The sequence below is a fragment of the Sphingomonas sp. Leaf17 genome (genome assembly GCF_001421505.1).
Classification (GTDB): Bacteria; Pseudomonadota; Alphaproteobacteria; order Sphingomonadales; family Sphingomonadaceae; genus Sphingomonas.
In genome coordinates, this window is record NZ_LMKL01000001.1 from 623,322 (window position 1) to 680,992 (window position 57,671).

The window sequence follows — 57,671 nt, forward strand, 5'->3', positions numbered from 1 at the left end:
TTCGTCCGGATGTATTTCCTGGAACGCGCCTGCGAGGCCCAGGTGCTGATGCTGTCGGCGGGCCGGGACGGTCTGAACGAACCGCATCAGGGCGTGGCGCAGAAGGTGGAAAGCCAGTCCGCGGGTGCCGCGATGAGCATGGTTTCGGATCGGCTGTCATGGCCCGCGCTGCTGCGCAAACTGGACCGGATTGATCCGGGTTTCCGGCATTGACCGGCCTGCGGGGGATCGGCCTGCGGGAAACCGGCAGGGACGCGCGCGGTCGCTGTCACGGGTTCAAGGGGGTGCAGGCGCGATGACCCAGTTCGGCGATTACCAGAATGCCGTGTATCTCGCCGGCCTCAACGGCGTACTTCCCACCGTACCGGTCGATTTCGCCAACCTCGAACGACGAGCGGCGGCGGCGCTTCCCACGCATCTGCTGAACTATGTTCAGGGTGGTTGCGGGGACGAACTGACCCAGCGCCGCAATGCCGGCGGCTTTGCACGGTGGGGCATGACGCCGCGGATGATGGTCGACACGTCGGTCCGGGATCTGTCGGTCGAATTGTTCGGGATGCGCCTGCCGTCGCCTGTGTTCATGGCACCGATCGGCGTCGCTGGTCTGTGTTCGCAGGACGGGCATGGCGACCTTGCCGCCGCACGGGCGTCTGCGGAAACCGGCGTTCCGCTGATGATTTCCACGCTGACGAACGACCCGATGGAGACCATTGCAGAGGCGGTCGGCGAAACCCCGGCGTTTTTCCAGTTGTACACGCCGAAGGACAAGGCGCTGGCCGAGAGCCTGGTCACCCGGGCCGGGGCGGCGGGATACCGGGCAATCGTCGTGACGCTCGACACATGGACGACCGGCTGGCGGCCGCGCGACCTGAACGGCGGCAGTTTCCCCCAGTTGCGCGGACACGTCCTGCAGAACTACTTCAGCGATCCCGTCTTCCGCGCGATGCTATCCCGCCCGCCCGAGCAGGACGTGCCGGCGGCGGTGCGGCAATGGATGGCAACGTTCGGCAAGGTGCTGGTGTGGGACGATCTGGCCTGGCTGCGGTCGATCACGAAACTGCCGATCGTGCTGAAGGGTATTTGCCATCCCGACGACGCCCGCCGCGCCGTGGATGCCGGCGTTGACGGTATCTACTGCTCCAACCACGGTGGCCGGCAGGCCAATGGCGGCATAGCGGCCATCGACCATCTGCCCGGCGTGGTTGCTGCTGCGGGAAACGTGCCGGTCCTGTTCGACTCCGGGATCCGCTCCGGTACCGATGTCGTCAAGGCCCTTGCGCTCGGGGCGCGCGCGGTCGGGGTCGGGCGGCCCTATCTCTACGGACTGGCTCTCGGCGGCGCGGCCGGCGCGGCGCATGTGCTTCGGTGTATTCTTGCGGAAGCCGATCTCATGATGGCGGTGAATGGATGGCCGACGATTGCCGACCTGCGTTCAGCCGGCGCGGAGCGGGTGGCATGACGCGTCCCCTGCCCCGGGCGTTCGGCTTCGACGTATTCGGAACCGTCGTCGACTGGCGCGGCGGGGTGATCCGCGATGCCGCCGTGTTCCTCGCGCATATCGGCCGTACGGATGTCGATCCGGCCGGTTTCGCCGATGCATGGCGTCGGCGCTATCTCGATACGATGCGCGCCTACGCGACATCCGGTCGCAATTTCGTGACCCTGGACGTTCTGCATCGCGAGATGCTGGACGAAACGCTGCGCGCGATCGCGGTCGATCCGGACGCGCTGGACGAGTCCCTGGTCGCTGACCTGAACCGGTCGTGGCACCGGCTCGATCCATGGCCAGACGCCGTTGCGGGCATCGCGCGCCTGAAGACGCTCTGTCCGGTGGTGACGCTGACCAACGGCAACATCGCGCTGATGCTGGCCATGGCGCGACGCGGCGGATTACCGTGGGACGCGCTGCTCGGAGCCGAAGTCACACGCGTCTACAAGCCCGATCCAGCCGCCTATCTCCGGACAGCCGCGATCCTTGGACTTGCGCCGTCGGACCTGTGCCTGGTCGCCTCCCACCATGCCGATCTCGCCGCCGCGCGTGCCTGCGGTCTCGCTACCGCCTATGTGGCCCGCCCGATGGAGTTCGGTGGCGCGCCCGCACCCGATGCCAGTGCAAGGCAGGTCTGGGACTGGTCATGTGAGGGTATCGACGACCTTGCCGACCAGATGGGGTGCTGACGTCCTGACGCGGGTCTCTCTCTGCTCTGTGTCCGCCTTATCTCCGACAGCGGAAGCTCCATGGTGGAACCGGGGAAAGACCGCGGTATCCGCACCATCAGCCGCCCGGGCCGACCAGACGACAGACCGGGAGCAGGCTGGCCGGCCAAGGCGGATCATCTGCACGCCGACCTCTAGCGATCGGCACGCAGGATCCGTTCGCGCCCCGCATCGCGCTATTCGGGCAGCGGGTCGAAGCTGATCGTCGATTGCAGTTCCAGCGTCCCCGGGCCGATCGCCATCGGACAGCGAACCCCCGGCATCGCCACCACGTCGAACACTTCGGTAATGAAACCTTCCAGCCGGATCCATTCGACGATGTCGCCGGTCGCCAGATTGACGATCAACACCCCGCACCATGGGTCGGCATCGCGCGCCGCCAGCGCGTCGTCCAGGTCCAGCCCGGCGAAATTGCCCTTGCGCGGTTTCGATACGGTGACGATCGCATGCCCGTCATGCAGGGCAAGCCCGCGCAGGAAGCCGGGGCAGAAGGCGATGTCGGTCCGCGTGCCCGTTACCGGATCGACCCGGACGATCCACCCGCGCCCGGAATCAAGCAGGATCACGCTGCCATCGGCGTCCACGCGCGGGCTGTGCGGCATCGACAACTGGTCGGTGACGATGCGTCCCGACGGATATTCGATCAGCACCCCGCCCTGTTCACGTCGCGCGCGCCAGCCGGTGACGATATCGCTGCGGCTGACCGCCGTCAGATAGCGCGGCTGTCCGGCGACCATCGCCAGCCCGTTCAAGTGGCACCGGTCCTCGGGCGCAAGCCGGGTGATGAACGGCGGTTTCCACACCGGACGAAAGCTGTGCCGCACGTCGAGCGTCGCGAGACAGCTGTATCTGGTGTTCACGAACAGGACATGGCCGTCGGGGTCGACGCCCAGTTCGTGGATGTCGACATCGCCGGTGGTCTGGGCGTTGCGCGGTACCAGCACCTGATCGAACGCGCCGTTGCCGACCTCACCGGGCCGCAGCATGTTTTCCAGCCGCCACAGCTGGTCCAGCCCCCCCAGGTAGAGCCGGTCCTGTTGCCAGCACAGTCCCATCGCCCGCGTGAAATTCTGCTGGTTGAACGACACGCTGCCGTCGGGCAGGACACCGACCAGAAACAGTTGCCCGCTCTGGTAGCAACTGAACGCCAGGCTCAGCCGGTGCTGCGTCAACCACCCGCCAAAACCGCGCGATACCTGCAATTCGGTTGCCTTGGGGTCCAGCGTCGAGGGTTCGGTCGTCATCGGCGTCCTGCCTGAATCAAAAAATGCGGCGTCGGTGTTTCCCTAGGCGGAAAACGACCGACGCCGCGAGGGGCTTCCGGCGCGGAAGTCGTCAGAACCCGATACGCAACCCGACCCGGCCGCCGCCGCCGCGATAGGCGTCGCTGTACCGCCCCTCGCCCTCGATGAAGCCGGTGACCCGGCCGCTCGAAACGGCCATGCCCAGCTTGCCGACGCCGTACACCGGCAGGCGGTCGGTTTCGATCGCCACCGCGCTGCTGCCGGTGACGAAGCCGAACCGGTTGGCTGCGTCGAAGGTCTTCACCGCATTGCCCGAGGCGTAGATGGTCATCATCGTGCCGCCGCCGATATCGCGCATGCCGCCCAGCCGCAAACCGGCCTCGCCGCGCACGCTATGACCGTCGATCAGGCCGATCTCCGCGCCATAGGCACCCGTGGTGTCCAGGCTGGTGTCGAGATAGGTCACGCGGACCGCCGGCTCGACATAAAAGCCGTCATTGCCCAGCCGCAGGCCGGCCTCGACCCGGCCGCCCCAGCTCGATCCGTGGAATCGGTCCTTCACGCCAAGCGAGGCGAAATTGGTCCGCACGACATAGCGGTCATATTTGGCAAGCGCGTTGACGAAGACCGCACCGCTGTGCAGCCCGGCATAGACACCGCCGTTGAGCACATCGAGGTGAACGCGGTCGGCGCTGGCGGCAAACGCCATCATGCTGCTTTCATAGCCGCCGGTGACGCCGAAGCGCAGCGCGCCGCCGCCAGTGGCGATGTCGAAACCGCCCTGACCGCCGAAGCCGTCCTGCTTGTAGCCCAGGTCGACGCTCTGCGCGAAGCCCGAGGTGCTGTAGAGGCCCAGTTCATGCCGGCTGACCACGCCGCCCCGCGCCTGATACCACAGCCCCTTGTCCGGTGCCGCAGCATCGCGGACGTTCGCGAGATGTGCGGTGACCGCGTCCGCCGAATCCATCGACGCGGATTGCACACCCTCGCCGATCTTGGCGACCTTGTATGCGGTCGGGGCCGGAGCGCCGACCAGCGTGAACGCGGTGTTGGCCGTATTGGCCACCAGGCCGTACTGGATGAAGCCGCGCGCCTGCGATCCCGCTGCCAGCGTGAACGCGTCCGATGCCGTACCGCTGCCCGTCTGGACCAGCGTGATACCCGAAACGAGCACCGCATCGCCGGTCGTCACCGGGTTGACGACCAGGGCCGTGCTGCCGGTCGTGGCACCGCCGACGATCAGGCGATCCGCCACGCCGCTCGCGAAGTTCACGTCGAGCGCCAGCGTGCTGTTGCCGCTGCCGACGAATGCACCGCTGGTCGTCAGCGTGTCGCCGGCAATGCCGCTGCGCAGGTCGATCAGGCCGCTGTTGGCCAGACGCTCCAGCCCGGTCACCGACCGCGACCGCGCGGTGGTGCCCCCGGTCAGCGCCAGCGTGCCGCTGTTGGTCAACAGATCGGTGCCGTCGCCGAACGCCACGTCGCCGGCCAGCAGCAGCGTGCCGCTGTTGGCAAGCGTATCGTTGCCCGCGCCGAAGCTGGTGCCCGATGCCAGCGTCAGCCGCCCGCCATTGGTCACGCTGTCGGCCTGGTCGGTCAGTACCAGCGCACCGATGATCGTCCCGGTGTTCACGATCGTCGCCGCACCGCCCGTGACGCGGACCGCCGCGCCGCTGCCGCCGGCGATGGTGCCGGCATTGGTCAGTGTGCCGCCGGTCCTGCTGGCCAGCACGACCGCATCCCGGTTCCCCGCGATGGTCGCCCCCGACACCACCGTCAGCGCAGCGTTGGTGGCGGCGCGGACGTTGACCGCGTCGGCACCCGCTCCGGTCGCCGATACGCTGCCGACCGACACGCTCGCTTGGCCGGTGAGAGCCGCGACGTCGACCGCGGCGATGCCGCGACCGCTGGTGTTCAGGACGCCCGATACCGTCACTGGTCCGGTCGCCGTCACCACCGCGTCATTGCCCGATGCGATGATCCCCGCCGCCCCGGCCCCGGTTGTCGAAACCGACGCGGTGGAGACCCGGGCGAGACCACCCTGCGCCTCCACCACGACGGCATGTCCACGCGCGCCGGTGGTCGACACCGCGCCGGTCATGGCGATGGTGGCATTGCCGGCATAGCTCACCGCCGCGACGCCGCCATTGCCCTGACCGGTCACGCTCGCCGTTCCGCCCGATACGCTCGCGGTGCCGGCACTGGTCAGCGCGAAGGCCGCCGGCGTCGTTCCGCTGGCGATGCCGTCAGTGTTCGAAACGAGCGTCCCGAACGCCACGCTGGCGCCGGTCCCGCCATTGGCCAGCAGCGCGGCGAAGTCGGTATCGCCGGCCTTGCGGGCATTGGCGACCGTAACGGACGCCGTCCCGAAATAGGATATCGCCGCCGCCGCATGGGACGACTGCACCGATACCGTGCCCGATACGGTAATCGCCGCATCCCCCTGCTGCGTTGCGGCGGCATAGATGCCGGTCGCGCCGACCCCCGTGGTCGTGACGTTGGTGGCAGTGACGGTCGCCGGACCGAAGGACTGCGCCTCGATCCCGACCGCGCCTGCGCCGCTGGTCGTCACGGTACCCGCGACGATCCGCGCACCCGACACGCTTTCGACGGAGATGCCGCGCGATCCGGCACCCGTCGTCGTGACCGTGCCGACGGTCGCGCTGCCCGCGCCATAGGAGCGCACGAGCACGCCACGGGCATTGTCGCCGGTGGTCGACACGCTGGCCTGGGTCACGCTGGCCAGCGTACCCGAAGACCCCGCGTAGATGCCGGTCGCCCCGGCCCCGCTGGTCATCACGCGGCCATTGCCCGACACGACGACATTGCCGCCGCCACGCACGGTGATGCCCGCCTGGTTCTGCCCTGTTGTGGCAATCGTGCCGCCGTTCGCGACGGATGCCGCGCCATTCGCCGCGACCGAGATGATCCCGGTGCTGACGTCCGACACGCGGTCCAGCGGCAACGGACGGGGCGTTGTCGCCACCTGATCGGCATTGCCGGTCACGCTGCCGGTCACGGTGACGCTGGCGCTGTTGGCCGCCATCACCGCTACGCCCAGCGACCCCGCACCGGCCACCGTCATGGTATTCAGCACCACGGCGACGTCGCTGCCCGAGGCCCGGACACCGGCCGACCCGGCACCGGCGACACCGATCGTGCCGGTGCTGGCCACCGACACCGTGCCATAGGACGACGCGGCGATCGCATCGGATGCGACACCCCTGGTCGTCACGGTTCCGACGCCGACGTCAACGCCGGTGCCGCCCTGCGCGACAATTGCCGCCGACTGATCGCCGGTCGTGGACACCGCGCTCTGCGCGATGCTGACGGAACCATATTGCGACCCCGCAACCAGACCGGAGGCGCCGGCACCGGTCGTGGCGATGGTGCCGATGCCGGACACCGTTACCGGTCCGGCGCTCTGCAACAACACCGCCGCCTCGCCGAAGCCGCTGGTGCTGATCGCGCCGCTGTTGGCCAGCGTGACGCCGGCCCCGCCGGTCAGGTCAATCATCGCCGTGCCGGGAACGCTCTGGTCGGCGGTACCGGTGAAGCGTCCGGTAACCGCGGCTTCGATCGTGCCGGGCGTCACCGCGACGATCCCGCGCGAATCCGTACCGCTGACCACGGCATCGTTCACGGCGATGCGGATCGCCTCACCGGCCTGGGCCGACAGGATGGTCGACCCGGCCCCCGACACCGACAACAGCCCCGCGCTTTCCAGCGCAGCCTCTCCCCGGACACGGATCGTCACGAGATTGGCTCCGACACCGCTGGTGCTGCCGGTGTTGATGACGGCTCCGGCAGAAGCAAGCACATCGCCGAACGGCGACGTCGCCGCATCGACCCCGGTTGCGCCGTCGCCGCTGGTGGTCAGCGTGTCGATGACGGCCACCGCCGATCCGGTCCCGGTCAGATTGACCCCGGCCGAACGCGCGCCAAGCGTCACGATTTCGTCGGCAAGGACCAGCGTCGTTCCCGTGGCATCGCTGTTGCGGGTTTCCACCGCGTTGGCATCATCGCCGGCCGTGCCGACCTGGCTCAGGTTCACGATCATATTTCCGGCACTGGTCACCGCCCGGACACCCGAGGCACCGGCCCCGGCGGTCGTGATTGCGCCGCTTACCTGAACCGCCACATCGCCATTGCCATAGACCACCGCGCCATTGGCATAATCGCCGGTCGTGTCGATGTTGCCCGACATGGTCGCGGCCAGAGGGCCGTCAAACGCGACCAGACGAACGCCCTCCGCCACGGCTCCCGACGTCCGAATGTCGCCATTGATCTCGACCCCGATTGACCGACCGGCAACCTGGATACCGGTGCTGAAATCGCCTTTGGTCTCAATGCCACGCGTCGAGACCAGGACAGGGTCGCCATAGTAACTTCCGGAGACATTCACGCCGGTCGAAAACGCACCAGCGGTGGCAACGTTGCCGGACACCGTCACGGACGTGGCGCCCGGGCCATTGCCCAACACCTGAAGGCCCAAAGACCGATCGCCGAAAGTACGGATGTCCCCGGCCTCCACCGTAATGTCACCACCGCGCTGATTGGAGATCCAGGCACCGTCCGAATACGAACCCTGGGTTTCGATGGTCCCCAGTTTGGCGACGATCGCGCCGCTGGTCGTCCGGGCGCGGACGCCGGTCGATGCAAAACCCAGCGTCACGACATAGGGCGCGGCCAGATCGAGCGTGCCGGTTGTCGACAACGCGGTCACGCCGTTTTGGTAATCGCCGGTCGACACGATGCCGACATTGTCCCCCGAGCGCAGCGTGAGCTTGCCGGTCGTGGTGGCGAGACGCAGCGACGAGGTCGCCCGCCTCGGATCGCGCTCGACCGTCACATCGTCGGCCAGCACGACGCTCAGGTCGCGTACCGTCGAATCATAGCGGATGCCGTCGGCAAAGGGATTGCCCGCCGGCGTGCAGGTGACCGAACCGTTGGCGTCGACCGCACCGCACGCGTTGTTCGACTGCGCCTGCGCCCAGTCGGGCAGGCCGACCAGCAGGGCACCCGCCAGCGCCGTCGTCACCAGCAGTCCGACACGCGGCCCGGACTGGCGGACCGGCGTGCGCGGCGCTTCCGCCGCCGCCCGCGATTCCACCAGAATGATGCTGCTTCCGAATCCCGCCCCGAACAAACCCGTCATGTCATCATCCCCGATACCGTGCTGGCGCGACGTCCGGTTCACCCACTCGGGGCGTCCGGTCGCATTTCGCCATGATTGATCCCACGACCCTCCCCCAATGGCGGGCCGCATTCTTCCCCGGAACCGCCGCGCTGGCAGTTGATTTTTCTGTGCTGCAACCAGACCGGGCTATGGTCAACGGCATCGAAACCGTATGAAACATCTTGGTATAACATTGAGACGCATTGCTTTAAGCGCATCCGACCTGAGATGCGGCGGGCAAGGCCGGGCAGAGGATTGGCATGTTGGCGGCGACCATCAGAGACAGGGCCGACGAGGACACGGTGCGACAGAACAGACCACCGGAGGCAGCGGCAGGCGAGGACCGCGTACCGACCTTCATGGTTTCGTCCGCGGACGTGGGCGGCCCCGCCGCGCTGGCAAGCTATCGCCAGGCCGTTGACTCGGTCTTTGCCTGCATTCTGCCGGATAGGACGTCCGAGGCGGACTATACCTGCGACATCATGGCCTGGCACCTCGGCACCTTGATGTTCGGATCGTTCCGCAGCAGCGCCTTGTGCTTTGACCGGTCAGCCGACCGGGTCGCGATGAGCGGCATGGACCATATTCTCGTCCAGCTGTATCTGGAGGGCCGGTTTACCGGTCGGGCCGACGACAGGCCGATCACGGTCGGCAGCGGCGACATCTGCCTGTTCGATATGTGCGCGACGCTCGACACCTGCGCGAGCGATTTCCACAACCTGTCGTTCATGGTCCCTCGCGCCTTCTTCGATGCCGGTGTCGGCGACGCCGCCGCGCTGCACGGCGTCGTGCTGTCCGCCGACCGGCCGCAGACGGCATTGCTGGCCGACTATATCACCGCGCTGGCCCGACGGCTGCCGATGCTGGGCGCGCGCGATGCGGAGGCGGCGGCCAGTGCGACGATCCTGCTTCTGACCACGGTGCTCGGCACCTGCGACCGGTCGCAGCCGGTCGATCGGCCTCGGCGTGATCCCTCACCATTCCGCGCGATCGCGCTGTATATCGACCGCCATGCCGGCGACGCCGCGCTGGAACCGGGCCGGATCGCCGCGGCGTTCAATATCTCGCGTGCCACGCTGTACCGCATATTCGAACCGGTCGGCGGCGTATCGGACTATATCCGCCGCCGCCGCCTGACCGGCGCAGCGATCGACCTGGCCGCGATCGACGGGCGACGGCGCAAGGTGGCGGAGATCGCCTATCGCTGGGGATTTGCCAACGAGGCGACGTTCGGTCGTGCGTTCAAGGCGCATTTCGGCATCACCCCCGGCATGGCCCGCAACCAGCAACAGCGCACCTGGCTTGCCAAGGGATGCGGCGACCCCGACAACGCGCCCGAACGCCGGTTCGACGCCTGGCTGAAGACGCTGCGAAAATAGACGACGCACGGGCCGGCCATCTCATCAGGCCGGTTCGAACAACGCCACGGGTGCCGCCCGTCCAACGATCGGTAGAACTGGACTGACCGTGCCATCAGGCCCGGTCAGTCCTGCTTGTACGGGGACTTGGCGGTGCTGTCAGTCTTACGCGAACCGCTCTCCCCACGATGCAGTCAGGCCTTTGAGCGTAGCGGCCTAGCTTGCGAAGATCTGCCACTCCGCCAGGGCAGCGGAGCGTCGTGCCTTGTAGGTCTGGCGGTCGAAGAGATGACGTTCGAGGTTGAAGTGGTTGTGGACGTTGGCGTGGACGGAAGCGAACTTTTTTAGCGTCTTCATCCGGCGGAAACGTTGCATCGCACGTTCTAGTCGTCGGAACGGCAAGTGACTGTTCTCCACCCGGTTGTTTGCCCAGCGCCCCACCTCCTGCTTGTCGGCGTTGCCCAGGTCCTTCATCGCTACGCGATACGAGCGAAGCCCATCGGTGTTGATCTTGTCAGGCGAGCCATGGCGCTTGAGCGCCTTCTTCATGAAGGTGAGCGCTGCGTCCTTGTCGCGGGTCTTGGTGATGTAGCTTTCAAGTATCTCGCCCTTGTGATCGACAGCACGCCACAGGTACACCATCTCGCCATTCAGCTTCACGTACATCTCGTCCATGTGCCAGCGCCAGTGGCGGAAGCCTCCCATACGGTTGACCCGCTGACGACGGATGTCACCTGCGAACATCGGACCGAACCTGTTCCACCACATCCGCGCCGTCTCGTGGCAAATGTCGATGCCGCGCTCGAACAGCAGATCCTCCACGTTCCGCAACGACAGTGGGAAGCGAACGTACATCAGCACCACCAGTCGGATCACCTCAGGCGACGAGTTGAAGTAGCGAAAAAGGCTGATGGGTTTACGGGGGCGAGGCATTCGCCGCACCGACGCATCCTCCCATAACGATCGGTGCATTTGGTCTGACAGAGCCGTCCCGTGCTCTCGATTGCCGCTTCATCCGCAACTTCTGTCCTCCGCACCCCATGCTACGTTGCCTGACAGAGCCCGACGGCGCCCCTCTGAACCATCGCCGAGATCGCATCCGGTGCGAAGCCCAGATCGGTGAGGATCGCGGCACTGTGCTCGCCGACCTGAGGTGGACGGTTCATCGCCTCTCGTGGAGTGTCGCTGAGGGAGATAGGTGGGCCGACGATCGGCGCCGCGCTTGCGGTTCCAGGATAGCGTACATGCTCGACCAACCCTGACGCCTGCATCTGCGGGTGGGCCATGACCTCCGACGGGGCAAGCACCGGCCCCGCCGGGATGCGGGCAGCGCCGAGCAGGTCGATCGCCTCCTGGGTGGTTCGCGTTGCACACCAAGCGGCCATACGTTCGCTCAAAGCCGCGCCGTTATCGCCACGGGCCCTGTCGTCCGCGTAGCGCGGATCGTCGATCAGTTCAGGAGCGCCAACCAGATGCGCCCAGCGCGCGAAGATCGCGTTGCTGACGATCTGCGTCACGATCCAGCCATCCGACGTGCGAAAGATGTCGGTCGGTCCCGAACCATGACTGCGATTGCCCAGCGGCTTGCGCTCGATGCCGTTGAGGGCATGGTCAATCGACAACCCGTTGGTCATCGCAGTGGCCGTGCCCAGCAGCGATCCCGAAACCTGTTGTCCACGCCCGGTGCGGTCGCGTTCGCGCAACGCCATCATAGCACCGAATGCACAGTGCAGCGCGGTACCGAAATCCACATAATTGACCTGGGCGCGGTATGGCTGGTCGGCGGTGCCGGTCAGCGCCACCGCCCCGGACATCGCCTGTCCGATCGCGTCGAAGCCGACGTTCCGCGCCATCGGCCCCGCGTCACCGAATGCGGAGGCGGTAACGAGAATGATGTCGGGTTTGATGGCCGCAAGCGAGGCGAGGTCGAGATGCGCCGCCATCAGGGCATCGGCGGGCATGTTGGCGATCACGATATCGGCCGTCGCCACGAGCCTGCGCACGATCTCCCGCCCCTCTGGACTGCCAAGCGACAGGGCAAGCGACTTCTTGTTGCGATTGAGCTGAAGGAAAGCGGCCCCGGAACCGTCCTCTGCTACAGGTACGGTAAAGCGGTCCTCGTTGCCTCCAACGCGCTCGATGCGGATCACTTCGGCACCGAAATCGCCCAGCAGCGCCGCACAATATGGTCCCGCGATGTACCGTCCGAAATCGAGGACGCGGATGCCTGTCAGTGGCTGCATGGCTGGCCCTCTCGTCACGTGCGGCAATGGCATCGTGCTACACCATCACCGCTGGGCGACGCACACGAGCTTGTTTCCCGGAAGGCCATGCCGCGCGAGCCATCCGATGTCAGGGCTGCGGATCTCCGTCGCATGGGCCGAGGACAATGGATGTTGGCCCGTCGGCTTCGCAACTTCCGTTTTCCTGCCGTACTATTTCAACCACGGCAGGATGTTGTTCGACATCTCGATCTTCAACTGACCCGGTTGGTGCTCCGCCGTGATCTGGCGCCAGTCCACCGTCGCGATGGCGGGCGCCCCGCCTTCGATCGACGGCGCAATCTCCATGCGGCAGACCATTCCATGTTTGTAGGTCGGAAGATCGTAGTAAAAGCAGAAATCGCCCAGACCAAAGGCAACGGGCTTGCCGTCGACCAGCGCCATCTGCTGCGGGTTATGGGCGTGGTGTCCTACGATCGCGTCGAAATCGCGGGCGTATTCCGTTGCAAGCCTGACGATCTCGGGCCGCGGCCAGGCTTCGAGTTCGTATCCCCAATGGGGGTAGAGAATGTTGACCGCACCCGGCCGACAGTATTTCGCGGATTGGTTCGGCGCATGCAGATAGAGCATGTCGTCGGCGCGCTGGTTCGACCACATCGTGCCGGTCACGATTCGCACGCCGGGATCGGGATCGATCCACGGATCGTCCTTCATGCCGAAAAGCCGGTATCCCCGATCACGCAGGAGGGCGTTCGATCGCTCGAATACCGACAGGGGATAGTCGCCGCTGTGGTTATTGGCGAGCGACAGGTAAAACCGGGTGGGATCGAACAACGCGGCGAGATCATCGACGATCCGTTCGGCCTGCGGCTGTTCGAACCCGATCCAGACGCCCGGTCGCTTGGGGTGATCGTGGATCGTCGCTTCGAAATTGCCGATCAGGATATCGCATTCACCGACGAAGGCTTTGAGGTCGTCGCCGAATACCAGCGTTTTGTCGGCAATGTTCATGATGTCGCCGATGAACCCGATGCGCAGCGGCTTTACGGATGCTGCAGGCACAGCAAATCTCGTATCCTGCGTCAGGGGTGCGACAATGCCGGCATTTCGTAAGGTATCGACACCGCTGCGATTGCGACGGACGACACCGCGAGTTTCTAACAGGGAATAAGGGGTTGCGATCCGGCGCAGGAACCGTGTGCGCCGTTCGCGGCGGGCAACCCCGCTCATGCCGTCACCGTGATCGCAGCACGGGTCTGATACCGGTCGATCGCCGCCTCATCCAGGTCGACGCCCCAGCCCGGCCCATCGGGAACGGTGGCAAAGCCATCGTCATAGGTTAGTCGTCCCTGGATTAGCGAATGTTCGAGCATCGAATGTCCCTGCAATTCGGTCGCATGACGGATGTCGCGGGCGCGGGCGGCGTGAAGATGCAGCATCATGGCACTGCCGATGCCCGACGGCTGGTTGTGCAGGACCACATCGATGCCGCGCGCCGCGGCATAATCGATCGCCTGTAACGCTGCGGTCATTCCACCGGGCCGTTCGGCATTCAGGCCAAATACGCGCACCGCGCCCATTTCCGCGAGTGTCACCATGTCGCGCAGGCCGAACGCCCCTTCATGCGCCATGACCGGAACGTCGGTGCGCGATTGCAACCACGCCATTCCAGCATAGTCGTCCGCGCCGACCGGCTGTTCGGCAAAGTCGATGCCATAAGGCGCGATCGAGGTGATCGCCGCGAGTGCCTGCTGCGGGCTGTAGGCTTGGTTGTAATCCACGCGCAGGCGCACGTCGGGACCCACAAGCGCGCGAACCGCGCTGATAATCTCGACGTCACGGCGGATGCCGCCGCCCAGTTTGCAGCGAAACGTCCTGACACCCTTTTCCAAGCCCATGCCGACAAGCCGTTCGATCGTAGCGACATCGGTCAGCGGCACCACGATGGCCAACGGCACGCGATCGACTTGGCGTCCGCCACACAGATCCGAGACCGGCCGTCCGACACTCCGTGCCGCGACGTCGTACAGCGCGATATCCAGGACGCCCTTCGCCATTTCGTTGCGGGCGATATTGTCGTTCATTCGCGCAGCAATCGCCCGGATGTCGAACGCGGACCGGCCGATCACGAAGCGGGCGAGATGGCGTTCGACGACATCCGCGATCAGCGCGGGGGAGGTCGCGCTTTCGACCAGCCAGACATACGCATCGCCGATGCCGACGATGCCCGATTCGGTCGTCAGGCGACAGACGAGAATATCGGCGCCAAGCCAATGATCTTCGACCTTCAGCCCCATCGCGACCTTGCCCTCGCCACTTTGCAGTAACGCGCGAACCTCTTCACGGAACGGCACCCAGACTGGAAACAGTTCAAGCTTGGTGATTGCATCAACGTCGGTCGTCATGGCAGATCCTTTTCGATATCCAGCGTGCCGAGACCGGCCAGGGCCTGGCCCAAAACCTGCGCGCCGCGGGCGAGGACGGCAGCGCGCCATTCGTCGTCCTGCGGGTCGAACACCGCACGGATGCAGCCCTTGATCGATCGCGCCACATCCGGTGCCGGGTCGACCTGTCGGTGCAGCCAGTTGTCCGCGATGACGGCGGCGATCACCGGGGCGAGCGGTTCGGTGCCGAATTCCAGTGTCATCGGAATGACCCACGCCGCTACCGCCCGCTCTAGGCCGGCGTTCAGATATCCCCCCAGAACCGTCTGCTCGGCCGACGCCGGACGGGCGCTGACCATCATCGGGCCGAACCAGTCGGCAGTCAGCGTGCGATGCGGCTCATCCGGGTTGGCGGCCATCATCAACATGCCCAGACCACGCGGCCCGAGACCGGTGTGAACGTCCAGTTGAACGACGACGGCCGCCGCACCAAGTTCCTCGCGCCATATCCGCTCGATGGTGCGACGCGACCAAGTGGAACCAGCGCCACCGAACTGAATACCGGCGGGATCGTCATATTGCCCGCCGGACAAGGCCTTCATGAACGGCAGGTCGCCCATGTCGATGCGTAGTGATTCCAGCCGGTCGATCAGAGCGTCGGAATCGTCGAGTACGATCGGATTCACCGTCGGTGACAAGTTGCGATACATGCTGTTGGTGGGCAGCGGCGCCGTGAAATCGATGAAGTTGCGGTTGAGGTCGACGTTATCCTCGGTCACGCGGCGCAAATAGGCGAAACCGTGTGGGTTGACCCCATGGATCAATAGGAGCGCCACCCCATCGGGAAGCACGGGCGCAGCCTGGATCAGGGCAAGCTGGATCGCCGAGCCGCTGAACCCTTCTGCGCCATGGGTCGCACTGTTGATGACCAGAACACGGTTCGCGTCCGCCGGTCCGCGCCGCAGCACGTCGAGTGCCAGCGGCTCCCCGGATGGCCCGTATTCGGGGTGCATGATCGCGCGGTGCGACCAGTCTGCGCCGGCCGCCGCTGCCAGAAGGCGTTGCCGTGCGGTGGCATAGTCGGGGGAGAACGGATTGTCGCTCATGCCGCCTGCTCTCCTGCGTCGATCATCCGCCCGCCGATCATCGTTGCGCAGACCCGCAGATCGCCGATCGCGGCAGGATCGATCGCAAGGGGGTCGCGATCGAGAATGACCAGATCGGCCCGCTTGCCGACCTCCAGCGTTCCCTTTTCCTGCTCCTCGAACTGAAGGAAGGCGGCGTTCCGCGTATACATCGCTAAAGCTTCTGCGACGGTTACGCCCTGTTCGGGGTAGAAACCGCCGCGGTTGACCGCGAAATCCAGCGCCGCAATCACGTCGGTCGCTTCGATCGGGGCATCGGACGATCCAGCGACGACGATGCCGGCATCCAGAAAATCGCGGAACGGATAAGCGTGGGCGACGCGCGCCGCGCCGAGCCGGGTCGGCAGCCACGCGCGTTCCGACCGGATGAACAGCGGTTGCGTGCAAATGCACAGGTCGATCGCCTTGATCCTCGCGATCAGCGCACGATCGGCGATCGAGGCATGTTCGATCCGGTGGCGATGGTCGTCACGCGGATGCGCCGTCAGCAGGCGTTCGAACAGATCGACACAGGTCGCGATGCCGCTGTCACCGATGGCGTGGATGCAGATCTGGTAACCGGCAACATGAGCCGCCTCCATACGCGCGTAGATGTCCTCCGGCGCCAGCGTAAGATAGCCGTGGGTGCAGCTGTTGTCGGCATAGGGTTCGGTCATGCAGGCCGTGCACGAGCCGAAGGTGCCGTCAGCGAAAATCTTGATGGCTCGTGCGCGCGTACCCGCCGATGGATCGTCCAATGCGCTGCCCGCCAGTGATCTGATGCCATCCAGGCTGCGGCCGATGACGATGGCGTAGATCGATTGCGGAATGCGGTGGCGCAACATCGGCATGGCGCGCGTTTCGCGGCGAGCGGCGGCACCACCCGGCCCCTCGTCATCGCTTTGCAGCATCGCACCGATCGACGTGACGCCAGCCTGGGCCATGCGCTCGAACAGCCGTTCACCCGCTGCCAGCAGCCGCTCCGCCGATGGCCCCGGTTTCGCCGCCAGCGGCAAACCAACCGCTTTTTCGTAAAAGCACCCATCGGGCAGCCCGGCCGCATCGCGACCGATCGTCCCGCCTGGCGGATCGGCCGTGCCCGCATCGAACGCCATCGCCGCCAGCACCTGGCTGTTGCAGATGACGCAGTGACCGTCCCGCGTGTAGATCAGGACCGGCAGATCGGGAAACCAGGCGTCCAGCATGGTCGCATCCAGCCTCTCATCCGCAGCAAGGCGATTGGTTTCGAATTGCACGGCGACCAGCCATTCTCCGGTCGTCAGCACCGTCGCCTGCCGACGCAATCGGTCCCTGACTTCCGCCAGCGTATGCGCACCATCCAGGTCGGCGCTGGCTGCGAAAAACATCATCGGCAACGGGTGGAGGTGCGCGTCGATAAAGCCCGGCAGTAGCGCGCGTCCCTCGAGCGCAATGTCGACCACGTCACGGCCTGCCATCGCGCGTGCGTCTCCCAGCGATCCGACGAAGGCGATCCGGCCCTCCTGCACCAGCAGGCTTTCGGGCCGTGCGGCGCCCGCTTTTGGCGTCATGGTGACGATCGGGCCACCGTAAAATAACTGACCGGGCACCGCTCTCTCCTGCCTCTTTGCCCAGTGATGACAGGCCGCACAAAACGTGTCTATAGTTATTACTATACAGATAGGGAGAGACGAACGTGGCAGCGAAGATACCGAAGACGGGCTGGCTGTGGGCATCGTTCGACTGGGCGCGCAGCCCCTTCTATTTCGTCGTCGTCATCTATGTCTTCGCACCGTTCTTCGCGCAGCATCTGGTCGGTGACCCGGTGCGCGGACAGGCGCTGTTCGGAGTCGCCGTGACGACGGCCGGCGTTGTAATGGCGATCATCGCACCCTTTCTTGGCGGGGTCATGGATCAGGGCGGTGCCAAGAAGCCGGTGCTGGCGGGGCTGATGATCGTCCTCGCGCTCTCCAGTGCGTTGTTGGGGCTGGCTGTCCCCGGCGCGTCGAGCGCAGTGCCGCTGGCGATGACGTTCCTCGTCATCGCAGGTTGTGCCTATTCGGTGTCCGAACTGTTCCACAACGCGCTGTTGCCCGTTGCCGGGATCAGAACCGAAATTCCGCTGATTTCCGGTCTTGGCCTGTCTGCGGGCAGCGCCGCCTCGGTCCTCGTCCTGCTGGCGATGCTCCTCGCGTCGAAGGCACCGCCCTTCGGGCTGACACCATCGGACGTGGCCCGCTTGTCCGGGCCGGTCTGTGCGCTGTGGATGGGCCTGTTCATCATTCCGTTCCTGCGCTGGATGCCAGATTTAGCAGGAGCGGCCGGAACGTGGCGTGAGGTACGAATCCTGCCCGAGAGATGGCAACCCTTCGCTCACGGTCGCGCGCTCTTCGCCCAATATCCGGCAGTGATGCGCCTGTTGGTCGCGCGCATGATCTTCATGGACGGGCTGACCGCGCTGTTCTCGATCGCGGGTGTCTATGTTGCGGGCATGTTGGGCTGGAACCGCGCTGAAACCGCCGCTTTGGGCATCAGCGCCACGATCGCGGCAGTCGCTGGTGGTTTTCTTGGCGGGTGGCTCGACCGCCGGTTCGGATCGCGCAACGCCATTCTGATCGAACTCTGTGCGATCACCGCGATCTTCATCTTTCAGGTCGGCATCAGCCCCGACGCCCTGCTGTTCGGTGCAATCCCGATCGATGCGGCCACGAATGACGCGGCGATGTTCGCCGGTGCGGCAGATCGCGCCTATCTTTACGCCGCCATCCCGATCAGCGCGTTCATCGTCGCAGCCTACAGCTCCTGCCGATCGTTGCTGGTGACGCTCAGTCCCCCAGATCAGATCGGGCGGTTCTTCGGGCTGTATGCGATGACCAGTACCGTCACTGTCTGGGTCGGTCCGGGCCTGGTGACGCTGGTCACGGTCCTGTCGGGCAGCCAGCGGGCGGGCTTCGGTAGCCTCATCCTGCTGTTCGTTATCGGCTGCATCCTGATGATGCGGGTCCCTTCTACTCAAAACAACGCATAGACTTCCGTCACCGCGTCCGCCGCATGCATGAGCACGGCGGACGTGTCGGCGAAGTCGGTTTCGAACAACATTTCGATCGCCGCATATTTCAGGTCTTGAGCCAGGAGGCAGCGGACCCGCAGATCGTCGCGCGTGCGCGCCAGTCCCTGTTCGATGAAATAGTCCGCAACCAGAGACGCCATCGCCCGATGCGAATCGCGCCGGATATGCGCCAACGCGGGAACCGCCCTCATGCAGACGAGCAGTTGATAGCCCGCGGGAAACGATCGCGTGACGGCCAATCCCTGCGCGATACTGCGCGCGACCGCCTCGCGCAGGTCGTCGCGCGTGCGCACCCTGATACCCGTATCGACGCGGATGACCTCGGTCTGCGCGTGCATGAGTTGCTGGGCAAGTTCGCCCAGGATCGCGTGTTTGTTGGCGAAGTAATGATAGAGGGTTGGCGGGGTCACCCCCGCGCGCCGTGCGATGACGTTGGTGTTGAGCTGCTCCAGCCCCTTTTCGACCAGGATGTCTTGCGTCGCGCGCAGCAGGCGATCACGCGCCGGGGCTTCGTCTGGCAGGCTCATCGATCACAGCTAGGGTCCCGCCACCCCTTCGCGCAACCCTTTAGGAACCGGGAAACGCGGCCTCGAAACTGGCGACCGGATAGGCGCAATAGTCCGCAGCGTAATAGGCGCCGGGGCGGTGATTGCCTGATTCGCCCAGCCCGCCGAACGGCATGTCGGACGCGGCGCCGGTCGTCGGCCGGTTCCGGTTGACGATCCCGGCGCGAACCTCGTGCCGAAACTGGCGCCAGCGTGCATCGTCGGTGTCGATCAACCCGGCGGACAGGCCGTAGCGTGTATCGTTCGCCAGTGCGATCGCCGCCGAGAAATCATCGACGCGGTGGACTTGCAGCATCGGTGCGAACACCTCGGCATCGGGGACCACGCATCCGGTCACGTCGATCAGCGCCGGCGCCACGAACGCCGCAGAGCGAGGATCGATCGCGCCGAACGAGCGGAGCGTGCGCCCGCCCTGCCCTTCCAGGGCGGTCAGCGCCATGCGGGCGCTATCCGCTGCCGCCGCCGATATGAGCGGCCCCATGAACGCGTCGATACCGTCGTTCCAGGCCGCCGTGGTGACCGAGTCGAGGATATCGACCACCGCATCGACGATCCGATCGCCACGGGCGCCGGTCGGAACGATCAGGCGGCGCGCGCACGAGCATCGCTGCCCCGTCGTCACGAAAGCCGAATCGCGCGTGATCCGTGCAACATCCTCAGGCTCCGCCTCCCAGGCGACCAACGGGTTGTTCCCGCCAAGCTCCAGCGCCAGCATCACATGCGGCCGGTCGAGGAAAAGCTGGCGGAAGTGCCGCCCCGCCAGCGAAGAACCGGTGAACAGCAGGCCGTCGATATTGGCGGCGAGGATCGCGGCCCCGGTTTCCCGCCCGCCCGGCAGCACTTGAAGCACGTCGTCGGGCAACCCCGCGGCGCGCCACGCCTCGCCCAATGCCAAACCCGTCAGCGGCGTTTCTTCCGAGGGTTTGAACAAGACCGAATTGCCGGCGAGCAGCGCCGGGACGATGTGCCCGTTCGGCAGATGCGCCGGGAAGTTATATGGGCCAAGAACGACCATCACGCCGTGCGGCCGGTGCCGGAGAACCGCGGATCCGAACGCCATTTCTCGCGACCGCGTACCGGCACGCTCATGTTGGGCAGCAATCGAAACCTCTACCTTCGCGACGGTGGAGGCGACTTCCGCTAGCGCCTCAGGCAAAAGCTTGCCCGTTTCCCGCGCGATTGTTTCTGCCAGCGCCGCCGTGCGTTCCCGAACGACCTCGGCGAAGCGTCGGGCGATGGCCACCCGGGTTTCCAGCGGTGTAGCTGCCCAGCTACGCCCGGCGGTTCGGCTACGATCGACGGCGACGGCACAGGCCGCCGGGTCCGTTGCCGCACCTTCCCACACGATATCCAGGTTCGCCGGGTCGATCGATCGCAGGATCGTCATATCATTCTCCTCACGCCACCAGCAGCATGCGATGCGCCGTCGTGTCAGCCGCCGCCCGTTCGACACGGAAGTCTCTCAAGTCCGGCCGGGCCATCAATGCTCCGGCGGTGATCGCTCCACCAACCGGAATGGCTCTCGCATCGCGAACCGTGGCAATGGCATCGCGAGGGCAGACAACGGTCGGTCCGCCGTCGAGCCGATCGACCAAGCCTGTCCATATGAAGCCTTCGCGTTCGAGCATCGCGCGCGCTGCCTCACCGTGTGGGTGGACGCGACCGATCGATGACCGCACGCATGGCGGGATGTGACCTGTCCCGAACGGCTGGGCTGCCGAATGGCCGGCGAGCCAGCGATGCCCCTGCACCGAAACGAGGGCGTCGGCCTGGGCAAACGACATGCCGCTGAAGTCGCGGGCGACGCCATCGTAGAACGGACAGTTGCCGTCGTCGGTGAAATATCCGCGCAGTTCCGCCATGACCGTATCTGCGAACAGATCGGGGGCCAGCGCGATCAGGAGATAGCGTGCGCGCGACAGCAACGCCCCCGCCCCGCCACCCCGCCGCGCGGGATGCAGGAATAGCGAACCGACCTCGCTCCATCCCTGACAGGCCGCGACCGGTGTGAGTGCCCCATGGTAAGGCGCTGCGCCGGTCATATCCGAAGCATCGACGCGATAGGAGAGGTGCGGATGGTCGCCGCCGACCGCGGCGATCACCGCGGCAACCCCCGCGATCAGACCGTCGGCATCCTCCAGGATCAGCGTGTAGCGCGCATCGGCTAGATCGATGCGTCCCGCGAAGCTCTCCCGTGACAGCACCAGCCGATCGCCCAGTGTGCGACGGCACTCCGGCAGGCTGGTGAAGCCTGGCCCTGTGAGCGCGGCGAGCGACAACAGGCCGTCAAGATCTCGCGGTTCTCCCGCACGAACTCTCACGAACCCGCTCAGGCCGCAACCGCAGCCGCAGCCGCGGTCGCGGTCGCTCGCGTGCGCCAGGCGGCGAAAGTCACAGCGATCAGCGCGACGGCTTCATCGACCTCCTCCGGGGTAATGATAAGGGGCGGCAGCAGGCGGATGCAATTGTCGCCCCCCCCCGCCACGAGCAGACCCCGTTCGCGCAAGGCGGCCATCATCTCGCGATTGTTGACGCGCAGCTTGACGCCGATCAGCAGCCCCTTGCCGCGCACATCGACCACCAGATCGGGATAGTCGGCAGCCAATCGACCCAGGCCCACTGTGAACCGCGTCGCCATTTCGCGTGCATGCGCCAGCGTCGCGTCGTCGGCGATCGCATCGAATGCGGCGATGCCCACCGCCATCGCCAGCGGATTGCCGCCGAATGTCGAACCGTGCGCACCCACGGTCATTCCGATGGCCGCAGCGCTCGTCGCCAGACACGCGCCGACCGGAAAACCGCCGCCCAGCGCCTTGGCCGTCGCCATGATGTCGGGTTCGCAGTCGTCGAACCATTGGTGCGCGAACAGACGCCCGGTCCGCCCCATGCCGCTCTGCACCTCGTCATAGATCAGCAGGACGCCCGCCGCATCGCAGGCCTGTCGCACGCGGCGCAGCCAGACGCCGTCCAACGCGCGGGCGCCGCCTTCGCCCTGCACCGGCTCGACGATCACCGCCGCGGTGGTCGGCGCCGCAATGGCGGCCATGGTCGCAGCCCCGTCATCCAGATGACATTGCACGAACCCCGCCATCGGCGGCCCGAAGCCTTCCAGATAGGTCGCATTGCCGGATGCGTTCACCGCCGCCAGCGTCCGCCCATGGAAGGATCCGGCGAACCCGACGATATCGATCCGATCGGGCGCGCCGCGAACGTAATGATAGCGGCGGGCGGTCTTGATCGCGCACTCGATCGCCTCGGTCCCGGAGTTGGCGAAGAACGCGACGTCCGCAAAGGTGGCATCGGTCAACCGCTTCGCCAGTGCTTCCTGTTCGGGAATGCGAAAGATGTTCGAGACGTGCCACAGCCGCCGCGCCTGCGCTTCCAACGCCGTGACGAGCAGCGGATGGCAGTGGCCCAGGGCATCGGTTGCGATCCCGCCGACGCAGTCGAGATAGGATCGGCCGTCCGTCGCATACAGGCGGCACCCGATGCCGTGGCTCACGTCCAGCGGCGCGCGCGAATATACTGTCATCAACGCATCGTTCATGCTGTTTCCTCTCCGAAATCAATCCGACCGATCGGCCTTGGCGACATCAGGCGCTGCACCGCGCCAGCCAACGCCCGCTGTCGCGTCGGGACATGCCGGACATAGGCTGCGAGATTGGCCGGTCCCACGCCATGTTCCGCGCTGAAGCTGCCGCCGAATTCCTCGACGGCGATGTCGAGGACCGCCGATCGCGCCGCGTGGACGATCGCATCGTCGAGCGGGCCGGCATCGGTGGGCCAGACCATGTTGGCATGGACGCCGCCGTCACCGATGTGGCCGAAATCGTGCAGGACCAGCATCGGCGAGATCCGGGCGATCCGCTCGACGATGCGCGCACGGAATGCGGGAACCGCGCCGCGCGGCACGGCGATGTCGCACGCGATGACGCGCCCGGCCCCCCGCAATCCCTCGGGGATCGCATGACGGATCGCCCACAGGCGTAAACCGCGATCCACGACGGCATCACGCACCAGCATATCCATGACGGGTTCCAGCACCCGGCCGAGACGATCCTCAAGGTCGCTGGCATCGAATGCCGCGCCGGCGGACAGTTCGATCAGCACCACATATCCGGGCGTCCTCCCCGGAAACGGGTCCGTCAGTCGCGGAACGTGCGTGATCGCCGCGGCCAGGGCAGCGGCCGATATTCCCTCGAACGCGGTCAGCAAGGTGCCGAACGCCTGTTCGACTTCCCGCAACAACTCCACCGCGCCCTGCATGGCATCCAGAGCCAGCATCGCGGTGATCGTCGCACGCGGCACGGGTTGCAACGCGAGCGTGGCCGCAGTGACGAGACCCGTGGCACCGCCGGCGCCGATCACCAATTGCTTGAGGTCCAGTCCGCTATTGTCCTTCCACACCGCGCGTCCGAACGTGGAGACGGTCCCGTCCGCGGCCATCACGTCGACCGACAAGACATTGCGCCGGACATCGCCGTAACGCAGCAGCCTCGCCCCGCCGGTGTTCGTCGCGATCATGCCGCCGATCGACGGGTCGGCGCCCAGATCGATGGGAAAGGTCAGGCCATGTTCCGCTGCAGCACGGTTCAGCATCGAGAGCGGCACGCCTGCGGTGACATGCGCGGTGCGATTTGCACCGTCGATCGACGGCGGTTGCACCAGTCGCTCCAGACTGACGATCACATCGCGCTCGTCGCTCCCCAGCCCGGCGCCGACCAGCCCGGAACGGCCGCCTTGCGCGATGACACGCAAATCGGCGGCAGCGGCGAACCTGAGCACTTCGGCCAATTGGTCGACGTCGCCCGGCCGCACGACACAAAGTGCCCGTCCGCCGCCCGTCCGCCCATCCTCATGATAGCGCGAATCGTCCTCGCGACCGGTCAGAACATGGGCGAGGCCGACGATCGCAGCCAGCCCTGACGCGATAGTCATGCCGCGGTCGTCATCGCGAAGATGCCCGTCGCATTGGCGCTGTCGAAACGCAGGTCGAGCAGGCCCGTATCCGGGTCGATGTCGCGGCTGATGAATTCATAAAACGACCCGGGTACCACCCGCTCCTCGATCGTGCCGTCATCGTGGCGGAACCTTCGGGTCACGGCGTCGGCGCGGTACGCGGTCTGTCGCACGCGACCCGACGCCGACACCTCGACCGTGTCCTTGACCGGACGCCCCATCGCACGCTGGCGATCGGCCAACGCCTCCACATCCTCGACCCGGTCGGTCACGTGGTTGAAGCTGTTGCCCTCGGTCGCAATCCAGGCGGCCTCGGCAGAGGCAGCGCGCAGGATGTCGTAATCATGCGCCGCTGGCGTATCGTGTTGGCAGGCAAAGGCTGCGACGATTCCCGACAGGCCCGCTACGGCATCGTCGAACGGTGCCGTCCCGGTCGTCTCGAACCGCGCCAGCAGTGCCAGATGATCGGCGGTCAACGGATCGCGACTGGTACCGAACGTCCGCGTCGCCGCAGCCCCGAACGCCGGATCGAAGGCCGACACATCCAGTTCGCTGACGAAGAATTGCGGAATGGTTTCGGGATGATCGAGATGCCGGAACGCGTGGCCGGTCATCCGCAATTTCGGCAGCGGATAAACGTCGGCGACACGATAGCCCAGCGGCTCCAGGATCCGGCGAAATGCCTGCTCTCCCGCAGGAAGCGCGCCCGTCGCACCGCTTGGCAGTCGCACCGTCCGCAACGCGCCGTGATCGAAGCGAACTGCTGCCCCGCTCGCGAGGACATCCTCGACATAGAAACGTGCGCTCGGCACCCGATCGAGCAGGTCCGCGAACAGCGCGGCATTCATCGCCTGGGCGAACACGGCACGTGATACCGTAGCCGCTACCTGCGGACCCGCACCGATGGCAGCATCGGCTGCGATCCTGCGAAGGATGTGGTTCGCACGTGCACTGCCGAAGCATGCATCCAGCAACGCCCGCAACTGTGTTTGATGAACATCGGTCATCGTGTTCCTCCTGTCGGACATCGATACGCTCCCCAGTTGTGCAATCGAAAACGATGATCCATCATCTGTTCATGACCAACGCTCATATACGCCGGCGTGAATTGCCGCCCTTCTCGGCACTGTTGGGCTTCGTTGCGGCCGTGGAAACCAGCAGCTTCTCACGTGCTGCGGTGCGGACTCAGCTGACCCAGAGTGCAATCAGCCGGCAGGTCGCCCTGCTCGAAGACTGGCTGGGAATTCCCCTGTTCGTCCGCCACGGCCGGCGCGTCACGCCTACACCCGCGGCACGCGCCTATGCCGATGCGATCGCCAACCCGATCGAGCGCATTCGCAGCGCAACAGCGGCATTGCTGGCGGAGACCGAAGCACGGGCGCTGACGATCGCGACGCTTCCCAGCCTTGGCATGCGCTGGCTCGCACCCCGATTGCCGCACCTGTCCGCACAGCATCCCGATCTGCTCGTCAGCCTGGCGACCCGGTCGAAACCGTTCGATTTTGCGGATGCGCCGGGCGTGGACGCGGCGTTCCACTTCGGACTGCTCGACTGGCCGGGTACGCGGCACGTACAGCTGTTTGGTGAAAAGGTGATTGCCGTCTGCAGTCCGGCCTTGCTGGAGCAGCTGCCTGTTTCGACCGCCGCCGATCTCACGCGGCACACTTTGCTGGTGCAGGAAACGCGGCCCGACGAATGGACGCGGTGGTTCGCGATCACCGATGCCCCGGACACGCCGTGGCGCAGCGGACCGGTTTTCGAGCATTTCCTGATGCTGGCCCACGCAGCCGCGGCAGGGATGGGCGTTGCGCTATTGCCGGATTTCCTGATCCAGCCCGAGCTGACATCCGGGGCGCTGGTGCGGGTCCTGCCCGACATCTTGGCAGACGAACGCGGCTATCATCTCGTTTGGCCAAGCGATCGACCGGAACACCCGATGCTGCCCAGATTTCGGGCATGGCTGACGGAAGAGGCGGCGGGATCGCAATAATCCCGCCGCCCAAATGTCACAGGTCCTGTCGCAGCGTCAGGCCGATGGTGCGGGGTCGCACGAAAGACTCGGCAGGCGCGCCGCCATAGCTGAAGCTGTTGAACAGCGTCGTCTTTTCACTACCAAACAAGTTCTTGGCAAAGATCGACAGGTCGGTCCCGCCCCGGCGAACGCCGGCGTTCAGATTGAACAGGACATAGTCGCCGACAACCGGCTGGCGGGTCAGGCCGAAACGCGTATTTAGTCGACTGCCTACGAGATTGGTGGCGAATTCCTCATTCAGGCTGCTGCGGTACGATCCGACGTAATTCGCATTCACCCCGCCGTAGGGACGCCATCCCACTGCGCCCGGCTGCTCATAGGTCAGCCCGGCGTTGAACACCGTACTCGGTGAGGACGGCAGCCGCTGGCTGGCATATTGCGTCGATCCCTTCAGGCGCGCATCCGTATACGACCCGCTGGCGGTCAGCGTCAGGCCGCGTGCGACCGCCCATGCGACCTCACCCTCGACGCCATTGATCGTTGCGGCGCCGACGTTGGCCAGCGGCGTGTAGGCACCACCCGCCAGCGTTACATAGACCGGAATATCGGCCCAGTCGGAATGGAACATGGCAGCCGTCACGTTCAATCGTCCGTCCGCGAGCCGCATCTTGGTACCCAGCTCGTAATTCCAGAGCGTGTCGGACCCGTAGGTAAGATAACGTTGCACATCGGCGATGACGATGCCGGGCAGTTTGGGCGGTGGACCATTGTAGCCACCAAGACGAAAGCCGCGCGAGACTTGGAGGTAGAACAGCTGCTCCCCCGGCTGGAAGCGCAGGTTGAAGCGTGGCGTCCATACACCCTGCTTCTGCTCGCCGGCATTGGCATCGACTCGGGTCCGCTGACGGTAGTCGGAGTAACGCAAGCCCAGGTCGATGCCCCATTGCTGGCCCAGCGCGACATTCGCTTCCCCGAAGACGGCAATCTGCTTTGCATCATTCGTTCGATCGATGCGCAGGAATCGTCCCAGCAGTTGGGCCTCGTTGAAGGTCTGGATCCGCGTCAGACTTTCATTGGAGTAATAGGCGCCGACCAGCCATTTCAGACGGTCGCTGCCCTGCGATGTAAGCCTTACTTCCTGCGCGAATGCCGTCGATCGGGCATTGTCGTCAGAAAAGAGATCATAGGCCGCAAGCCCGTAGCGCGCGGGGTTGCCCGCCAGCGCGACCACGTTGCCATCGAAAAGCGACGCATCCAGCCTGTTGGCCAGTTTGGACACGTAGCGCGAGGTGATCGCCGTCAGCTGGGCTACGCCAAAATCATAGGTGCCGGTGAAATTGAACAGGTCGAGGTCGGCGTCCTGGAATTCATCCCCCCGCCGGCGCTGGACATTGCCGGCACCGTAGAACGGCTCTCGAACCCGCGCGCCGTCGGCATCGGTACGGTCCTTGACGTATTGGAACAACAGATCGAGCTCGCTGACGGGCCGAATGCGCAGTGCCGCGCGGCCGCCCGACACCGTACCTCCGCCGGTCTTGCCGCCGGTTTGAAGGTTACGGATATAATCTGCCTCCTGCCGCCGAAATCCGACGATACGCAGGGCCGCAATGTCGGTTGCGATCGGAAGATTGGCGATCGCGGACAGGTTGCTGTCCAGACCATCCCCCGCGTGTGTCTTGCTACCCGTGGCCGACATCCGAAGGCTGGTTTCCACAAAATTCGGGCGCTGCGGAATCAGCCGAAGCGTGCCGCCAAGCGATCCGGCGCCAAACAGCGTTCCCTGTGGCCCACGCAGGACCTCCAGCCGCTCCATGTCCAGCGGCTCGACCTCGATACTGCGGATCCCGCTGCTCAGGGCGGTTTCGTCGAAATAGGTCACGACCGTGCCGGACAGGTTGCTACCGCCGGCCGCGGTCGCAAGCCCGCGAATGATGACGTTGTTCGTACCCAGACCCGCTTCGACGAGCGCGACGCCGGGCACCGCAGTCAGGAAGTCGCGATATTCGGTCGCACTCGCCTTGGCCAAGGAATCGCCGGTGATTGCGGAAATCGAATAGGGTTCGTCGAGGATATTTTCCGCCCGTCGACTTGCGGTGACGACGATATCGTCCAGCCTCGGCTGACCCTCGTCGGTCGGAGTCGGCGCCTCCTGCGCACGCACCTCCGGCGTTCCGACTGCCATGGTGATCGCCACGGCAAGGGCGATCCCGCTCGCGAAACTGTTTCCCCTCATCATCTTCTCCCGTCATGCTTGATTATTGTTTTCATTCGGCAGCCAAGGCTTGCGCCAGGACAGATTTCTGTCATTCGTCGATACCTATGTCAGATCGCTCTCCCCCCGCCTTACTCGATCGCCTGAAAACCACGTTCGCCGACCTCAGCGAGGCCGAGCGGACCATCGCCAATTTCATTTTGGTTCAACCGACTGCGATCCCGTTCGAAACGGGCGAATCCCTGGCCAAGCGGCTCGGCATCAGCGCGATTACCGTTGGTCGGTTCTGCCGAAAGTTCGGGTATCGCAATTTCCGCGACCTGAAGGCGCAGATGAAGTTCGACACGCCTCCTGGCCTGCCATGGACGAGCGCTGGACAGTTCGGCTGGCTTGCAGATGGAGGGCGTTCCAAGGCACTCGGCGACGATCTGCGCATCGCGATCACCGGGCTGACGGCGGCCTATGCCCTCGCGTCTGGACCGAAATGGGATGCGATCATCGAACTGCTTGCCGGCAGTGCGCGCGTCCACGTTGCGGGCTTTCAGACCGAGCGGGGCATCGCCCAGCATTTTGCGGCGTTGCTGCAATATGCCCGCACCGGCGTAGTCGTCGTCGATGCCTCGTCGAGCAGCTTTCTGGAGGTTCTGGCGGAGGACGAACCCAACCGATGCCTCGTCATCGTAGAGACGCGCCGCTATTCCGTTCACGCGCGCCGACTGGCTGAAGATGCGACTGCGGCCGGGATGGCGGTGGTGATCGTGACCGACAGCTATTGCAACTGGGCGCCGCAGGTTACTCCCCACGTCCTTGCCGTATCGACCGACAGTGCGCTGTTCTGGACCACCATGGTTCCGCTGGTCGCGGTGCTCACGCTGCTGGCAGACGGCGTGGTGCTGCGGCTTGGCCCGGACCACGTGACGCCACGCCTCGACCGCATTTCCCGCATCTATCAGGATTTCATCGGTCATACCGGCTCCACCCCGTCTCGGGGTGACTGAGCATGGCGACGATCACGGCATCCACTCCCTTGATCTTCAGATTGACGCCCATATCGCCGGCCTCGGGTCGGCCATGGAGGACCTGAAAGCTTCGCTTGGCGCGAAGGCGAACCTCGAAAGGACCGGCTAAGCCCTGGTCCCTTCATACCCACCGCACAGGTGGCGGCGTTTGAACATGACAACCCCCGCGCCTCCGCGAGCATCGAGTCGGATGCGAGGCTTCTGCCAACTGTCCCGATCGCGAGAACCATCACCTCCTCCTTTCTGTCTTATAGTTGCATAGGACAGATTTCTGTCAATAGCGGTTAGCGCGTCAGTGGCGGTGAGCTGCCCCTTCTGAGTGGTCCATCGACTATGACAGTCTGGATCAAGGGTGACGTCTCCCGTGTTTTTTAGCCCAGTTTAAATGAGAGTGTTCCGGCCATGATGAGCTGCTGCCGGTTCCGTGGACACCGAGATAAGGTGTTTTTGGAACCGGAGGATGGAGATGCAACGACGGAAGTTCAGCCGCGAGTTCAAGCTTGAGGCGGTGAAGCTGGTGAGGGAGCGCGGGGTGTCGGTATCGCAGGCGGCGCGCGATCTGGACCTGCATGAGAACGTGCTGCGCAAGTGGGTTCGCGAACAGGCGGCTGATCCGGGATCGGCGTTTCCGGGGCACGGCGTGCTGAAGCCCGAGCAGCAGGAGATTGAGCGGCTTCGCCGCGAGCTTGCCAGGATGAAGGCGGAGCGCGACATCCTAAAAAAAGCGGCGGCCTACTTCGCCAGGGACTCGATATGAGGTTCGAGTTCATTGCGAAGCACCGAGGGATCTGGCCGGTGTCGTGGATCTGCGAAGCGCTCGGTGTTTCGCGCAGCGGCTTTCACGCCTGGCTGGTCCGAGCACCAAGTGCCCGTGCCCGCAGCGATGAGGAGTTCGGCGCCAAGGTCCGCGCCAGCTTCATCTCCAGCTATCGGACGTACGGTGCGCGTCGTGTCTGGCATGACCTTCTGGCCGAAGGCCTCTCATGTGGCTTGCATCGTATCGAGCGGCTGATGCGTGTTCACGGCCTGAAGGCGCGTCCGCGGCGCCGCGGGCTGCCGAAGGACGATGGCCTGCGCTCGGTTATCGCCGACAACCTCCTCGATCGCCAGTTCACGGCCGAGGCACCCAATCAGAAATGGATCGCCGACTTCACCTACATCTGGACCGCGGAAGGATGGCTGTACGTCGCCGTCGTCATCGACCTGTTCTCGCGCCGGGTCGTTGGCTGGTCGATGAGCGACACCATGGCCGCCCAGCTCGTCACCGACGCGCTGATGATGGCAATCTGGCGGCGTGGAAAGCCCGACGCCCTGCTGCACCACTCAGACCAGGGTAGCCAATATACAAGCGAGAAGTTCCAGCGGCTGATGGCCGACAACGGCGTGACCTGCTCGATGAGTCGGTCGGGCAACGTCTGGGACAACGCGGCGATGGAGAGCTTCTTCTCCTCGCTGAAGACCGAGCGGATCGGGCGCAAGACCTACCGCACCCGCAATCACGCAAAGGCAGACGTGTTCGATTACATCGAGCGCTTCTACAATCCGACGCGACGCCACTCGACGCTGGGCTATCTCAGCCCCATGGACTTCGAGCGGCAAGCGCAGGTAGCTTAACCTCGTGTCCGTGAAACCGGCAGCAGCTCAATCGGCCGGTTTTACGGATACGCTCGGAAGCAATTTGCCTAGGAGGTGATTTGGCTCGGATCAGAGGGAAGTACGATGTCAGCGCCGTTCGCCTTTTACCTGTGCGAAGGCTTCCAGCTTCTGGATCTCGCCGGGCCGACGGCGGCTCTTACCGCAGCAAACCGTCTACTCGGGTCGGAATATTACCTGATAGAACTCGTCTCCAAGGATGGCGAGATCGTTCGAGGTGATGCGGGGCTCAGCCTGACCACTCACGTTGCAGGTTCGTCCCCAGCCGAGACGGTCGTGGTGGTGGGCGGCATGATCGAACCGATGCTGGAGCCTGACAACATAGCCGGTATCCGGCGTGCATCTGCCGAAGCCTCAAGCGTTGCGAGTATTTGTACAGGCGCATTTCTGCTTGCCGCTGCGGGTTATCTGGATGGCAAACGAGCGACGACGCACTGGCAGTTTGCGCAGGGATTGCAGGATCGATACCCGAAAGTGACGGTCGATGCGGATCGGATCTTCATCAACGACGGGGCGATCTGGACGTCGGCTGGCATGACTGCTGGTATTGACCTGATGCTTGCGCGCATCGAAGTTGATCATGGCGCAGAAATGGCCAAGGCAGTATCGCGCGAGCTCGTCGTGTATCATCGGCGACCAGGTGGACAATCGCAGTACGCGGCAATCTCTCAGATGGAGCCGCAAACCGATCGTATCCGAAAAGCACTGACCTACGCACGCGACCATCTCTCAGAGCCATTGCCGATCGAACGGCTCGCCGAGGCCGCCTGTCTGAGCGTTCGCCAATTCGCTCGTCTGTTTCGGAAGGAAACGGGCGAAACGCCTGCACGTGCGGTCGAGCGTCTGCGCTGCGAAGCTGCACGCATCCGCCTTCGCGATGGGAATGAACCTGTAGGGACCGTCGCGCTGCTTGTGGGGTTTGCGGATACAGAACGCATGCGATGTGCGTTCCTGCGAAGTTTCGGTCATCCTCCACAGACACAGCGTCGGCTCGATCAGCCGCCTTCAGTGAACGTTAGCGGCCTAACTTGCTGGCCTCCGGGATGACAGCGCTGACGTACCGGATTTGGGTCGATCTTCCAGAGCGACCCATAATCAGACGTCCCCGCCCCCTTCCCAGCTTCCCAACTTCGGCCGCTCGTTCATCTCCGCGTTACGACCGCTTTTGGCGCCTGACCCTGCGAACTCGAATGTCCCGACTGGGCGATAGTTTAAGAAGCAGGCTGTCCAAGTCCGAGTTTTGTGCCCGATAAGCTGCGGACGGCTTTTGCGGGGGGCTCACGCACGGAATTAGCGGCGACGCTATGTCGAACCGTAGGTGCCAATCCGGATTCCTCATTCCAGAGAACCAGGATTGTAGCGATCGGTGCGGCGGTGAGGATCAGCAGGAAAAGGCCCATCAGCCATTCGTTGGTCTCTAGCGGCTGCGAGAGGCTACCGCTGGGCTGCATCGAGGGGCTAGGTCGCATCGGGCGCCTGCCGGCTTTCCTGGGGTGAAACGGGCGGTCCGCGGTCGCTCGGTGGGCAGTCGGCCTGATCTGCGACCGATCATAGGCGGCGCGTGCTTCCTTCTTTCCCAGAACGGAATACGCCTCGTTGATCTCTTTCGCACGAGCAGAGGCATCCACACCATGGTTGGCATCGGGGTGATATTGACGGAGCAGCGTTTTCCACGCGGCGTGGATAGTGTCGCGACTTGCCGTCGAGGGAACACCTAGAACAGAATAATAGTCGGGTGAGAGAGCCATTTAGCCGTTACTTGCGGCGAAAACGCGAAAAAGGAAAGTCCGCCTGGCGCGTGATTGTAAATGGGCCCTCTCGGTGATCCAAAGGGCGGCTTTAGGCGCCAACAGTCAGATGGCTACCATTCCCATCCGCAACTCCGTGCTTTTGACGACACCACGCCGCCCCGCCCCCGGCGCTGACCCACAAACGGACGTTCGAGCTCCCTTCCCTGCCTCCCAATTGCAGCCATTCGTTAATCTGGTTGAACGGCAGCTAAGTAGGCCCAAATCAGGCACCGGCGCAGCGGGTCAGATAGCAGACAGTGCGCTTTCAAAGAGGGAAGCGCCGATAGGCGACGCTCCGCACGGCCTATGTTCTGCCGGCAGCTAAGCCGCCGCTTCTAGCTCACGTAAGCTGCGGCCGCGTGTCTCTCTACCTGAGCGTCCGATCAGTACCGCTGACAGCGTCATTGGTATGATCAGCGCAACTGCCGCGCCCCCCATCGTCGGGATCAGCCCAGCGAAGGCTCCTAGCTGGACAGCAACGCCACCAAATTTGCTACTGCCCGCGATAAGCCCGGTGGCACGTCCACGGACGCGTAATGCGTAGTTTTCGGCTGCATAGGGAAGTAGCACGGCGATCAATCCGTTTGTGCCAACCACCAGCAGCGCGATCACAGCGATCAGCAGTGGTGGCCAAGCCAGCGTAGGCGCCGGCAGTAGGGCTCCAGCAAGCCCGGCAAGTGTGAGAAGCACAGTGCCGATCAGGGTGCGCTTGCTGCTCCACCGGCTGTAAAGGAAGGCCGCGATCATGATCGTGGGCAGGGCAACGAGTGCTGAGCTGGCGATGATGCCGCTCGCAATCTCAGCACTAAAGCCTCGATCCTGGAGATCGGAAGGCAGCCATAGCAGCAAGCCGAAGTTGACGAAGCTCCAAGACAGGGCCGTGATCACCAGGGCGATGGTCAACTCGCGGTGGTGGGCCGCTGCGCTGCCAGCATCCGCTGGCGCTGCTTGTGGAGCACGCCTGACGATGCCGAACTTGCGAGCCATGTCAGCCAGCTCCGCGTCCATGCCACGTTCCATCAGAAAGCGCGGGGATTCCGGAATCCACCTTGCCATCGCAAGCAGCAACAAACCGGTGGGAAAGCCCTGCAGCCACAAGCTACGCCAGCCGAACAGAGGCTCGAACAGATGCGCGGCACCGCTAGCTGCCAGGTAGCCGCCGACCAGTCCCGTACCGCCAACCAGCACAAGGACCCAACTTCTGTGCCGCGGAGGCATGATCTCAGCCAACAGCGTGTAGACGACTGGCAGCATGCCGCCAGCCGAGCACCCCATCAGAAAGCACATGACTAGGTTCCAGTTGTAGGAAGGCATAGCTCCGCAGATGGAGGTCGAGACGAACAGGATCGTGGACAACAGGATCGACACACGCCGACCGTAAATGTCCGCAAGCCACCCCCACAGGAAGGAGCCGACCGTGGTTCCGGTTAGGGCAACGAACGGCAGCAGAGCAACGGTAGACTTTGCAAGACCGTACTCCCCACGCATACCGGGAAGCACAAAGCCAAGCGTTGCTGGCTTCATCGTGTCGATAATCAGGCCGAGGGTAAGCACTAGCAGAACGGCCGCATGCGAGCGCGTCAAAGGGGTATCATCGGGCGCTTCAAATGCGGCGCCAGCGCCTGCCCTATGATCAGGCCGTTTCTTGGGTAAAGCGCCAAATATAGCAGCCGGCACGCCGATGCCGATCAGCGCCATGCCCATGTACATCCATCCGTCCATAGGCATACCCGACAGGTGATTGCCCATCGTATGGGCCATCGCGAGCATCGGTAAGTGAAGGGCAACCCCAACGCTGATTGCCGCACAGCCTGCCCAGAAGAGCGGCCAGCGCTCTCCGACAACCGAGTTTCCGCGGCTTCTTCTGCCGTTCGCCATCCATTCACCCCCACCAGTAGCGGTGGCATACGCCGCACGGTTCGCCTGCTGCAAGCCGAGCACCCGCTGCCGGGGCACTGATTCGGCTGATGGCCTGCCGAATGGCGGCTTTCGAGCGCACGGATCGCCAAACCTGAGCGTCCGGCTCACGGAGCAATTGCCGGAACCTTTGACTTACGAGACCCAAGTGCAGACGCTCACACTGCCCTTTGCGCTCCCCAACTTCAGACGCTCGTTCATCAACCTTGGTGCTTTCGAAAGTTGATTGGTAAGCGTGCCGCGTGGCCGACGCTGAGATTGCGGGTATGGATGCGAACAGAAAGACGGACATGCTCAAGCAGCGGCAGGTTCGGCAGCCGAAAATAGATCGAATAACATCAACTTGCCGATTGGACGGCACCTAGATCCAACTCTTTCCAAATACCCATCAAGGTGCCGTCCGACAGGCCCTAATTGCGCTTGCTCTTCATCGCTGCGCCGGCAAGCGTCAGGAGCGCAGAGGGTTGGTGTACGGCGGGGTCGATCGTGAAGTCGACCCATTTTCCATCATTATTCAAGTCGGCATCTTGGAAGCCCAAGGTGCGAGCGATTGATACGCTCGCACCGACCTTCCCAACCATGCCGCCAGACCGGGGCGAAACCATCAGTAGAACGTGGTGACCGGGCTCCTGATGCAACCGAAAGCCGGGCTTCTTCATAAACTTCAAATCGATACCGACCGGAAGAAGCTCGTCGAGTTCGTCGACGAAAGCGTCGCAGTCTGGTGACAATTTGTCACGGAAGCGCTGTTCTTGAGGATCGACCGCTTCAATTTCTCCGCCGACGTCTTCAGTTTCGTCATTGTGATGCGGCGCCTCTTGCTCGTCGGTGACTTCGGAGGCCGGTTCGTTTTGCTCGGCCACTTTGCCTGCTGCTTCGCCATCGGTCGGAATGTATGGCGCGAACGCCGGGCGCGATGCCTCTTTCAACGCACGCGCAAAATCGTCCACCGTGCCGCTCTTCTCTTCGCCAATCGGCGTCTGCGCGTTGCAGATAGGATTCAGCGTGCCGATCATCGCGGTTTCGCATCGGCCGAGCCACTTGTGCTTGATCCATGCCCGATGAGGCGCGTCCATAGGGGCGGCGTCCGCCAACGCCTCGGGCTTTAGACGCGCGAAGACGAAGCTGACGCCGTCGGCCATGGCCTCTTCGTTTCCGGGACCAAATACGTCCCAATGACGCGCGGCGAACCGCGCCTTGGCGTAGGTGCAGCTGGCACCGTGGCGTTGCAGAAGCGGGTGCTCGTCCGCATCGAGTAAGTCTCTGTCGACTTCGCGTCCTCCCAATGTCTGCGCGATGGCGTCAAAGGCCGGATTGGGCGCATCGTCCAGGATCGCCCCGAGATTGGATCGCGAGAAACAGACCTCCGGCGACCGAAGCGCCTGATAGGTCAGATGTTTCTTCCAGCGAACGAGCACCGTACCGGACAGCGCGTCCCGCGTAGATCCCGCAAAGATGCCGATATAGTAGAGACTACCATGCAAAAAGAGGCCGTAGATGCCTGCGCCGGTCAATTGCTCCTTTGTGATCGCACGACCCGGACGCCGCAGTGCGCGAAGGTTCATGAAGCCCGGCTTGCCCTGCTTGGGCTCGACAGAATTTAGCCGAAAAAGTTCACGCGCTGTCATGGGGCGAGAGACGTCAAAAATCATTGGAGGAGGTTTCCTTTCTGCAGTTAGCGGGGTTACCGGACGCAACTTTCCGGAGAATGAAGACGCTCTGGCGATGGTCAGGACAGCCAGCGGCGCTGCCCGGCCGCTATTAGTTCAAAACCAAGGAACACCACGCTGGCATCGCCGACAGCGAAGACGACGCCCAAACGAGACCATCCCTGCGCGACCAGAAAAGGAGGCCACAGGACGGCAAATAGGACAAGCAGGATGCCGAGGGGCCGGGTGACAGCACTCCACCAGCAGCGTGGTCGGCACAGCTGCCATTCCGTGATGGTAGCGCCCGAGCATTCGCGCCACCGATGACGCACCTCGTAACGAACGTAGGCGCGGGACTGGATTGCGGCGGGCGGGACGGCGCGTGGGGTGCGGTTGCTGTCTGGGCGTTGTTTCGCGGTGTTCCTCATGCCCGGATACATAAAGTGCCATCACGACGGATCCGGTCGTTATTCGCAGGTTGGCGGTATCATTCCATCGACCGCCAGCACCCGATGAGCACAAGCCAGTCTCTCCCGCATCTCAATACGCAACTCAGTCGGCTGTTCGATCCGCACGCTGTCCCCCCATCCGAACAGATGTTCGGCTAGGGCGCGCAAGCCGCCAGCACGAAAGCGGATCACCAGTTCGTCGCTCTCCACCACCACCGACTGATGCGGATGAAACGTCCATTCTCGGGCGCGTGAGACGCCCGACGGCAGGATGCGCAGCACGATGTCGTGCTGCTCGTCGTCCCTCCACACGGCGAAATTCTCGGACAGCCATGCGTCGAGATCCCAGCCCTCCGCGGGCGCGCCGCCAACGTCGCTGACGTGGACATCGCTCATTCGCTCAAGCAGATAATAGATAGGCGCCCGTGGGTCTTCGGGGATTCTTCCGACCAGGTATGCCCCCGCGCCATGGACCAGCCCATGGGGGACGATGCGCCGCCACCTGGGTTCATCGTCGGGATGACGGCGATAGGTGAACTCGACGCAGCGCCCCTTCAACATGGCCTGCTGGATCAAAACCATCACGTCCGGGCGTGCGCTGCCGCAGCGTCCGGCCTGAAAGGCGGTTCGCTGCAAGCGTGACAGCACCTCGAAATCGCTTTCGATCCGCAGCTTCTCCCTGAAATCCAGTGCACCGCGAATCTTGCCGAGCAAGGTTTGCAACGGGGCGACCCGCGCATCGTGCCCGGCTGACGTGACCCCCGTTTTTTCCTCCAGTTGAAGCTAGAGTCCGACCCCGGAAAGGGACGGACAGATGAAGCGGAAGCAGTTTTCGGAAGAGCAGATCATCGGCATCCTGAAGGAGGCCGAAGCGGGCGCGGTTGTGACGGATCTGTGCCGACGGCACGGGATGTCGAGCGCGACCTACTACGCCTGGAAGGCCAAGTTCGGCGGTCTGGAGGTGTCCGATGCGAAGCGGCTGCGGGCGCTCGAGGAGGAGAACGCCCGGCTCAAGCGACTGCTCGCGGATACGATGCTCGACAATGCAGGTCTGAAGGACCTGCTTTCAAAAAAATGGTGACGCCTGCCGCGAAGCGGGAAGCGGTCGCGCATCTCCAGACGGCGCTGGGGATGAGCGAGCGGCGGGCGTGTGCTGTCGTCGGGGCGGATCGCAAGAGCATGCGGTATCGCTCGAGCCGGGCAGATGATGGCGACCTTCGGTCGCGTCTGCGTGAGCTGGCGCAGCAGCGCCGACGGTTCGGCTATCGGCGGTTGCACATCCTGCTTCGGCGGGAGGGCATCACGATCAACCGCAAGAAGACACAGCGGCTTTACCGCGAGGAAGGTCTGACAGTCCGTCGCCGGAAGGGACGAAAGCGCGCCGTCGGAGCGCGGGCACCTGCGCCGGTGCTGGCGCTACCCAACCAGCGCTGGAGCCTGGACTTCGTTCATGATCAGATGGCCACGGGGCGGCGGTTCCGTATCCTCAACATCGTCGACGACGTGACACGCGAGTGTTTGCGGGCGGTGCTCGACACGTCGATCTCGGGCAAGCGGGTGGTGCGCGAGTTGGGCGACCTGATCGCCGAGCGTGGCGCGCCCAAGATGATCGTCAGCGACAATGGCACCGAGCTGACCTCAAACGCGGTGCTGGCGTGGTCGGGCGATGCCGGCGTCGAGTGGCACTATATCGCTCCGGGCAAACCGACGCAGAACGGGTTCGTCGAAAGCTTCAACGGTCGCATGCGCGATGAGCTACTCAATGAGACGCTGTTCTTCACGGTCCGCCAGGCGCGCACGATCCTCGCCCGCTGGGTCGAGGACTACAACACCGAGCGGCCACACTCGTCGCTCGGCTACGCCACACCGGCCGCCTTTGCCGCCGAACTCGAAAAGCAACGGTGGGGTTTAAACCCCACCGTTGCTTCACCCGCGCTCCTGCGCGACAACAACGGTCGGTCTCTGGTTGCCGCTGGATGAAAGGCGGGGGTCACGTCACGGCGTCCAGATCAGTCCCTCGCGCAGATGGCTGTCGATCTCGACCTCCCGGGCCAGCGGGTGGTTCATGAGGATGAGTCGCAGCGTGCGCAGCGCCGTGTAGGCCTGCTCCATCAGATCGCGCTGCTTGAGGGCGATATCTGGATCGAACGCGTTGCCCACGCCGACGTGCGCGGGCTTGTTGCGAAGCTTGCGCACCTTTCGGAACGTCGCGAGCATATCGTCCATCGGCGCGGGTTCTCGCGGCCGGAACTTCTGCCGGAGCCATTCCTCGAGCAGCTGCAGGGAGCCCTTACGCTCGAGGCGGAAGCCTCCGCCCTCGACGTCAATTCGGCGTTCGCGCGCAACGTCGTCGCCGAAGAAGGCGAGGTCGATGTTGTCCGAGATCATCTTGTCGAGAATCGCCACGAAGTCGTTGAACTCCTTGACGGTGGGACGGAGAAGCGAACCAAACTCCCGAGGCCGGTCGCGCGAATGGTCGTGGCGGAACAGGCCCGGCCGGCCGATGGCGGCGGCGATCCGGTTTATCGTCTCCAGCTCCATGATGAAGGCTTCGTAGAGCGACAGCCGCTCCGGGAAGTGGCCCATGACGGCGCGGTGGTGGTCAGGGTGGAGGGAGGTCGGCACGTCGACCTCCCTCATCCGCCAGCGCTGCTGGGCCTCCGGCGACAGCTGCGAGAGATCCCACAGCATGGCGGCGACGAACATCGCGCGGTCCTCGCCGAAGGCGAAGCCGAACCGGAGATAAACATTCTCTTCGCTCCGGACTCCAGCGTCGTCGTGCGCGTAGATCTGTCCCTGGATGTCGTTGGTGCTGTATTCAAACCGGGGGTCGTTGCGGTAGTCCTCCAGAATTCGCAGTTCGAACGCGCGGTGCCCGAGCTGGGGCTCTCCGCGTGCGAGTTCGTACGTGTAGGGGCGGCCCGGATACTGCTCCGGCGTCACGACGGTGTCGAGGTACGCGCGCGTCGGATAGAAGTTGCCCTGGACGAAGCCGCGCTCGTCCAACTTGCGCAGCGTTTCCTCCTTGGGTTCGTCCGGCAGGGCGCGAATGAACGGATTGGGGTGGATGTCGCCGAACACGATCGTGGCGAGGCCGCAATCGATTAAGACGCGAAGCGACCGCCTAGTCTCTTCGTGATCGTCGCCCGCCAACTTCATCAGCGGCAGACCGTTGAAGCGGCCGGAGACCAGATAGGCGTGCGCCATCACTTGAATGAGCTCTTCCGGCGACAACGTCTCGAACTCCCGACTTGAAACGGATTGTGCTAACTCGTTGAATGGAAGCGGGTTTTTGTCCTCTCTCTCCGACATAGCACGGCTACCTCAGTCTGACGACTATAATAGCCGCCGCAGTCGGCCGCTCCGAAATCTTGATCTTCGGCTAGCCGGTTCGCTGGGGGGGGGCAGTTGCTGTAAGCTACTCGCCGAATGGCTCGGTGAGCGGAGTGGGCGGCCCCTTCTCCTCCGCCCCTCCTCAAGTAGGGTGGGCCTACTCCGTCCCGCCATCCTCGCCGATGATTTCGAACGTGCTGTCAGAGCCGAACTCCTCGCGCAGATAATCAGCGAGGTCTGCGCGATCTTGGAAGTGCCTGCCAACGTCGATCTTCTGCGCCGTGGTCAGATGTCGTCCAGTGTCGGCGTCCTGCACCGAATCGATCTGAAACATGTCACCCGTCCCGCCCTTTCCATAACTCAACGACACATTCAGGTGCATACCATCATCTTCTCTATCGCGAGCGAGCGACGCTGCGCCGCCCTTCCCTCGAAGGTGCAAGATGGTGAAAACCCGCTCAGGATCAACCGGCCTCGGTCCGACCGGCCCTTATCCCGGCGGTGGAATGCGACCAACGACTGCCGTTCTACGCTTTGGCCCGCGCATGAACGGAGGTCTGGTTACCTTAAGTTGTCACCCGAAAGCGGTCGGGCTGGTTTCCACCAATCCGGTCGCACTCACCTGGCTGTTGGAATGCCGGTCTGATGGCTCTAGAGTCCCGTATTCAGACAGCCATGATTTCAAAGCGAAGCCCGCATGCAGATTACCGTTCGCGACAATAATGTCGATCAAGCCCTCCGGGCGCTGAAGAAGAAGCTGCAGCGCGAGGGTGTGTACCGAGTAATGAAGCTTCGCCGGCACTATGAGAAGCCGTCTGAAAAGCGCGCTCGCGAGCACGCAGCTGCCATCAGTCGTGCTCGCAAGGCAGACCGCAAGCGCGCTGAACGGGATCGTTGATCCCGCTGGCAACCGGCTACCGAAGACGAGCGCAGTTTACGCGCAAGCAGCAACCTCGCGGGTACGCTATGGAAAATCGATAATATAGATGACGGCCATTGGCACCCGGATTGATGAGATAGGTACGCTGACCCGAGATGGTGGCGCGTTCTATCTGCGGCGTGATCATGGCGGTCGCTACCAACTCGAGCTGCATCGTACGCCTGTTGATCTTGTAGAAAAACGGGTCCGCCTTATTGGTACGCTGGTTAGTCCTGATCTCGTTAATGCTGACGGCGTTGCGCCAGCCTGATCGATGTCACCGGCTGTTAAACCTCAGACGAACACCTACGGCCAAAGCCGTAGCCCTCGTCGCGCAGACATACGGCCTCAGGAAGACGAAATTGCCGGCGCCATGCACCCCGAGGAACGCCGTGCCGGCACGATGCCAGACGCGTCAAAAAGTCGACGGTTTCGACAGCCGCAAGAACGTAACATGTCGCGTGCTGCCACATCGCGCCCCCCCAGAGCGGAAGGCCTCTGTTCGTGCGGTGCCTTCGCACGTGTTAGGCATTTAATTCAGCGGCGGCGGAGGGCAATGTCCGCAGCGTACCCCAGAAGCTGAACGTCGGTAGCAGCGCTGGCAACCAGCGTAGCGCGCTCGCTTAACGATGCCTCGGTCCCGCCCAAGATGGCGATTGTCGACGCATCTTCCATGATCGCGCCCGCCAGCGCCAGCAGCCGTGAGGCAAGCTCGTCATATTCTTCCATGCCGATACGAAGGACGACATGGCTGAAGAAGTCGAGACGCAGCTTTTCCGCCGCTAGCTAATCGCGATCATTCGTTCTCAGCAAAAAGCTCCGCGATGGGGACATCAAGCGCATCCGCAAATCGCTGGACGACGGTAACCGTCGGATTGCGCGCGCCGCGCTCGATCCCGCTTACATAGGTCCGGTCAATACCGAACTGCAGGGCAAACTTTTCCTGCGCCAACCCTTTGGCGCGCCGCAGTCGGCGTATGTTCTGACCAAGGCGCTGGCGGACATCCATCGCCGCTGCATGAACAGCGATGTCGCCTTATATACCACGGACGATGAGTATCATTTAGAACTGGACTTGCCGGCCCACGCAAGCGACGTCGGTGGCCATGAACCAGATCAGCCCCACCGTAATTCGCTACATCAAGCTCGGTGCCGGTGGCAGGTGGGAGGGCGCGCTAGATCGCGGACGACTTGAATGGGGAACTGCAGGCGATGATCACATCGCCGCACTTCAAGGTGATTGGGCTGCGGTATCCCAGGCATACATTGCAAAGGGCAATATCCCCGCCACTGCGACAGGGTACACCAATGAGGGGCGCGCCTTCTTCCAAGCCGATAGCACGGCGATGTGGGTTACATTTGCACGCGGTCGGATGTGGTGGTGCTTTGCTGGAGCGGACGTTCATGCAGCCGGAGGTGGCAAGGATGCCGATGCCGCCTTCTATCGGGTGGTGCAGGGCAGCTGGAGCGATCGTGATGCCGATGGCGTGGTGCTCGACCTTGATCGCTTAAGCACGCGTCTAACCCAGCTCCAAGGCTATCGACGCACCATCTGCAGCCTGACGCCAGATCAGGCGGCGCTATGCCACCGGTACATCAACGCTACGCTCGATCCCGTCCAGGCCGCCATCGCCGAGGCCCGCAACAATCTGAAGCAACACTTGGGCAGCTTGATCCAGCGGCTGACATGGCGCGATTTTGAACAGCTTATTGATCTCGCGCTTGCGCGGACCGGTTGGGTGCGGATGTCTTCGCTGGGCGGCACCACAAAGGACGTCGACTGCGTGGTCGAGCAATCCTTCACGCGTGAGCGCATGTCGGTGCAGATCAAGTCCAAGGCCGACCAGCGCGTGGTCGATGATTATGCTCGGCGACTTGACGAGAGAGCCGCCGGCGAGCGCATAATGCTGGTGTGTCATTCGCCAATCGGGAAACTCGCCGCACCGCCAGCGACGAGCGGCCGCCGCCTCGAACTGTTGCTAGATGAGGAGATCGCCGACCTCTCCATCAATGCTGGCTTGATCGATTGGATTATTGCCCGAGCGCTATGACGGCATCAGCCTTGCCGCCGCGGCCGATGCTCTTCCTCTATTGCTTATATTGCAAAAATTGGGAGCGCGTAGACTCATCCCGCAGTCCTTCTTCAATCAAGCAATCTATCAGCGCCTTTGCTCGCTCCTCCATGATCTCAGGCGTGAGGCGGGCATCCTCGACCGTCGGATTGAAGGCACCGATGTCGACAAGTGCCTTGAGCGCCTTGAGCCGTTGCGCCGGCGTCCCGGCCAAAGCGTCATTCACCACCCCCACGACGATAGCCTGCTTCTTTGGCAGCCGCTTTTCACGCCCCCCGATGACAACCGTCACCAGTTCGTTGACCGCTTCGGAAGCCAACACCTCAAGTGTTGCATCCTTCGCCTTTTTCTTGTGGCGCGGACCGCGCGGATTCCCGGACTGCCCCTTCTCGAACCGATATTTTTTCGGCGGCTTGCCCTTGCCAACGTCATAGTCACGGTCGTCATACGTGCCCATCAGCCGAGCTCCGTCATATGTTCGGTTTCGTCACAGCCTTCTGGCTCGCGATGCAAAAGTTCAGCCTTGCGACCGGTAAGCCTCTCCCAGCGCGCGATCGTGCGGTCGACATAGGTCGGATCAAGCTCAATCAGGCGCGCGTGACGACCGATCCGCTCGGCAGCGATCAACGTGCTGCCCGAGCCGCCAAACGGATCCAGAACCCGGTCTCCGCTCGATGTCACATCCAGCAACGCTTCAGCCATGAGGACGACCGGTTTGACCGTGGGATGCAGCGCTCGAGCCTTTGTCCTCGCCTTCCCGAACCCGATCATGCCGGGGAACGACCAGACGTTGGTGCGGTCGCGTCCGTTCTTGCCCAGCGCGATGTTGTTGAGGTGGGGTGCCGCACCGTTCTTGAACACCGCGATACATTCATGCTGGCTGCGATACAGCGATCCCATACCGCCCCTGCCCTTGTCCCACATGCAGATGTTGAGCCGCTCGCTGAAGACCGCGTCGCCAGCGAGAAGGAGCTCGAGCAGGTGGCCATGGTCCATGCAGACAAAGGCGATCGCGCCATCGGTGAGCTGCTGACGGACGTTTCCCAGCACGGTGCTCAAGAAGCACTCAAACTCCCCTTGAGTCATTTCACCTGACGCCATCGCGAACTCGCCATGCTTGGCTGAGCTGGTTACGTGCCCCTGGATCTTCACGTTATAGGGTGGATCAGTGAAGCAGCACGATGCCTGCTCCGTGCCCATCAAAGCCTCGTAGACCGCTGGCTCCAAGCTATCACCGCAGATGATCTTGTGATTTCCAAGCGCGTACAGATCGCCAAGCCTTGCCTCCGGGCCATCCTCGCTGTCCGGTGTGTCCTCATCCAGGTCGTCGTACAGCCCGGCACGGTAGCGCCCGTCCAGGCGATCCATCTCACCAACGGTGAATCCGGTGAGCGTCAGATCGAGTGTTGGAACCTCTGTTCGGATTTCCTCAAGCTCGATGCGTAACGCGTCGACGTCATAGTTCGCAACTGTGGGAAGCTTGTTTGCCGCGATGGCATAGGCACGCTCCTCCGCGTTGCTGAGGTGCGATATGCGTATGACGGGGACATCCCTGAAGCCGAGCTTTTGAGCGATCTCGAAGCGCAAGTGCCCGTCAACGATGACGTTGGCGCTGTTGACGGTAATTGGATCGAGCATTCCGTATTCGCGAATGCTTGTCTCTAGTAACTGCCGCTTCTTGCCGCTGTGCGTTCGCGTCCGTCGCATGGCGGGGGTTAAGGTAGCGACTGCCACCATTTCCCACTGGCCTGCTGCCGCAGCCTTGTTTGATCCGAAAATTGACTTCATCTTGTTCACGTCGCCACCTCCTCAAAAAAGGCGACCCGCAAAACACGAAGACGCCAGCTCGATGCATTCCCTGCACTTTAGCCTCGTCTTCTGACGTCCATTTAGGACACGGCGATTTTCTCGTCAACACCATAATTGCTTTTATTGTAATCGCGCCCGCGTTCTATCGCCGGTTTACTTTACTTTTGACGCCTCTTCTTACCGCTTTACTTTCGTCGGTCCGATACCGACTTGGTTGCCTGCGGCCACGGTCAATCTACGGTGCCGACGCCTACAGTTTTCCCTGCTAGCGCTCACAGGGAACGCTGCTACTAACGCTATGTTTTTACCGAACTTTTTGAGCCAATACGCTCGAAAAGATTTCGCGAACCGAATAAGCAGCGCTTGGCAGGGAATGGCAGGGAAACGGTACTAGCTGACTTACCCGCAGAGAAACGTGGCCACCAACGACAATATGCCGGTGATCTTCCACGCTCCGAGGTACGGTTAGACATGCCAAAACGCGCCAAACTGCGCCCTTTTGCGGGTGCAGTCAGCGTTTGATAGTTAGATCAGAGACTAGTTGGCGGAGCGGGAGGGATTCGAACCCTCGATACGCTTTTGACGTATACTCACTTTCCAGGCGAGCGCCTTCGACCACTCGGCCACCGCTCCGCATTTGCCCGGACGGGTTGCCTAGAGCGTCAGGCGGCGGGGCGCAACCGCGAAGGCGCGGGATTGCGTGTCGGGATGCAGTTATGTCACACCCGCATCCATGGTAATCCCGTCCCTCCTCCTCGCCGCGCTGCTTCAGGCCACGCCAGCGCCCGTCCTGCCCTCGGATCCGATCGCCAGCGACTGGCAGGCGATTCCCGACGCGGAGATCATGATCGTGACGCTGAGGGACGGGCGGACGGTTCATATCCGGCTGGCCCCGCGCTTCGCCCCGGCGCATGTCGCCAACCTGCGCGCGCTGATCGCGGCGCGCTGGTGGGACGGCACCAGCGTCTACCGGGTGCAGGACAATTGGGTGACGCAATGGGGAGATGCGACCGAGAAGAAACCGCTGCCCGCAACCGTCGATCCGCAGCCGGCCGCCGAGTTCGATGGCCAGCCCTTTGCCGTGGCGCAACGCCTGACCCGCAGCGATGCCTATTCCACCGCCTCGGGCGTCACCGCCGACGGATGGCCGATGGCGACCAACGGCACGACCGGCTGGCTGACCCATTGCTACGGCATGGTCGGTGTCGCGCGTGACGTTGCCCCCAGCACGGGCAGCGGCGCAGAACTGTTCACCCCGATCGGTACGCCGGCGCGCCGGCTGGACCGCAACTACACCGTCGTCGGGCGGATCATCGAGGGCATGGGGGTGATGGCCGCGATGCCGCGCAGCGACGCCAAGATGGGGTTTTATGCCACGGAAGGCGAGCGCACGCCGATCGTGTCGGTGCGTCTCGCCAGCGACCTGCCGCCCGCAACCCGGCCGCGGTTCGAATATCGCCGCGCCGATAATCCCCGATTCGCCGCGATGATCGCCGCGCGGGAAAATCCCAAGCCGCCGATGGTCGGATCCGGCGGGGTCGACATCTGCGACGTTCCGCTTGCCGTGCGCCGGGTTGGTGCGTCCTGACACGCCGTCGGCGCGAAAGGGCCGGCGACCGGGCATAACCCCCGGTCGCTCTCATCCATGCCGGAACAAATACCACCGGCAAGCGGTCGCCGCTGCCGGTGGCATGAAACGTCCGGGTGTCCGGACGATTATGGTTTAGCGACCGACCCAGTCGGCCACGTCGGTCGCGACCTGGTTGGCGGCCTGGTTCAGCGCAGGCCCGGCCGATGCCGCGTCGATTGTCCCGACCGGCACCTTCGCCTCGAAACGTCGCTTCTGCACGATGGTCGACTGTCCCCGGATCAGCGTCGCGTCATAGGTGACCACGGCCACGCGCTCGGTGGCATCCAGACCGAATGCCCGCAGGTCACCGCCAAGCTGCGCCCCGGGATCGGTCAGCGCCTGCGCACCCGACAGGACGACCCGGCCGGTCCGCGCGCTCAGCGTGTCCCCGAGCAGGCGGGCGAACAGCCGCGCCGGTGGTTCGGACCAGACCGCATCCTTGACATAGGCGACCGTCGTCGGCGTCGCCTGCACCGGCACCCGCGGGGTCGCCAGCGCCTGCGCCACGGTCAGCGACTGCACCTGCACCGTCCTGGCGCCGGCGGTCGACCGAACCTGACCGACCGCGATTTCCGACGTCGGCTCCAGCGTCAGCAAACTTGGCGGCGGCGCGGCACCGAAGCTGATGCAGCCGGCGAGCGGCAGGGTCAGGACCAGCAGGAGTGGTGTTCTCTTCATAACGGCCCTCATTTACCCTTATAGTCCGGCAGCTTCGACGATCCGACGAGCGACCCTGCACCCTGCTGGTCGACCTTCTCGGCCACGGCCGCGAGCGATTGCGACATCACGCGCAGGTCACGGACGAGCAACCCGACCTCGGGCACCGTCTGCTTGGAAAACGCCTGCAGGCCCGGTCGCGCATCACCGATCGCCGCGTTCAGCGTCTCGGCGCTCTGCTGGGCGGCGGCAATCGCCTTGTTCAGGTTCTGCATCGCCGGCTTCACGTCGCTGGCCAGCACGCCGTTCGTGGTCTGCGCCAGTTCGCCGATGCTCTGCGCCGCGTTACCCGCCTGCTGGATCGCAACACGGGTCTGCGCCAGCGTGGCCGCGATCTCGGGGCCGCGATCGGCCAGCGCGTCCGACAGACGGTTGGTGTTTTCCAGAATACCGGCGATCGACGCCTGGTTCTTGTCGGACAGCATGCCCGTCAGCCGCTCGGTCAGCGTCGACAGCCGCTCCAGCAACTGCGGCGCGGAGTTCAGGATCGCGCCGATGCCGCCCGCGCGCGTCGGGATGACCGGTACGCCATACGGGCAGACCGACGTGTTCTCGGGTTCGGGGCAGACGATCGGCGGCGCGCCCTTACGCGCGCCATCCAGCTGGATCGTGCTGGTGCTGGTGAAGCTGCCCTGCACGGTAGCGGTGGTGCCGACGAGGACCGGGGTTTCCTCGCTCACGCTGATGCGGACGCGGACATATTGCGGGTCGGGCTTCCACAGCGAGATGTCCTTCACCTGTCCCGACGGAACGCCGGAAAAGGCAACAGCCGATCCCTTGGCCAGACCATCGACGGACTGTTTGAAGAAGATATCATACTCCTTCTCGGCCTTGCCGCCGACACGGGCGATCCACACCGTGAACAGCGCCAGGACCGCCAGCAGGATCAGTACGACCGCACCGACAAGGACGTGGTTCGAGCGGGTTTCCATCAGCCTTCAGCCTCAATCTGCGCAGGAGCGGACGCGCGCGCGCGATCCTGCGACGCGACCGCCGCACGGCCGCGGGGTCCCTTGAAATATTCCTCGATCCACGGATGGTCGAGCGCCAGCAATTCGTCGATCGTGCCGACGGCGATCACCTTTTTGTCCGCCAGCACCGCGACCCGGTCACAGATCGCGTACAGCGTGTCCAGATCGTGGGTGATGAGGAACACCGTCAGCCCCAGCGTGTCCTGCAACGACTTGGTCAGCGTGTCGAACGCCGCCGCACCGATCGGATCGAGACCCGCGGTCGGTTCGTCGAGGAACAGCAGTTCCGGGTCGAGCGCCAGCGCGCGGGCGAGACCGGCCCGCTTCTTCATGCCGCCGGACAGTTCCGACGGAAACTTGGGGCCGGCATCGACCGGCAGGCCGGTCATCACGATCTTGTAGGACGCGATCTGGTCCAGCAGCACCTGGTCGATCTTCGGATAGAATTCGCGGATCGGCACCTGCACGTTTTCGGCGACCGTCAGCGTGGAGAACAGCGCGCCGCCCTGGAACAGAACGCCCCAGCGCTTGCGGATCTCGACCGCCTCGGTTTCCTCGCGGCCGATCGTCGGTTCGTCGAACACCGTGATCTCGCCGGCCGCTGGCGTCTGCAAACCGATGATCGAGCGCATCAGCACCGACTTGCCAGTACCGGACCCGCCGACGACACCCAGGATCTCGCCACGCCGGACCTCAAGATCCAGCCCGTCATGGATCACGGACTCGCCGAACGCGTTCCGCAGCCCCTTGATCGAAATGATCGAATCGTCCGCCATCAGGTCCAGCCAAGCCAGGTGAAGAACACCGCGAAGAACGCGTCGAGCACGATCACCAGGAAGATCGCCTGAACCACCGCGGCGGTGGTCCGCAGCCCGACTTGCTCGGCATCGCTTTCGACCTGCATCCCCTGGAAACAGCCGGCGATCGCGATGATCGCGCCGAACACGGGTGCCTTGATAAGCCCGACATACAGGTCGGTGATCGGCACGACCTCACGGATGCGCTGCACGAACGTCACCGGCGGAATACCGAGTTGCAGCCAGCACAGCACGCCGCCACCGATGATCGCGACGATCGAGGCGTAAAAGCCCAGAAGCGGCATCATCACGATGGCCGCGATCGTGCGCGGCAATACCAGCGATTCCATCGGCGACACGCCGATCGTCCGCATCGCGTCGATTTCCTCGGTCAGCTTCATCGTGCCAAGCTGTGCCGCGAATGCCGACCCGGACCGGCCGGCGACCATGATCGCGGTCATCAGCACGCCCAGTTCGCGCATCGTGATCCGGCCGACCAGATTGATCGTGAAGGCCTCCGCACCGAACTGCCGCAACTGCACCGCGCCCTGCTGCGCGATCACGACGCCGATCAGGAAGCTCATCAGGCCGACGATGCCGAGCGCGGCGACGCCGACGACCTCGAACCGGTGAACGGTTGCATTGAAGCGGAAGCGGCTGGGATGGCGGATCACGCTGACGGCGGCGATCGCCGTCGCGCCGAGAAATCCGAGCAGGCCCAGCAATGTCGTCATCGCGGTCACGACCGCATCGCCCACCTCGCCGACCACACGGGTCAACGCCGGGACATGGGCCGGGCGCATGGCCACCGTCTGATCGGCGGCCGCGACCTGCTCCATCAAATTGCGCTGATTGTCATTCAGCCCGTCGATCCGGGCATCATGCGTCTTGGCGAAGCGGTGGATCAGCCACGCCCCGACGGTGTCCAGCCGGTCGACGCCGCTGAGGTCGACACGCGCGACCTTTCCGTCATGGGCATTCAGCCGATCGGGCAGCGAGCCGATGCGGGCCAGCGACAGATCGCCGCTGAATCGCAACGTCCCGCCATCGGCGGTGTCGTCGGTAAAATCGGCTATCGCGCTCATCCGCCCTTCCATGCGGGAAAGTCGCTGGCACGGCAAGGCGATTGCGGCGTAGGACCAGCCGATGCGCGAACCAATTGCCATTTACGACATGGACAAGACGATCACCCGTGGCGCGACCTGGACGCCGTTCCTGCTTCACGCGACCCGGCGGGGGCCGTCGCCGTGGCGACTCGCGCTATGGCCGATCGCCGGTATCGCCGCCGCCGGCTATGCGGCCCGGATCATCGACCGGGGCCGGTTGAAGCAGGCGACGCACCGGCTGATGCTGGGCGGACGTCTGCACGAACGCGATGCGAGGGCAGCGGCCGCCGGCTTTGCCGACCGCATTCTCAAATCGGGCGTCCTTGCCGGCGCGCTGGCGCAGATCTCCGCCGACAGGGCAAGCGGCCACCGGCTGGTGATGGCCACGGCCTCCTACCGGTTCTACGCGCAGGCGATTGCCGAGCGGCTCGGGTTCGATGCGGTCATTGGGACAGAGATCGTCAGCGATTCGGCGGGCCACGTCCTGGCACGGATCGACGGCGAGAATTGCTACGGTGCGGGCAAACTGCGCATGATCGAGGCGTGGATGCGGACGCAAGGGCTGACGCGCGACGCCGTGTCGATCCGCTTCTATTCGGATCACGTCTCCGATGCGCCCGTACTCGACTGGGCGGACGAACCGTTCGCGGTCAACGCGCACGGCCCGTTGCGGGTAATGGCGGCAGCGCGCGGCTGGCCCGTCCTCGACTGGCGCTAGACGCGGTCGCGGTTACAGCGACAGGTCGATCGCGTGGATCGTAAGGCCGACCAGCCCGCCGACGAGAGTGCCGTTGACGCGGATATATTGCAGATCGCGGCCGACCGCATTTTCCAGCCGCCGGGTGATCGTCCGCGAATCCCAGCCGCGCACCGTTTCCGACACCAGCCTGACGATTCCGTCACCATAATCGGCGGCCGTGCCGACGACCGCGCGCCGCACGAACCGGTTGATCGTGGTCGCCAGCCGCGCATCGGTCTGTAGCGTGGTGCCAAACTGGCGGAGCATGTCGCCCAGCTTGCCGGCCATCGCCGCCTCGGGGTCGCGCGCGATCCGCAGCATCCGCGCCCGCGCCTGCTCCCACAGACCGTCGATCCACCGTTGCATCGCGGGATTGTCGATCAACTGCGCCTTGGCCACCTCCACCCGTTCGCGCATCTGCGGATCATGTTGCAGGTCGTGCGCCAGCCGGGTCAGCCCCTCCTCCGCCTTCAGCCGCAGCGGGTGGTCCGGGTCGTCCGCCATGTCGGACAGCAGCCGGTCCAATCCGTCGATCAGTTTGTTCGCGACCGTCTCGTCCAGCCCCGTCCAGCGCAGCAACGCGCCGCCGCGATCATGCACCATCGCCCGGATCAGGTGATCGTTCGCCCGCAGCAGCCCGGCGCTCCAGCGGATCGCGCCGTCCAGCAACGGCTTGTGACGCTGGTCCGCGATGGCGGCGGTCAGGACCTGACCGAGGATCGGGGCCACCTCGGTCGAGCGCAACTTCTGCGCAATCGTCGCCTTGACCATGCCGCCCAGCCGATCGGGTCCGAACGCCTGCATCATTTCCACCATCAGGCGCGACGCACCGGCGCGGATCCGGCCGCCCCCGCCCGGCGGATTGGCGAGCCAGCGCCCGGCGGCCCCGGCGATGTCCAGCCCGCGCATTCGTCGCGCAACGACGCGGGACACCAGGAAATTGTCTCGCAGAAACAAGGCCAGCGTATCGCCGATCCGGTCCTTGTTGCGCGGGACGATCGCGGTGTGCGGGATCGGCAGGCCGAGCGGATGGCGGAACAGCGCGGTGACGGCGAACCAGTCGGCAAGGCCGCCGACCATCGCCGCTTCGGCAAACGCGCGGACGAAACCCCAGGCGGGGTGGATGCCGACCTGGGCGCGGGCGACGAGGAACAGCACCGCCATGACCAGCAGCAGGCCGGTCGCCACCATCCGCATGCGGACCAGTGCCGCCGGTGGCGCTTCGGACGTCGGGGGTGTTCTGACCATCATCCGCTGGACAATCCCCGAGCGCGGCGATTGTTCATGGCGGAACGCGCGGTCAGGCAATAACCGGCCCTGCACGAACAGGGCCGGCCAGGCCGGTCATTCGGCGGGATGCGGATCATCATCCCGGTACCGGATCGCGCCAGCGCGGCCGGACTGGTCGATGATCGTCTCGCCATTGTCCCCCGCCTTGTAGGTCAGCAGGCGACGGCCGAGCCGCGGCCCCAGCCACTGCTCCACCCCGACCGCCAGGCTGAACGCCGCCGGCACGATCAGCAGCGTCAGCAGCGTCGACAGGATCAACCCGCCGATCACGACGATGCCCATCGGCGCACGCCAGGACCCGTCACCGCCCAGCGACAGCGCGGTCGGCACCATGCCGGCGACCATCGCGACCGTCGTCATCACGATCGGCTGTGCGCGCTTGTGGCCGGCATCCAGGATCGCCGCGCCGACGGAGACGCCCTTGGCCATTTCCTCCAGCGCGAAGTCGATCAGCAGGATCGAGTTCTTGGCGACGATGCCGATCAGCATCAGCAGGCCGATGAACACCGGCATCGAGATCGGGTTGCCCGTGATCCACAGCCCCAGCAGCCCGCCGAGCGGGGCCAGCAGCAGCGACCCCATATTGACGAACGGCGGCAGGAAGCGGCGGTACAACAGCACCAGCACCGCAAAGACCAGGAAGACGCCGGCCACGACCGCGACGATGAAGTTGTTGATCATCTCCGCCTGCCACTTCGCCTGCCCCAGCGTCAGTCGGTTCACGCCGGTCGGCAGGTTCTGCATGGTCGGCAACGCGTCGATCTGCTTCTGCGCGACGCCGCTGACGACGCCGGGCGCAAGATCGGCACCGATCGACAACTGACGCTGCTGGTTGATGCGGGCGATCTTCGTCGGTCCCGAACCAAGCCCGATATCGGCAACAAGGCTGAGCGGGACCGAGCCGCCGGTGGCGGTCGCGACCGGCAGATTCTGGATCGTCGACAACCGCGTCCGTGAATCCTGATCCAGCGCGACGCGGATCGGGATCTGCCGATCGGACAGCGAGAACCGGGCGCTGTTCTGGTCGATGTCGCCCAGCGTCGCGATACGGATGGCGCTGGACAACCCCTGCGTCGTCACGCCCAGCGTCGCCGCCAGATCGAGCCGCGGGCGGATGACGATTTCGGGCCGCTGCAAATCGCCCGCCACGCGCGGCGCGCTCAGCGTCGGCAGCTTCGACATTTCGGTCACCAGCTTCTGCGCGGTCTGGTTCAGCAGCACCGGATCGTCACCGCCCAGCGTGACTGTCATGTCACGGCCACTGCCGCCCCAGCCAAATTGCGAGCGGAACGACACGCGGGCGTCGGGAATCGCCGCAAGCTGCGGGGCCAGCGCACGCTCGAACTCGACGCTCTTGACCTTGCGGCCCTCCTTCAGCGTCGCCGTCACCCGGCCATTGCCGACGAAGCTGCGCGAATAGACCGATTCTACGTCGGGCTGCCGTTGCAACAGGGTCGACACACGGCGCACGACGGCATCGGTCTGCGCCAGCGTCGTGCCGGGCACCATCTCGATCGAGGCGGTCGAGGTATCGCTGTCCTGCGCCGGCTGGAACGTCATCGGCAGCACGCCGAACATCACGACGGTCAGCGCCAGCGCGACCGCTCCGCCGACCAGCGGCAGCCAGCGGCGCTTCAACGTGAAGCGCAGCGAGGCCATGTACCAGTCCATCAGCTTGCCCTCGCCGTGCACGGCATGGCCCGAGGATTTCAGGAAATAGGCGGCGATCATCGGCGTGATGAGACGCGCGACCGCAAGGCTCATCAACACCGACGCAACCACGGTCAGACCGAAGTTCTTGAAGAACTGGCCCGAGATACCCGGCATCAGCCCGACCGGCAGGAAGACCGCGACGATCGCCATCGTCGTCGCCAGCACCGCGAGACCGATCTCGTCGGCGGCGTCGATCGACGCCTGATAGGCGGATTTGCCCATCCGCATGTGCCGCACGATATTCTCGATCTCGACGATCGCGTCATCGACCAGCACACCCGCCACAAGGCTGAGCGCCAGCAGCGTCATCTGGTTCAGGTTGAAGCCGAGCAGTTCCATGAACCAGAAGGTCGGGATCGCCGACAGCGGGATGGCGAGCGCGGAAATGATCGTCGCGCGCCAGTCGCGCAGGAACAGGAACACGACGACCACGGCCAGGATCGCGCCCTCGATCATCGCGTGGATCGCGCTTTCATACTGGTCGATCGTGTATTTGACGCTGTCCGACCGCAGGACGAACTGCACCTTGGGATTGCGCTTCATCAGCGACGCCAGCTTGGCCTTCGCGCCGTCGAACACCGTGACGTCGGATGCCCCCTTGGCACGCTGGAAATCGAAGCTGATGACCTGCTTGCCATTGATCGCGGAGGCGGAACGCTGTTCGGCGTACAGGTCGCGGACCTGCGCGATGTCCGCCAGCCGCACGGTGCGGCCATTCGCCGAAATCTGCGTCTGACTGAGGTCGAACGCGCTCTTGGCGTTGCCCAGCACGCGCACCGACTGTTCGGACCCGGCGATTTCCGCGCGGCCGCCGGCGGCGTTCAGGTTGATCTGGCGAAGCTGCGCGTTGACCTGTGCCGCGGTCAGCCCCTGCGACTGCAGTTTCAGGGGATCGAGCACGACCCGGATTTCCCGGCTGACGCCGCCGTTGCGCTGAACCGCGGCAAGGCCGGGAACCGACAGCAATTCCTTGGCGACCGTGTTGTCGATGTACCAGCTGAGCTGTTCGACCGTCATGTCGGTCGCGACCGCCGAATAACTGGCGAGGTCGTTGTCGGTCGTGTTCGCGCGCTGGATCTGCGGTTCGAGGATCCCCTCGGGCAGGTCGCCGCGAATCTGCGAAATGGCGTCGCGCACGTCGTTGACCGCCCGGTCGATCGGCGTGCCGATGTCGAGCTGGACGACCGTCGTCGACTGGCCCTCGGTGACGGTCGAGCTGATCTCGTCGATACCCTGCAGGCTTCGCACCGCCGCCTCGACCCGCTGGGTGACCTGCGTCTCCAGTTCGGTCGGGGCCGCACCCGGCTGGGCGATGGTGACGATCGCGACCGGAAAGTCGATGTCGGGATCGTTGTTCACGTCCATCCGCATGAAGCTGACGATGCCCGCCAGCGTCAGGGCGATGAACAGCACGATCGGCGGCACCGGGTTGCGGATCGCCCAGGCGGACATGTTGCGAAAGCCCATGGGGGTATCAGCCTTGCGTCTTGAGGACGGGTTTCACGCGTTGACCGGGAGCCAGGAACCCGCCGGCGGACATCACCACCCGCTCGGTCCCGTCCAACCCTTGCGCGATCGCGACGCCGGCATCGGAAACCTCGCCGAGCGTCACACCGCGCCGGATCACCCGGTTGTCAGGTCCGACGACATACACGAAACTGCCCTTGTCGTCGCTCTGGATCGCCGAATCGGGCAACAGCGGGGACACGGTCGCGCCGCCGACGATCGTCGCCGCCGCAAAGCCGCCCGGCCGCAGCGCGGGGTTGTAGGCCAGCGCGATGCGGGCGATGCCCTGTCGCGTCGTCGGGTCGATCACCGGCGATACCTGCCACACCTGGCCGTCGAAACTCTGCGATTGCCCGACGGGTGTCACCTTCGCCCGTGCTCCGACCGGCAGGCCGACCAGGTCCGCCTCGGCCAGCTGCGCGCGCAGCTCCATCTGTCCGCCCATCGCCAGCCGGAACAGCGTGCCGCTGCCGGAGCTGACGATCTGGCCCGGCTCGGCCTGCCGCGTCAGCACCAGCCCGGCGGCCGGCGCACGGATGTCGAGGCGTCCGTTGCGCGCGCGCGCCTCCGCCAGCGACGCCTTCGCCACCTTCACGCGTGCCACCGCCGAATCGCGCGTGGCGGCCTTGCGCTGGAGATCCGCCTTGGAGATGAACCCGCGACCCACCAGCTGGTTGGCGCGGTCTAGCTCGGACTGGGCGATATCCGCATCCGCCTGCGCCACGCTCACCTGCGCGCCGAGCGAGGCGGCCGTCTGGGTCTGGACGGACCGGTCGACGGTCGCGAGCACCTGGCCGGCGGCAACCCACTGGCCGGGTTCCACCAGAACGCGCGTAATCATGCCGCCCTCGCCCGCCACGCCAACCGGCATCTCGCGACGCGCAGCCAGCGAACCCGTGGCCGAGATCACGCGGTCGACGGTCTGCCGCGCGGGGATCATCACCGTGACGCTGGGTGCCTGTTCATTGCCCCCCGCCTTCGCCACCGGCGCCCCCGCCTCCTTCTTGCCGGTGCCGAACGCAAACCATGCGATGCCCAGCGCGACGACGATCAGGACGACGACGATGACGATCCGACGCCGCGACGACGATGCGCGCGCCCCCGGCAAGGCCCGCTGGTCGTCACTGTCGATCGTTCGCGTTTCATAGTCCATGCGCGTCCTCGTCCCCTTCGCCACGGCGTACCCGGCGTCCAATCCCGGCTGTATTAGAGCAATAAGGCACCCGGCTCAAGTCTCTCCATGCGCCGCTTCCTATCGGACGGCAAGACGAGTGCTGCGGTCGACAGGCCGTTCACCCCCCGTTGACCTGCGGGTCGTCATGACGACGTTGCACCAACCCCGAGAATGGAGACCAACCGCCATGCCCCCCATCCCCAAACGCACCGTGACGACCCTTGCCCTGGCCGCCGCCATGCTGGCCGGCATGCCCGCCACGGCCCAGGTGGCACAGACCGTCGAGCCGATGATCCCGGCCGCCGGCACCATCCTGGACGTCCGCGCGGAGGGCAAGACCACCCGGACGCCCGATCTGGCGACGATCCGCGCGGGCGTCGTGTCGCAGGCCGCCACCGCCGCAGCGGCGCTCGGCGACAATGCGCAGCGCATGGCCAGGGTTCTGGCCGCGCTGAAGCGGGCCGGTATCGCCGCGCGGGATATCGCCACCGCCAATGTCGGGCTGTCGCCGCAATATCGCTATGCCGAGAACCAGCCCCCGGTCGTGACCGGCTATCAGGCGACCAACAGCGTCGCGATCCGCTTCCGCGACGTGGCCCGCGCGGGCACCATTCTCGACACGCTGGTGGCGCAGGGGGCCAACCAGATCGACGGCCCCAATTTGTCGCTGGCCGATCCCGACGCCGCGCTGGACGAGGCCAGGGTCGACGCCGTCAAGCGCGCGCGCGCCAAGGCCGAGCTGTACGCCCGTGCCGCCGGGATGAGCATTGCCCGGATCGTGTCGATCGACGAGGCGGGGCAGAATGACGGCGGCGGCGGCAATCCGATGCCGATGATGATGGTCCGCAAGATGGCCGCCGATTCCAGCACCCAGGTCTCGGCCGGCGAAACCGACGTCACCGTGTCGCTGTCCGTCCGCTTCCTGCTGAAAT

Annotated in this window: 49 protein-coding genes and 1 tRNA gene (2 of these 50 cut by a window edge); 17 read left to right on the plus strand and 33 right to left on the minus strand. The window is 64.5% G+C overall.

The window, feature by feature from the left end; genetic code table 11:
- The 3 genes from ASE75_RS02855 to ASE75_RS02865 all read left to right on the plus strand — a co-directional run.
- A protein-coding gene (locus tag ASE75_RS02855; RefSeq protein ID WP_055928393.1) for a class II aldolase/adducin family protein crosses the window boundary here: on the plus strand, positions 1–213 show its 3' portion. Its footprint begins 564 nt before the window's first position; the window shows 213 of its 777 coding nt (coding positions 565–777); the start codon falls outside the window, past its left edge; it ends in the stop codon at positions 211–213.
- A gap of 82 nt (positions 214–295) precedes the next feature.
- Positions 296–1,459 carry an alpha-hydroxy-acid oxidizing protein gene (locus tag ASE75_RS02860; protein ID WP_055928398.1) on the plus strand — a complete coding sequence of 388 codons (1,164 nt, stop codon included), beginning with the start codon at positions 296–298 and terminating at the stop codon, positions 1,457–1,459.
- On the plus strand, positions 1,456–2,178 hold the full coding sequence (locus ASE75_RS02865; RefSeq protein ID WP_055928400.1) for a haloacid dehalogenase type II: 723 nt from the start codon (positions 1,456–1,458) through the stop codon (positions 2,176–2,178). The genes ASE75_RS02860 and ASE75_RS02865 overlap by 4 nt, the downstream gene beginning before the upstream one ends.
- A 215-nt stretch (positions 2,179–2,393) precedes the next feature.
- Here ASE75_RS02865 and ASE75_RS02870 read toward each other — a convergent pair whose 3' ends face one another.
- Positions 2,394–3,461 carry a TIGR03032 family protein gene (locus ASE75_RS02870; RefSeq protein ID WP_055928403.1) on the minus strand — a complete coding sequence of 356 codons (1,068 nt, stop codon included), beginning with the start codon at positions 3,459–3,461 and terminating at the stop codon, positions 2,394–2,396.
- Between the two features lie 91 nt (positions 3,462–3,552).
- Complete coding sequence (locus ASE75_RS02875) at positions 3,553–8,619, minus strand: autotransporter outer membrane beta-barrel domain-containing protein (protein ID WP_162233700.1); 5,067 nt, start codon at positions 8,617–8,619, stop codon at positions 3,553–3,555.
- Between the two features lie 71 nt (positions 8,620–8,690).
- Between ASE75_RS02875 and ASE75_RS15995 the strand changes: the two genes are divergently transcribed.
- Positions 8,691–8,816 carry a hypothetical protein gene (locus ASE75_RS15995; RefSeq protein WP_268796012.1) on the plus strand — a complete coding sequence of 42 codons (126 nt, stop codon included), beginning with the start codon at positions 8,691–8,693 and terminating at the stop codon, positions 8,814–8,816.
- 183 nt (positions 8,817–8,999) lie between these two features.
- Positions 9,000–10,019: a helix-turn-helix domain-containing protein gene (locus ASE75_RS02880; protein WP_162233701.1), complete on the plus strand. Its 1,020-nt coding sequence runs from the start codon at positions 9,000–9,002 to the stop codon at positions 10,017–10,019.
- A 195-nt stretch (positions 10,020–10,214) separates the two neighbouring features.
- Here ASE75_RS02880 and ASE75_RS02885 read toward each other — a convergent pair whose 3' ends face one another.
- From ASE75_RS02885 to ASE75_RS02910, 6 genes are all read right to left on the minus strand, one after another.
- Positions 10,215–10,931 carry an IS6 family transposase gene (locus tag ASE75_RS02885; RefSeq protein ID WP_055928415.1) on the minus strand — a complete coding sequence of 239 codons (717 nt, stop codon included), beginning with the start codon at positions 10,929–10,931 and terminating at the stop codon, positions 10,215–10,217.
- Positions 10,932–11,041: 110 nt separating this feature from the next.
- Positions 11,042–12,274: a CaiB/BaiF CoA transferase family protein gene (locus ASE75_RS02890; protein ID WP_235512492.1), complete on the minus strand. Its 1,233-nt coding sequence runs from the start codon at positions 12,272–12,274 to the stop codon at positions 11,042–11,044.
- A gap of 159 nt (positions 12,275–12,433) precedes the next feature.
- Positions 12,434–13,450 carry a CapA family protein gene (locus ASE75_RS02895; protein WP_082463747.1) on the minus strand — a complete coding sequence of 339 codons (1,017 nt, stop codon included), beginning with the start codon at positions 13,448–13,450 and terminating at the stop codon, positions 12,434–12,436.
- Positions 13,447–14,625: a mandelate racemase/muconate lactonizing enzyme family protein gene (locus ASE75_RS02900; RefSeq protein ID WP_055928424.1), complete on the minus strand. Its 1,179-nt coding sequence runs from the start codon at positions 14,623–14,625 to the stop codon at positions 13,447–13,449. The genes ASE75_RS02895 and ASE75_RS02900 overlap by 4 nt, the downstream gene beginning before the upstream one ends.
- Positions 14,622–15,710 (minus strand): DUF2817 domain-containing protein, encoded by a 1,089-nt coding sequence (locus tag ASE75_RS02905; protein WP_055928427.1) that lies wholly within the window; start codon positions 15,708–15,710, stop codon positions 14,622–14,624. Before ASE75_RS02905 ends, ASE75_RS02900 begins: the two co-directional genes overlap by 4 nt.
- A complete protein-coding gene (locus ASE75_RS02910; protein ID WP_082463749.1) occupies positions 15,707–17,443 on the minus strand; it encodes an amidohydrolase in 1,737 nt (578 codons plus the stop codon). The genes ASE75_RS02905 and ASE75_RS02910 overlap by 4 nt, the downstream gene beginning before the upstream one ends.
- On the opposite strand from ASE75_RS02910, the gene ASE75_RS02915 reads away from it, so the two are divergent.
- Complete coding sequence (locus ASE75_RS02915; protein WP_055928432.1) at positions 17,404–18,735, plus strand: MFS transporter; 1,332 nt, start codon at positions 17,404–17,406, stop codon at positions 18,733–18,735. The two genes, ASE75_RS02910 and ASE75_RS02915, sit on opposite strands and share 40 nt — an antisense overlap.
- Here the strand turns inward: ASE75_RS02915 and ASE75_RS02920 are convergent.
- The 6 genes from ASE75_RS02920 to ASE75_RS02945 are packed head-to-tail and all read right to left on the minus strand — an operon-like array spanning position 18,720 to position 25,309.
- A complete protein-coding gene (locus ASE75_RS02920; protein WP_055928435.1) occupies positions 18,720–19,304 on the minus strand; it encodes a TetR/AcrR family transcriptional regulator in 585 nt (194 codons plus the stop codon). The genes ASE75_RS02915 and ASE75_RS02920 overlap by 16 nt on opposite strands.
- A gap of 40 nt (positions 19,305–19,344) precedes the next feature.
- Complete coding sequence (gene astD, locus ASE75_RS02925; protein ID WP_055928438.1) at positions 19,345–20,730, minus strand: succinylglutamate-semialdehyde dehydrogenase; 1,386 nt, start codon at positions 20,728–20,730, stop codon at positions 19,345–19,347.
- Between the two features lie 10 nt (positions 20,731–20,740).
- Positions 20,741–21,622: an arginine N-succinyltransferase gene (locus tag ASE75_RS02930; RefSeq protein WP_055928441.1), complete on the minus strand. Its 882-nt coding sequence runs from the start codon at positions 21,620–21,622 to the stop codon at positions 20,741–20,743.
- 50 nt (positions 21,623–21,672) lie between these two features.
- Positions 21,673–22,875: an aspartate aminotransferase family protein gene (locus ASE75_RS02935; protein WP_082463804.1), complete on the minus strand. Its 1,203-nt coding sequence runs from the start codon at positions 22,873–22,875 to the stop codon at positions 21,673–21,675.
- 11 nt (positions 22,876–22,886) lie between these two features.
- Complete coding sequence (locus tag ASE75_RS02940) at positions 22,887–24,281, minus strand: FAD-binding oxidoreductase (RefSeq protein WP_055928446.1); 1,395 nt, start codon at positions 24,279–24,281, stop codon at positions 22,887–22,889.
- On the minus strand, positions 24,278–25,309 hold the full coding sequence (locus ASE75_RS02945) for a DUF1338 domain-containing protein (RefSeq protein WP_055928451.1): 1,032 nt from the start codon (positions 25,307–25,309) through the stop codon (positions 24,278–24,280). Before ASE75_RS02945 ends, ASE75_RS02940 begins: the two co-directional genes overlap by 4 nt.
- Positions 25,310–25,362: 53 nt before the next feature.
- Between ASE75_RS02945 and ASE75_RS02950 the strand changes: the two genes are divergently transcribed.
- Positions 25,363–26,292, plus strand: coding sequence for a LysR substrate-binding domain-containing protein (locus ASE75_RS02950; RefSeq protein ID WP_235512493.1), 930 nt, complete (start codon positions 25,363–25,365; stop codon positions 26,290–26,292).
- A 16-nt stretch (positions 26,293–26,308) separates the two neighbouring features.
- On the opposite strand, the gene ASE75_RS02955 is transcribed toward ASE75_RS02950, so the two are convergent.
- On the minus strand, positions 26,309–28,468 hold the full coding sequence (locus ASE75_RS02955) for a TonB-dependent receptor (RefSeq protein ID WP_162233702.1): 2,160 nt from the start codon (positions 28,466–28,468) through the stop codon (positions 26,309–26,311).
- A 125-nt stretch (positions 28,469–28,593) separates the two neighbouring features.
- Here ASE75_RS02955 and ASE75_RS02960 point away from each other — a divergent pair, with 125 nt between their 5' ends.
- The 3 genes from ASE75_RS02960 (at position 28,594) to ASE75_RS15015 (ending at position 32,205) form a co-directional block, all read left to right on the plus strand.
- Positions 28,594–29,484 (plus strand): MurR/RpiR family transcriptional regulator, encoded by an 891-nt coding sequence (locus tag ASE75_RS02960; RefSeq protein ID WP_055928459.1) that lies wholly within the window; start codon positions 28,594–28,596, stop codon positions 29,482–29,484.
- A gap of 487 nt (positions 29,485–29,971) precedes the next feature.
- A protein-coding gene (locus ASE75_RS02970; protein WP_156340065.1) for an IS3 family transposase occupies positions 29,972–31,119 on the plus strand; the annotation gives its coding sequence in 2 pieces (ribosomal slippage) (positions 29,972–30,233 and positions 30,233–31,119; 1,149 coding nt in all).
- Between the two features lie 105 nt (positions 31,120–31,224).
- A complete protein-coding gene (locus ASE75_RS15015) occupies positions 31,225–32,205 on the plus strand; it encodes a GlxA family transcriptional regulator (RefSeq protein ID WP_082463753.1) in 981 nt (326 codons plus the stop codon).
- A gap of 164 nt (positions 32,206–32,369) precedes the next feature.
- Here the strand turns inward: ASE75_RS15015 and ASE75_RS16130 are convergent, their stop codons facing one another.
- The 4 genes from ASE75_RS16130 to ASE75_RS02995 form a co-directional block, all read right to left on the minus strand.
- Positions 32,370–32,906: a DnaJ domain-containing protein gene (locus ASE75_RS16130; protein WP_082463754.1), complete on the minus strand. Its 537-nt coding sequence runs from the start codon at positions 32,904–32,906 to the stop codon at positions 32,370–32,372.
- 363 nt (positions 32,907–33,269) lie between these two features.
- On the minus strand, positions 33,270–34,718 hold the full coding sequence (locus tag ASE75_RS02985; protein WP_235512494.1) for an MFS transporter: 1,449 nt from the start codon (positions 34,716–34,718) through the stop codon (positions 33,270–33,272).
- A 557-nt stretch (positions 34,719–35,275) separates the two neighbouring features.
- Positions 35,276–36,517: a hypothetical protein gene (locus tag ASE75_RS02990; protein ID WP_156340067.1), complete on the minus strand. Its 1,242-nt coding sequence runs from the start codon at positions 36,515–36,517 to the stop codon at positions 35,276–35,278.
- Positions 36,518–36,981: 464 nt separating this feature from the next.
- The gene (locus ASE75_RS02995) at positions 36,982–37,677 is read right to left on the minus strand and encodes a helix-turn-helix transcriptional regulator (protein ID WP_162233703.1); all 696 of its coding nucleotides are present in this window, start codon (positions 37,675–37,677) and stop codon (positions 36,982–36,984) included.
- A 100-nt stretch (positions 37,678–37,777) separates the two neighbouring features.
- On the opposite strand from ASE75_RS02995, the gene ASE75_RS03005 reads away from it, so the two are divergent.
- Positions 37,778–38,943, plus strand: a protein-coding gene (locus ASE75_RS03005; RefSeq protein ID WP_156340071.1) for an IS3 family transposase whose coding sequence is annotated in 2 segments (ribosomal slippage) — positions 37,778–38,039 and positions 38,039–38,943 — 1,167 coding nt in all. Because the reading frame shifts where the segments join, the coding sequence is not laid out codon by codon here.
- A gap of 15 nt (positions 38,944–38,958) precedes the next feature.
- Here ASE75_RS03005 and ASE75_RS03010 read toward each other — a convergent pair.
- Positions 38,959–40,275, minus strand: coding sequence for an AAA family ATPase (locus tag ASE75_RS03010; RefSeq protein ID WP_156340073.1), 1,317 nt, complete (start codon positions 40,273–40,275; stop codon positions 38,959–38,961).
- 178 nt (positions 40,276–40,453) lie between these two features.
- Positions 40,454–40,630, minus strand: a complete 177-nt coding sequence (locus ASE75_RS03015) for a hypothetical protein (RefSeq protein WP_156340075.1) — start codon at positions 40,628–40,630, stop codon at positions 40,454–40,456.
- 363 nt (positions 40,631–40,993) lie between these two features.
- Here ASE75_RS03015 and rpsU point away from each other — a divergent pair, with 363 nt between their 5' ends.
- Entirely contained in the window at positions 40,994–41,194 is a 201-nt protein-coding gene (gene rpsU / locus ASE75_RS15025; RefSeq protein WP_082463755.1) for a 30S ribosomal protein S21, read from the plus strand.
- Between the two features lie 88 nt (positions 41,195–41,282).
- On the plus strand, positions 41,283–41,486 hold the full coding sequence (locus tag ASE75_RS15030; protein ID WP_082463756.1) for a DUF5818 domain-containing protein: 204 nt from the start codon (positions 41,283–41,285) through the stop codon (positions 41,484–41,486).
- 266 nt (positions 41,487–41,752) lie between these two features.
- On the opposite strand, the gene ASE75_RS03020 is transcribed toward ASE75_RS15030, so the two are convergent.
- Entirely contained in the window at positions 41,753–41,944 is a 192-nt protein-coding gene (locus ASE75_RS03020; RefSeq protein WP_055928486.1) for a hypothetical protein, read from the minus strand.
- Positions 41,945–42,011: 67 nt separating this feature from the next.
- Positions 42,012–42,224, minus strand: a complete 213-nt coding sequence (locus tag ASE75_RS03025; RefSeq protein WP_055928489.1) for a helix-turn-helix domain-containing protein — start codon at positions 42,222–42,224, stop codon at positions 42,012–42,014.
- A gap of 97 nt (positions 42,225–42,321) precedes the next feature.
- On the opposite strand from ASE75_RS03025, the gene ASE75_RS03030 reads away from it, so the two are divergent.
- Positions 42,322–43,266, plus strand: a complete 945-nt coding sequence (locus tag ASE75_RS03030) for a restriction endonuclease (RefSeq protein ID WP_156340077.1) — start codon at positions 42,322–42,324, stop codon at positions 43,264–43,266.
- A gap of 37 nt (positions 43,267–43,303) precedes the next feature.
- On the opposite strand, the gene ASE75_RS03035 is transcribed toward ASE75_RS03030, so the two are convergent.
- The 3 genes from ASE75_RS03035 to ASE75_RS03045 form a co-directional block, all read right to left on the minus strand.
- Positions 43,304–43,744, minus strand: a complete 441-nt coding sequence (locus ASE75_RS03035) for a DUF5681 domain-containing protein (protein ID WP_055928495.1) — start codon at positions 43,742–43,744, stop codon at positions 43,304–43,306.
- Positions 43,744–45,075, minus strand: coding sequence for a site-specific DNA-methyltransferase (locus ASE75_RS03040; RefSeq protein ID WP_082463757.1), 1,332 nt, complete (start codon positions 45,073–45,075; stop codon positions 43,744–43,746). Before ASE75_RS03040 ends, ASE75_RS03035 begins: the two co-directional genes overlap by 1 nt.
- 563 nt (positions 45,076–45,638) lie before the next feature.
- Positions 45,639–45,729 (minus strand) — tRNA-Ser (locus ASE75_RS03045).
- Between the two features lie 100 nt (positions 45,730–45,829).
- Here ASE75_RS03045 and ASE75_RS03050 point away from each other — a divergent pair.
- Entirely contained in the window at positions 45,830–46,684 is an 855-nt protein-coding gene (locus tag ASE75_RS03050; RefSeq protein WP_055928501.1) for a peptidylprolyl isomerase, read from the plus strand.
- A 135-nt stretch (positions 46,685–46,819) separates the two neighbouring features.
- On the opposite strand, the gene ASE75_RS03055 is transcribed toward ASE75_RS03050, so the two are convergent.
- The 4 genes from ASE75_RS03055 to ASE75_RS03070 are packed head-to-tail and all read right to left on the minus strand — an operon-like array spanning position 46,820 to position 50,296.
- On the minus strand, positions 46,820–47,404 hold the full coding sequence (locus ASE75_RS03055) for an ABC-type transport auxiliary lipoprotein family protein (RefSeq protein WP_055928504.1): 585 nt from the start codon (positions 47,402–47,404) through the stop codon (positions 46,820–46,822).
- 8 nt (positions 47,405–47,412) lie between these two features.
- Positions 47,413–48,375 (minus strand): MlaD family protein, encoded by a 963-nt coding sequence (locus ASE75_RS03060; protein ID WP_055928507.1) that lies wholly within the window; start codon positions 48,373–48,375, stop codon positions 47,413–47,415.
- The gene (locus ASE75_RS03065; RefSeq protein ID WP_055928510.1) at positions 48,375–49,190 is read right to left on the minus strand and encodes an ABC transporter ATP-binding protein; all 816 of its coding nucleotides are present in this window, start codon (positions 49,188–49,190) and stop codon (positions 48,375–48,377) included. Before ASE75_RS03065 ends, ASE75_RS03060 begins: the two co-directional genes overlap by 1 nt.
- Complete coding sequence (locus tag ASE75_RS03070; protein ID WP_055928513.1) at positions 49,190–50,296, minus strand: ABC transporter permease; 1,107 nt, start codon at positions 50,294–50,296, stop codon at positions 49,190–49,192. The genes ASE75_RS03065 and ASE75_RS03070 overlap by 1 nt, the downstream gene beginning before the upstream one ends.
- Before the next feature lie 61 nt (positions 50,297–50,357).
- On the opposite strand from ASE75_RS03070, the gene ASE75_RS03075 reads away from it, so the two are divergent.
- Positions 50,358–51,035 carry an HAD family hydrolase gene (locus ASE75_RS03075; RefSeq protein ID WP_055928516.1) on the plus strand — a complete coding sequence of 226 codons (678 nt, stop codon included), beginning with the start codon at positions 50,358–50,360 and terminating at the stop codon, positions 51,033–51,035.
- 12 nt (positions 51,036–51,047) lie between these two features.
- On the opposite strand, the gene ASE75_RS03080 is transcribed toward ASE75_RS03075, so the two are convergent.
- The 3 genes from ASE75_RS03080 to ASE75_RS03090 all read right to left on the minus strand — a co-directional run bounded on the left by ASE75_RS03080 (position 51,048) and on the right by ASE75_RS03090 (position 56,718).
- On the minus strand, positions 51,048–52,304 hold the full coding sequence (locus ASE75_RS03080; RefSeq protein WP_235512495.1) for a DUF445 domain-containing protein: 1,257 nt from the start codon (positions 52,302–52,304) through the stop codon (positions 51,048–51,050).
- Between the two features lie 96 nt (positions 52,305–52,400).
- Positions 52,401–55,526: an efflux RND transporter permease subunit gene (locus ASE75_RS03085; protein WP_055928519.1), complete on the minus strand. Its 3,126-nt coding sequence runs from the start codon at positions 55,524–55,526 to the stop codon at positions 52,401–52,403.
- 7 nt (positions 55,527–55,533) lie between these two features.
- Positions 55,534–56,718 (minus strand): efflux RND transporter periplasmic adaptor subunit, encoded by a 1,185-nt coding sequence (locus tag ASE75_RS03090; RefSeq protein WP_055929386.1) that lies wholly within the window; start codon positions 56,716–56,718, stop codon positions 55,534–55,536.
- Positions 56,719–56,926: 208 nt separating this feature from the next.
- Here ASE75_RS03090 and ASE75_RS03095 point away from each other — a divergent pair, with 208 nt between their 5' ends.
- Positions 56,927–57,671, plus strand: the 5' portion of a protein-coding gene (locus tag ASE75_RS03095; protein WP_082463758.1) for an SIMPL domain-containing protein. It continues 2 nt past the right edge of the window; only the first 745 of its 747 coding nucleotides appear in the window; its start codon is at positions 56,927–56,929; only part of the stop codon is in view: it crosses the right edge, with 1 base visible at position 57,671.

Bases quoted from the DNA above. Each gene is read 5' to 3' on its own strand.
- ASE75_RS02860 (WP_055928398.1), top strand. From the start codon at position 296: ATGACCCAGTTCGGCGATTACCAGAATGCCGTGTATCTCGCCGGCCTC.
- ASE75_RS02865 (WP_055928400.1), top strand. From the start codon at position 1,456: ATGACGCGTCCCCTGCCCCGGGCGTTCGGCTTCGACGTATTCGGAACC.
- ASE75_RS02870 (WP_055928403.1), bottom strand. From the start codon at position 3,461: ATGACGACCGAACCCTCGACGCTGGACCCCAAGGCAACCGAATTGCAG.
- ASE75_RS02875 (WP_162233700.1), bottom strand. From the start codon at position 8,619: ATGACGGGTTTGTTCGGGGCGGGATTCGGAAGCAGCATCATTCTGGTG.
- ASE75_RS15995 (WP_268796012.1), top strand. From the start codon at position 8,691: ATGATTGATCCCACGACCCTCCCCCAATGGCGGGCCGCATTCTTCCCC.
- ASE75_RS02880 (WP_162233701.1), top strand. From the start codon at position 9,000: ATGGTTTCGTCCGCGGACGTGGGCGGCCCCGCCGCGCTGGCAAGCTAT.
- ASE75_RS02885 (WP_055928415.1), bottom strand. From the start codon at position 10,931: ATGCCTCGCCCCCGTAAACCCATCAGCCTTTTTCGCTACTTCAACTCG.
- ASE75_RS02890 (WP_235512492.1), bottom strand. From the start codon at position 12,274: ATGCCATTGCCGCACGTGACGAGAGGGCCAGCCATGCAGCCACTGACA.
- ASE75_RS02895 (WP_082463747.1), bottom strand. From the start codon at position 13,450: ATGAGCGGGGTTGCCCGCCGCGAACGGCGCACACGGTTCCTGCGCCGG.
- ASE75_RS02900 (WP_055928424.1), bottom strand. From the start codon at position 14,625: ATGACGACCGACGTTGATGCAATCACCAAGCTTGAACTGTTTCCAGTC.
- ASE75_RS02905 (WP_055928427.1), bottom strand. From the start codon at position 15,710: ATGAGCGACAATCCGTTCTCCCCCGACTATGCCACCGCACGGCAACGC.
- ASE75_RS02910 (WP_082463749.1), bottom strand. From the start codon at position 17,443: ATGCCCACAGCCAGCCCGTCTTCGGTATCTTCGCTGCCACGTTCGTCT.
- ASE75_RS02920 (WP_055928435.1), bottom strand. From the start codon at position 19,304: ATGAGCCTGCCAGACGAAGCCCCGGCGCGTGATCGCCTGCTGCGCGCG.
- astD (WP_055928438.1), bottom strand. From the start codon at position 20,730: ATGACGATCCTGCGATCGATCGACCCGGCGAACCTGGATATCGTGTGG.
- ASE75_RS02935 (WP_082463804.1), bottom strand. From the start codon at position 22,875: ATGACAGTATATTCGCGCGCGCCGCTGGACGTGAGCCACGGCATCGGG.
- ASE75_RS02940 (WP_055928446.1), bottom strand. From the start codon at position 24,281: ATGACTATCGCGTCAGGGCTGGCTGCGATCGTCGGCCTCGCCCATGTT.
- ASE75_RS02945 (WP_055928451.1), bottom strand. From the start codon at position 25,309: ATGACCGATGTTCATCAAACACAGTTGCGGGCGTTGCTGGATGCATGC.
- ASE75_RS02950 (WP_235512493.1), top strand. From the start codon at position 25,363: ATGATCCATCATCTGTTCATGACCAACGCTCATATACGCCGGCGTGAA.
- ASE75_RS02960 (WP_055928459.1), top strand. From the start codon at position 28,594: ATGTCAGATCGCTCTCCCCCCGCCTTACTCGATCGCCTGAAAACCACG.
- ASE75_RS15015 (WP_082463753.1), top strand. From the start codon at position 31,225: ATGTCAGCGCCGTTCGCCTTTTACCTGTGCGAAGGCTTCCAGCTTCTG.
- ASE75_RS16130 (WP_082463754.1), bottom strand. From the start codon at position 32,906: ATGGCTCTCTCACCCGACTATTATTCTGTTCTAGGTGTTCCCTCGACG.
- ASE75_RS02985 (WP_235512494.1), bottom strand. From the start codon at position 34,718: ATGCTCGCGATGGCCCATACGATGGGCAATCACCTGTCGGGTATGCCT.
- ASE75_RS02990 (WP_156340067.1), bottom strand. From the start codon at position 36,517: ATGATTTTTGACGTCTCTCGCCCCATGACAGCGCGTGAACTTTTTCGG.
- ASE75_RS03010 (WP_156340073.1), bottom strand. From the start codon at position 40,275: ATGTCGGAGAGAGAGGACAAAAACCCGCTTCCATTCAACGAGTTAGCA.
- ASE75_RS03015 (WP_156340075.1), bottom strand. From the start codon at position 40,630: ATGTTTCAGATCGATTCGGTGCAGGACGCCGACACTGGACGACATCTG.
- rpsU (WP_082463755.1), top strand. From the start codon at position 40,994: ATGCAGATTACCGTTCGCGACAATAATGTCGATCAAGCCCTCCGGGCG.
- ASE75_RS15030 (WP_082463756.1), top strand. From the start codon at position 41,283: ATGACGGCCATTGGCACCCGGATTGATGAGATAGGTACGCTGACCCGA.
- ASE75_RS03020 (WP_055928486.1), bottom strand. From the start codon at position 41,944: ATGGAAGAATATGACGAGCTTGCCTCACGGCTGCTGGCGCTGGCGGGC.
- ASE75_RS03025 (WP_055928489.1), bottom strand. From the start codon at position 42,224: ATGGATGTCCGCCAGCGCCTTGGTCAGAACATACGCCGACTGCGGCGC.
- ASE75_RS03030 (WP_156340077.1), top strand. From the start codon at position 42,322: ATGAACCAGATCAGCCCCACCGTAATTCGCTACATCAAGCTCGGTGCC.
- ASE75_RS03035 (WP_055928495.1), bottom strand. From the start codon at position 43,744: ATGGGCACGTATGACGACCGTGACTATGACGTTGGCAAGGGCAAGCCG.
- ASE75_RS03040 (WP_082463757.1), bottom strand. From the start codon at position 45,075: ATGAAGTCAATTTTCGGATCAAACAAGGCTGCGGCAGCAGGCCAGTGG.
- ASE75_RS03050 (WP_055928501.1), top strand. From the start codon at position 45,830: ATGGTAATCCCGTCCCTCCTCCTCGCCGCGCTGCTTCAGGCCACGCCA.
- ASE75_RS03055 (WP_055928504.1), bottom strand. From the start codon at position 47,404: ATGAAGAGAACACCACTCCTGCTGGTCCTGACCCTGCCGCTCGCCGGC.
- ASE75_RS03060 (WP_055928507.1), bottom strand. From the start codon at position 48,375: ATGGAAACCCGCTCGAACCACGTCCTTGTCGGTGCGGTCGTACTGATC.
- ASE75_RS03065 (WP_055928510.1), bottom strand. From the start codon at position 49,190: ATGGCGGACGATTCGATCATTTCGATCAAGGGGCTGCGGAACGCGTTC.
- ASE75_RS03070 (WP_055928513.1), bottom strand. From the start codon at position 50,296: ATGAGCGCGATAGCCGATTTTACCGACGACACCGCCGATGGCGGGACG.
- ASE75_RS03075 (WP_055928516.1), top strand. From the start codon at position 50,358: ATGCGCGAACCAATTGCCATTTACGACATGGACAAGACGATCACCCGT.
- ASE75_RS03080 (WP_235512495.1), bottom strand. From the start codon at position 52,304: ATGGTCAGAACACCCCCGACGTCCGAAGCGCCACCGGCGGCACTGGTC.
- ASE75_RS03085 (WP_055928519.1), bottom strand. From the start codon at position 55,526: ATGGGCTTTCGCAACATGTCCGCCTGGGCGATCCGCAACCCGGTGCCG.
- ASE75_RS03090 (WP_055929386.1), bottom strand. From the start codon at position 56,718: ATGGACTATGAAACGCGAACGATCGACAGTGACGACCAGCGGGCCTTG.